This is a genomic window from Labilithrix sp., from assembly GCA_019637155.1.
Lineage (GTDB): Bacteria > Myxococcota_A > Polyangia > Polyangiales > Polyangiaceae > Labilithrix.
Genome location: JAHBWE010000032.1, coordinates 1 through 57,671 on the forward strand (window position 1 = coordinate 1; position 57,671 = coordinate 57,671).

Annotated in this window: 50 protein-coding genes and 1 tRNA gene (1 of these 51 running past the window's edge); 19 read left to right on the forward strand and 32 right to left on the reverse strand. The window is 70.2% G+C overall.

Going from position 1 to position 57,671, the window contains the following annotated elements; genetic code table 11:
• Window positions 1-513: 513 nt before the first annotated feature.
• The 9 genes from KF837_42670 to KF837_42710 form a co-directional block, all read right to left on the reverse strand.
• Window positions 514-1,299, reverse strand: a complete 786-nt coding sequence (locus KF837_42670) for a hypothetical protein (protein MBX3234074.1) — start codon at window positions 1,297-1,299, stop codon at window positions 514-516.
• A 51-nt stretch (window positions 1,300-1,350) separates the two neighbouring features.
• Window positions 1,351-2,886 carry a serine/threonine protein kinase gene (locus KF837_42675; GenBank protein MBX3234075.1) on the reverse strand — a complete coding sequence of 512 codons (1,536 nt, stop codon included), beginning with the start codon at window positions 2,884-2,886 and terminating at the stop codon, window positions 1,351-1,353.
• A gap of 9 nt (window positions 2,887-2,895) precedes the next feature.
• Complete coding sequence (locus tag KF837_42680) at window positions 2,896-4,713, reverse strand: hypothetical protein (protein ID MBX3234076.1); 1,818 nt, start codon at window positions 4,711-4,713, stop codon at window positions 2,896-2,898.
• A gap of 1 nt (window position 4,714) precedes the next feature.
• A complete protein-coding gene (locus KF837_42685; GenBank protein MBX3234077.1) occupies window positions 4,715-5,710 on the reverse strand; it encodes a hypothetical protein in 996 nt (331 codons plus the stop codon).
• A gap of 193 nt (window positions 5,711-5,903) precedes the next feature.
• Window positions 5,904-6,473, reverse strand: a complete 570-nt coding sequence (locus KF837_42690; GenBank protein ID MBX3234078.1) for a peroxiredoxin — start codon at window positions 6,471-6,473, stop codon at window positions 5,904-5,906.
• Window positions 6,474-6,483: 10 nt separating this feature from the next.
• Window positions 6,484-7,020, reverse strand: a complete 537-nt coding sequence (locus tag KF837_42695) for a hypothetical protein (protein ID MBX3234079.1) — start codon at window positions 7,018-7,020, stop codon at window positions 6,484-6,486.
• The gene (locus KF837_42700; protein MBX3234080.1) at window positions 7,017-7,901 is read right to left on the reverse strand and encodes a hypothetical protein; all 885 of its coding nucleotides are present in this window, start codon (window positions 7,899-7,901) and stop codon (window positions 7,017-7,019) included. Before KF837_42700 ends, KF837_42695 begins: the two co-directional genes overlap by 4 nt.
• Before the next feature lie 8 nt (window positions 7,902-7,909).
• Window positions 7,910-7,983, reverse strand: a tRNA-Arg gene (locus KF837_42705).
• Window positions 7,984-8,018: 35 nt separating this feature from the next.
• The gene (locus tag KF837_42710; GenBank protein ID MBX3234081.1) at window positions 8,019-9,011 is read right to left on the reverse strand and encodes a serine/threonine protein kinase; all 993 of its coding nucleotides are present in this window, start codon (window positions 9,009-9,011) and stop codon (window positions 8,019-8,021) included.
• Between the two features lie 88 nt (window positions 9,012-9,099).
• Between KF837_42710 and KF837_42715 the strand changes: the two genes are divergently transcribed.
• The 3 genes from KF837_42715 (at window position 9,100) to KF837_42725 (ending at window position 13,371) form a co-directional block, all read left to right on the forward strand.
• Window positions 9,100-10,707, forward strand: coding sequence for a GMC family oxidoreductase (locus tag KF837_42715; GenBank protein MBX3234082.1), 1,608 nt, complete (start codon window positions 9,100-9,102; stop codon window positions 10,705-10,707).
• Between the two features lie 173 nt (window positions 10,708-10,880).
• On the forward strand, window positions 10,881-11,636 hold the full coding sequence (locus tag KF837_42720; GenBank protein ID MBX3234083.1) for a hypothetical protein: 756 nt from the start codon (window positions 10,881-10,883) through the stop codon (window positions 11,634-11,636).
• A gap of 34 nt (window positions 11,637-11,670) precedes the next feature.
• Window positions 11,671-13,371, forward strand: a complete 1,701-nt coding sequence (locus KF837_42725; protein ID MBX3234084.1) for a serine/threonine protein phosphatase — start codon at window positions 11,671-11,673, stop codon at window positions 13,369-13,371.
• On the opposite strand, the gene KF837_42730 is transcribed toward KF837_42725, so the two are convergent.
• From KF837_42730 to KF837_42755, 6 genes are all read right to left on the reverse strand, one after another.
• A complete protein-coding gene (locus tag KF837_42730) occupies window positions 13,368-14,426 on the reverse strand; it encodes a hypothetical protein (protein MBX3234085.1) in 1,059 nt (352 codons plus the stop codon). The genes KF837_42725 and KF837_42730 overlap by 4 nt on opposite strands.
• Window positions 14,423-15,469: a hypothetical protein gene (locus KF837_42735; protein ID MBX3234086.1), complete on the reverse strand. Its 1,047-nt coding sequence runs from the start codon at window positions 15,467-15,469 to the stop codon at window positions 14,423-14,425. The genes KF837_42730 and KF837_42735 overlap by 4 nt, the downstream gene beginning before the upstream one ends.
• Before the next feature lie 46 nt (window positions 15,470-15,515).
• On the reverse strand, window positions 15,516-17,099 hold the full coding sequence (locus tag KF837_42740) for a hypothetical protein (GenBank protein MBX3234087.1): 1,584 nt from the start codon (window positions 17,097-17,099) through the stop codon (window positions 15,516-15,518).
• Window positions 17,096-17,851 (reverse strand): zf-HC2 domain-containing protein, encoded by a 756-nt coding sequence (locus KF837_42745; protein ID MBX3234088.1) that lies wholly within the window; start codon window positions 17,849-17,851, stop codon window positions 17,096-17,098. Before KF837_42745 ends, KF837_42740 begins: the two co-directional genes overlap by 4 nt.
• On the reverse strand, window positions 17,848-18,414 hold the full coding sequence (locus KF837_42750; GenBank protein ID MBX3234089.1) for a sigma-70 family RNA polymerase sigma factor: 567 nt from the start codon (window positions 18,412-18,414) through the stop codon (window positions 17,848-17,850). Before KF837_42750 ends, KF837_42745 begins: the two co-directional genes overlap by 4 nt.
• 76 nt (window positions 18,415-18,490) lie before the next feature.
• On the reverse strand, window positions 18,491-20,026 hold the full coding sequence (locus KF837_42755; GenBank protein MBX3234090.1) for a M15 family metallopeptidase: 1,536 nt from the start codon (window positions 20,024-20,026) through the stop codon (window positions 18,491-18,493).
• Here KF837_42755 and KF837_42760 point away from each other — a divergent pair.
• Window positions 19,983-21,053: a hypothetical protein gene (locus tag KF837_42760; GenBank protein ID MBX3234091.1), complete on the forward strand. Its 1,071-nt coding sequence runs from the start codon at window positions 19,983-19,985 to the stop codon at window positions 21,051-21,053. The two genes, KF837_42755 and KF837_42760, sit on opposite strands and share 44 nt — an antisense overlap.
• Window positions 21,054-21,074: 21 nt before the next feature.
• Here the strand turns inward: KF837_42760 and KF837_42765 are convergent, their stop codons facing one another.
• Complete coding sequence (locus KF837_42765; GenBank protein ID MBX3234092.1) at window positions 21,075-21,233, reverse strand: hypothetical protein; 159 nt, start codon at window positions 21,231-21,233, stop codon at window positions 21,075-21,077.
• Between the two features lie 84 nt (window positions 21,234-21,317).
• On the opposite strand from KF837_42765, the gene KF837_42770 reads away from it, so the two are divergent.
• Complete coding sequence (locus KF837_42770) at window positions 21,318-21,716, forward strand: glutaredoxin (protein MBX3234093.1); 399 nt, start codon at window positions 21,318-21,320, stop codon at window positions 21,714-21,716.
• Window positions 21,717-21,756: 40 nt separating this feature from the next.
• On the opposite strand, the gene KF837_42775 is transcribed toward KF837_42770, so the two are convergent.
• Window positions 21,757-23,085 (reverse strand): TolC family protein, encoded by a 1,329-nt coding sequence (locus KF837_42775; protein ID MBX3234094.1) that lies wholly within the window; start codon window positions 23,083-23,085, stop codon window positions 21,757-21,759.
• Window positions 23,086-23,251: 166 nt separating this feature from the next.
• On the opposite strand from KF837_42775, the gene KF837_42780 reads away from it, so the two are divergent.
• From KF837_42780 to KF837_42805, 6 genes are read left to right on the forward strand one after another with little or no spacing between them, the layout of a single operon-like run.
• Window positions 23,252-24,289, forward strand: coding sequence for a hypothetical protein (locus tag KF837_42780; GenBank protein ID MBX3234095.1), 1,038 nt, complete (start codon window positions 23,252-23,254; stop codon window positions 24,287-24,289).
• Between the two features lie 3 nt (window positions 24,290-24,292).
• Window positions 24,293-26,560: a molybdopterin oxidoreductase family protein gene (locus KF837_42785; GenBank protein MBX3234096.1), complete on the forward strand. Its 2,268-nt coding sequence runs from the start codon at window positions 24,293-24,295 to the stop codon at window positions 26,558-26,560.
• The gene (locus tag KF837_42790) at window positions 26,557-27,222 is read left to right on the forward strand and encodes a 4Fe-4S binding protein (protein ID MBX3234097.1); all 666 of its coding nucleotides are present in this window, start codon (window positions 26,557-26,559) and stop codon (window positions 27,220-27,222) included. The genes KF837_42785 and KF837_42790 overlap by 4 nt, the downstream gene beginning before the upstream one ends.
• Before the next feature lie 2 nt (window positions 27,223-27,224).
• Window positions 27,225-27,749, forward strand: a complete 525-nt coding sequence (locus tag KF837_42795; GenBank protein MBX3234098.1) for a Rieske 2Fe-2S domain-containing protein — start codon at window positions 27,225-27,227, stop codon at window positions 27,747-27,749.
• 4 nt (window positions 27,750-27,753) lie between these two features.
• Window positions 27,754-27,969, forward strand: a complete 216-nt coding sequence (locus tag KF837_42800) for a hypothetical protein (GenBank protein MBX3234099.1) — start codon at window positions 27,754-27,756, stop codon at window positions 27,967-27,969.
• Entirely contained in the window at window positions 27,966-28,985 is a 1,020-nt protein-coding gene (locus tag KF837_42805) for a tellurite resistance/C4-dicarboxylate transporter family protein (GenBank protein ID MBX3234100.1), read from the forward strand. The genes KF837_42800 and KF837_42805 overlap by 4 nt, the downstream gene beginning before the upstream one ends.
• On the opposite strand, the gene KF837_42810 is transcribed toward KF837_42805, so the two are convergent.
• From KF837_42810 to KF837_42825, 4 genes are all read right to left on the reverse strand, one after another.
• On the reverse strand, window positions 28,969-29,742 hold the full coding sequence (locus tag KF837_42810; protein MBX3234101.1) for a hypothetical protein: 774 nt from the start codon (window positions 29,740-29,742) through the stop codon (window positions 28,969-28,971). The two genes, KF837_42805 and KF837_42810, sit on opposite strands and share 17 nt — an antisense overlap.
• 62 nt (window positions 29,743-29,804) lie before the next feature.
• A complete protein-coding gene (locus tag KF837_42815; GenBank protein MBX3234102.1) occupies window positions 29,805-31,169 on the reverse strand; it encodes a sigma 54-interacting transcriptional regulator in 1,365 nt (454 codons plus the stop codon).
• A 20-nt stretch (window positions 31,170-31,189) separates the two neighbouring features.
• A complete protein-coding gene (locus tag KF837_42820; GenBank protein MBX3234103.1) occupies window positions 31,190-32,134 on the reverse strand; it encodes a hypothetical protein in 945 nt (314 codons plus the stop codon).
• Window positions 32,135-32,190: 56 nt separating this feature from the next.
• Window positions 32,191-32,820: a MarC family protein gene (locus KF837_42825; GenBank protein ID MBX3234104.1), complete on the reverse strand. Its 630-nt coding sequence runs from the start codon at window positions 32,818-32,820 to the stop codon at window positions 32,191-32,193.
• Window positions 32,821-33,004: 184 nt separating this feature from the next.
• Here KF837_42825 and KF837_42830 point away from each other — a divergent pair, with 184 nt between their 5' ends.
• Window positions 33,005-33,631, forward strand: a complete 627-nt coding sequence (locus KF837_42830; protein MBX3234105.1) for a hypothetical protein — start codon at window positions 33,005-33,007, stop codon at window positions 33,629-33,631.
• Window positions 33,619-34,986, forward strand: a complete 1,368-nt coding sequence (locus KF837_42835; GenBank protein ID MBX3234106.1) for a serine/threonine protein kinase — start codon at window positions 33,619-33,621, stop codon at window positions 34,984-34,986. Before KF837_42830 ends, KF837_42835 begins: the two co-directional genes overlap by 13 nt.
• 5 nt (window positions 34,987-34,991) lie before the next feature.
• Here the strand turns inward: KF837_42835 and KF837_42840 are convergent, their stop codons facing one another.
• The gene (locus KF837_42840; GenBank protein ID MBX3234107.1) at window positions 34,992-36,971 is read right to left on the reverse strand and encodes a protein kinase; all 1,980 of its coding nucleotides are present in this window, start codon (window positions 36,969-36,971) and stop codon (window positions 34,992-34,994) included.
• 194 nt (window positions 36,972-37,165) lie between these two features.
• Here KF837_42840 and KF837_42845 point away from each other — a divergent pair, with 194 nt between their 5' ends.
• Window positions 37,166-38,143, forward strand: coding sequence for a hypothetical protein (locus KF837_42845; GenBank protein ID MBX3234108.1), 978 nt, complete (start codon window positions 37,166-37,168; stop codon window positions 38,141-38,143).
• Between the two features lie 199 nt (window positions 38,144-38,342).
• On the opposite strand, the gene KF837_42850 is transcribed toward KF837_42845, so the two are convergent.
• Window positions 38,343-38,642, reverse strand: coding sequence for a hypothetical protein (locus tag KF837_42850; GenBank protein MBX3234109.1), 300 nt, complete (start codon window positions 38,640-38,642; stop codon window positions 38,343-38,345).
• A 100-nt stretch (window positions 38,643-38,742) separates the two neighbouring features.
• Between KF837_42850 and KF837_42855 the strand changes: the two genes are divergently transcribed.
• On the forward strand, window positions 38,743-39,015 hold the full coding sequence (locus KF837_42855; GenBank protein ID MBX3234110.1) for a hypothetical protein: 273 nt from the start codon (window positions 38,743-38,745) through the stop codon (window positions 39,013-39,015).
• Between the two features lie 24 nt (window positions 39,016-39,039).
• Here the strand turns inward: KF837_42855 and KF837_42860 are convergent, their stop codons facing one another.
• Both KF837_42860 and KF837_42865 read right to left on the reverse strand, forming a co-directional pair.
• Window positions 39,040-41,025, reverse strand: coding sequence for a hypothetical protein (locus KF837_42860; GenBank protein ID MBX3234111.1), 1,986 nt, complete (start codon window positions 41,023-41,025; stop codon window positions 39,040-39,042).
• A 328-nt stretch (window positions 41,026-41,353) separates the two neighbouring features.
• The gene (locus KF837_42865; GenBank protein ID MBX3234112.1) at window positions 41,354-42,811 is read right to left on the reverse strand and encodes a hypothetical protein; all 1,458 of its coding nucleotides are present in this window, start codon (window positions 42,809-42,811) and stop codon (window positions 41,354-41,356) included.
• Between the two features lie 150 nt (window positions 42,812-42,961).
• Between KF837_42865 and KF837_42870 the strand changes: the two genes are divergently transcribed.
• Window positions 42,962-43,543, forward strand: a complete 582-nt coding sequence (locus KF837_42870) for a Uma2 family endonuclease (GenBank protein MBX3234113.1) — start codon at window positions 42,962-42,964, stop codon at window positions 43,541-43,543.
• Window positions 43,544-43,600: 57 nt separating this feature from the next.
• Here KF837_42870 and KF837_42875 read toward each other — a convergent pair whose 3' ends face one another.
• From KF837_42875 to KF837_42885, 3 genes are all read right to left on the reverse strand, one after another.
• Window positions 43,601-45,028 (reverse strand): hypothetical protein, encoded by a 1,428-nt coding sequence (locus tag KF837_42875; GenBank protein ID MBX3234114.1) that lies wholly within the window; start codon window positions 45,026-45,028, stop codon window positions 43,601-43,603.
• 155 nt (window positions 45,029-45,183) lie between these two features.
• The gene (locus tag KF837_42880; protein MBX3234115.1) at window positions 45,184-47,310 is read right to left on the reverse strand and encodes a hypothetical protein; all 2,127 of its coding nucleotides are present in this window, start codon (window positions 47,308-47,310) and stop codon (window positions 45,184-45,186) included.
• Window positions 47,311-47,560: 250 nt separating this feature from the next.
• Entirely contained in the window at window positions 47,561-48,889 is a 1,329-nt protein-coding gene (locus KF837_42885) for an endonuclease/exonuclease/phosphatase family protein (GenBank protein ID MBX3234116.1), read from the reverse strand.
• A gap of 237 nt (window positions 48,890-49,126) precedes the next feature.
• Between KF837_42885 and KF837_42890 the strand changes: the two genes are divergently transcribed.
• Complete coding sequence (locus KF837_42890; GenBank protein ID MBX3234117.1) at window positions 49,127-49,894, forward strand: hypothetical protein; 768 nt, start codon at window positions 49,127-49,129, stop codon at window positions 49,892-49,894.
• Window positions 49,895-49,920: 26 nt separating this feature from the next.
• Here the strand turns inward: KF837_42890 and KF837_42895 are convergent, their stop codons facing one another.
• The 4 genes from KF837_42895 to ugpC form a co-directional block, all read right to left on the reverse strand.
• Window positions 49,921-50,283 (reverse strand): hypothetical protein, encoded by a 363-nt coding sequence (locus KF837_42895; protein MBX3234118.1) that lies wholly within the window; start codon window positions 50,281-50,283, stop codon window positions 49,921-49,923.
• 243 nt (window positions 50,284-50,526) lie between these two features.
• A complete protein-coding gene (locus KF837_42900; protein ID MBX3234119.1) occupies window positions 50,527-51,324 on the reverse strand; it encodes an ABC transporter permease subunit in 798 nt (265 codons plus the stop codon).
• A gap of 68 nt (window positions 51,325-51,392) precedes the next feature.
• The gene (locus KF837_42905) at window positions 51,393-53,579 is read right to left on the reverse strand and encodes an extracellular solute-binding protein (GenBank protein ID MBX3234120.1); all 2,187 of its coding nucleotides are present in this window, start codon (window positions 53,577-53,579) and stop codon (window positions 51,393-51,395) included.
• The gene (gene ugpC, locus KF837_42910; protein MBX3234121.1) at window positions 53,572-54,768 is read right to left on the reverse strand and encodes a sn-glycerol-3-phosphate ABC transporter ATP-binding protein UgpC; all 1,197 of its coding nucleotides are present in this window, start codon (window positions 54,766-54,768) and stop codon (window positions 53,572-53,574) included. Before ugpC ends, KF837_42905 begins: the two co-directional genes overlap by 8 nt.
• Window positions 54,769-54,894: 126 nt before the next feature.
• On the opposite strand from ugpC, the gene KF837_42915 reads away from it, so the two are divergent.
• Both KF837_42915 and KF837_42920 read left to right on the forward strand, forming a co-directional pair.
• Window positions 54,895-56,082 (forward strand): hydrolase, encoded by a 1,188-nt coding sequence (locus tag KF837_42915; protein MBX3234122.1) that lies wholly within the window; start codon window positions 54,895-54,897, stop codon window positions 56,080-56,082.
• Window positions 56,083-56,238: 156 nt separating this feature from the next.
• Window positions 56,239-57,671 carry the 5' portion of a hypothetical protein gene (locus KF837_42920; GenBank protein MBX3234123.1) on the forward strand. The gene runs 232 nt beyond the window's last position, so the window shows 1,433 of its 1,665 coding nt (coding positions 1-1,433); the start codon lies at window positions 56,239-56,241; the stop codon falls past the right edge of the window.

Below are 57,671 nucleotides of genomic sequence, written 5' to 3' on the forward strand. Positions count from 1 at the left end.
CCGCGGAGCTTGATAATGTGGAGCACCGCGAGCAGAAAGAAAACAATCGTTGGCAGCCCGAAGACCGCCAAACTGTATAGGATCGATGCATCGTTGATCGACGCCGCCGTCGAGCTCATTCTCGACGGGAACCTGCAAAGGGGGACATGAAACGGCACGGCAACCTTGACAAATGCTTACCCTGTCCACACTCATGCGCAATCCCCGCAGGCATACCGCCGAACCGCACTCCAGACACCGAGAAATGCAACGCTCAACTTCCAAATCTTGAATTGATTGGGAATCCGAAAACGATTTGCAGGGGTAGAGAAACTGTATGGTGTAAATTCAACCAAGACACTGCACCATAGAACGTTGCCAGTCTCGGGCCAAATCCGCGTGATCTAGCGATATATTGAGCTATGCGTCCACATTCATCTGTGTTTTCATCGTCTGGCGCGCGCGTCCCTTGTGTTTTAAAGCGTCTAGGTTTCCTCGTCGGTTCTGCACGAGCCAAAGTGGACCCAGGCTCTCTCACCCCCCGAACCAGGCCATGTCCACGGCTGGCCCCGGCGGGGGCCGCGGGAAGGCGCCCATCGACGGGCTGAGGACCACGCATGAGGCAGAGGAGGACGATCTCAGCGACAGAGAGAGCTCCTTCTTCTCCCCGATCCGGATTCTCGGCGAGACGGACGTGAAGGCGGACAAGAAGGGCCGCGCGGGGGCGGCGGCTGCGGCGGCGGCGGCGGGGTCGGGGGTGAGGTCGGTGGTGATGCGGGGGCGGGCGCGGGCTTCTTCGATTGCCGCTGCGGTTGCGGCGGCGTTTTCGGCGCCGATGAGGACGTGCTTGCGCGTGGGGCCGTCGCGGTAGACGAGCTCGAGGCAGGGGCCGTTGCGCGGGACGTAGGCGCGCTTGCCGCCCTTGCCGATGCGAATGCCCCAGCCGCCGAACTCGGTCCAGTCGTAGTCGACGACGCGCACGGACTCGATCGCGTCGAGCGCGATCGTGGGGCCCCAGAGGCCGTACTTCACGTGCACCGCCTTCTTCGTCACCACCGTGCGGAGCACGCCGAACACCACGCCCATGCCCATCATCAACACGCCGAGCGCGCAGAAGAACGCGACGAAGAACGGCAGCGCCGGCGCCGGGAGCGGCCGCTCCGACGAGCCGTTCACGAGCGCGACGAGGATGGCGACCGCGAACGGGAGGAGCCCCGAACCCGCGAGGAGCGCCGCCATCCCGCGGCTCACGACCTTGTCGCGCCGCACGATCGGCGCGCCGTCGTGCATCTCCGCCGCTTCGAACGCGTCGCCCGCCACGCCGGTAGCGTAGCGGAAGACCGGAAGACGAGAGCGCCTCGCGTAGCGCGATCAGTAGCCGAAGTCGGCCGTGTTGGACGGCTTCGCCGAAGCGGCGGGCTTCGGCTTGGGCTTGCCGGCCGGCGCGACGAAGACGGGCCGCGGCGCCGGCTTCGCCGCGGAAGCAGAGGCCGACGCGGACGCCGCCGCCGACGGAGAAGGCTCGACCGCGACCGGCGTGACCGGAGGCGGCTCCGGCGGCGCTTCGGGCGGTGGCGCTTCGGGAGGCGGAGACGACGCGAGCTGAGCGGCGGGCACGTCGGGCGGCGGCTTCGTGCGCGTCGCGACGACGACGATCATCACGACGCCGAGCGCGCCAACGCCGACCGCGAGCGCCCAGAGCCAGCGGAGGCGCGAAGGCGCGGGGAGGTTCGGCCCCGTGACCTGAGAGAGCTGCGAGATCTGCGAGCTCTCGACCGCGCCCGGCGTCACCTGCTGGCTTTGGCTGCGGCTGTCCGAGGTCGGCAGGCCGCTCTCCGACATCGGGCCGGCCGAGTGATCGCGCGACGAGAGCGGCGCCGGGAAGATGTCGCCGAGCGCGGTGCGATCGGCCGCGGCCTTCAGCGCGATGTCGATCGCGGCGCGACGCTTCGCGAGGCGCTCCTTGAGGTGGATCTCGATGAACTCCGCGATCTGCGCGCCGTCCGCCGCGAGGCCGACGTCGTTCAGCGCGGCGTGCATCTCGAGCGCGGTCTTGTAGCGCGCGCTCGGCTGCAGGCTCAGCGCGCGCATGACGACGTTCTTGACCGCGGTCGGGATCGTGTCGGGGAGCGGCTGCGGCGGCGCGCCGGTCGCGAGGCGGTGAATGGTCGCGATCTCGTTCTCCGCCTCGAAGGGCGCGCGCCCGGAGAGGAAGCGGTAGAGGACGGCGCCGAGCGCGAAGACGTCGCTCCGGCGATCGACCGCGCGGCCGAGCGCTTGCTCGGGCGCCATGTACTTCACCTTCCCCTTGAGCGTGCCGTCGGTCGTGTCGCCCGCGGCGCGGTCGCGCGCCTTCGCGATGCCGAAGTCGATGAGCTTCGTCACCCCGTTCGAGGTGATGAGCATGTTCTGCGGGGAGATGTCGCGATGGACGACACCGAGCTCCTGCCCGTCCGGCCCGCGCAGCTCGTGGGCCGCGTGCGCGGCGGAGCACATGTCGATGATGATGCGGAGCGCGATCGGGATCGGGATCTGCGTCTTCGTCTTGTCGAGCGCGCGGAGGAGGGTGGAGACGGGCTCGCCGTCGATCCACTCCATGACGATGTAGAGGATCTCGCCTTGCTCGCCGAGCTCGATGATCTTCGCGACGTTGTCGTGATCGATCGCCGACGCGATCCGCGCCTCGTCGAGGAGCATCTCCTGGAACGACACGTCGCCGTTGAGGCGCGGCACCTTGATCGCGACGAGCTTCTCGAAGCCGCGCTTGCCGCGCAGTCGCCCCAGCCACACCGCGCCGAAGCCGCCCTGCGCGACCGGCGCGAGCAGCTCGTAGCGGTCCAGCCAATAGCCCGGGACGAGCTGCGTCTCGGACGATTGGGGGGCCGAATTGGGGATCGGGGCGTTCATCGAGGTCGCTCAGTTCGTCACCAACACGTCGTCGATCCACCAGCCTTGCTCGGCATAGCCGTTGTCGCTCGCGTAGCGCCAGCGGAGCTGCAAGCTCTTGTTCGCCGCCGCGGCGGGCAGGTTCGCCTGCGTCGTCACGGTGCCGGAGCCGTGCCACGCCGGCCGTCCCGCGAGCGTGCTGTCGTTGTCTTCCTCCAGCGTGCCGTTGTAGCCGCCGGCCGTGAACGAGCCGCCGGCGTCGATGATGTCCTGCCACGGGCCGTCCGCGATCTTGATCTCGAGGATCCCTCCGTCGTAGTCCCACTCGGTGCGGTAGCGGTTCCAAAACGAGAGCTTCGCGGTCGTCGATGAAACGGTGAACACCGGGGAAACGAGCACGTAGTCGCGCCGGCTCTCCGTGGAGTTGATGAACGCCGAGTTCGGCGCGCTGGCCCGCTGGTTGCTGGACGGCGCGACGACCGTCCACGGCGAGTTGCCGAAGAGGAGCGACGCCGTCGTCCAGCCCGGCGGCAGCGTGGGCGCGGTCACGCCGTCGAAGTTCTCGGAGAGCGGCTGCGTCTCGGCGCAGCTCACGACCACGCTCGTCACGTTCGCGGACTGGACCGTGCCGGTGCCGGTGCCGGTCGCGACCGAGCATGTCTGGCCGGTCGGCTGCGTGAAGACGGTGACCGCGTAGGTGGCGCCGCTCGCGATCGCGTTGCTGAACGAGAAGGACCCGTTCGTGGTGATGGAGCGGTTGTTGCCGCCGTTGTTGCGAAGGACGAGGCCCGTCCCGGTGAGCCCGTTCACCGTCCCGCCGACCGTGTACTGGGTCGTCGTGCAGTTGATCTGCACGCTCGTGACGTTCGCGCCGTTGACGGTGCCCGAGCCGGTGCCGGTCGCGACGGCGCAGGTCTGCGTCGCGGGCGGGTACGCCGGCTGCGTCTTGACCGTGACGTTGTAGTTGGTGCCGTTCGTGATCGGCGGGAACGCGAAGGCGCCGTTCGAGCTGATCGTCCGGTCGACGCCGTGGCTCGTGATGACCACGCTCCCGGCGAGGCCGCTCACCGAGCCGCCGACCGTGAACGTGCCGGGCGTGCAGTTGACGACCACGCTGTCGACCGCGGACGTCACGACCTGGCCGGACCCGCCCGAGATCGTGCAGTTGTTGCCGCCGCCGGGCTGCGTCTTGACGAGGACGTTGAAGTTGCCCCCGCTCGGAACGTCGTTCGCGAACGTCGACGTCCCGTTCTGCGTGATCGTGAGGTCGTTGCCGCCGTTGTTGGTCAGCACGACCGTGCGGCCGGTCTCGAGGCCGGTGACGTTGACGCTCACGGGGTAGGCGTTCGTCGTGCACGTGACCGCGACGTCGGTGACGTCGACGCCCTTCGCGGTGCCGGTCCCCCTCTCGACCGTGCAGGTCTGCGTCGGGCCTTCGGGCTGACTCTTCACCGTGACGTCGTAGGGCTGGTTCGGAGCGAGCTGCGTCTCGAACTCGAACGCGCCGCCGGTCGTGATCGAGAGGTCGTCGCCGCCGTTGTTCTGCAACACGAGCCCGGCGCCGACGAGCCCGACGACGGTGCCCTTGATCGACGCGGGGGCGGTGATCGGCGGCGGGCCGTCGTCGGACGCGTCGCGCTCCTTGCCCGACCCCGAGTCGCCGCTCGAGGACGAGGAGGAAGACGTCGACGACGTCGAGCTCGTGCTCGAGCTCGTGCTCGAGCCGTCGACCCCCGCTTCCGGGCCGGCGAGGTCGTCGAAGTAGGCGCGGTCGACGGTGCCGCGGCAGCCCGCGACCACGGCGACGGCGACGAGGAGGGAGCCAGCGAAGGTCTTGAGCGACTTCATGTCAGAACCGTCCCGTCACGCCGGCGGAGCCGGCCGAAACCCACGGCGTCATCGTGAAGCCGGTGGCCGGCTTGGAGGGCGTCGAGGACCGGTTCAAGATCACGAGGAGCGCGCCGGCCGCGACGCCGGCGGCGCCGACGCCGTAGCCGATCCACGAGAGCGTCTGCGCCTGGTTCGCGCTCTTGTCGAGCTCCTCGATCTGGCCCTGGCGCGAGAGCGGGCAGCGGCCGTCGGGGCAGAGCCGATCGGCCTCGTCGCGATCGCCGTGGTTCTTGAGCAGGAACACGGTGCCGACCGCGATCCCGATCGCGCCGACGCCGAAGGCGATGAAGGGCGAGATCCGGCGCAGCGTCGAGGGCTCGTCGGTCGAGACCGGCGCGGGCTCGCTCGTCGTGCCCGGCTGATCGAGCGTGAGCGTCGCCGTCCCGGCGCCGCCCTCGACGAGGTCGACCTCCGCGTCGGCCGCCTTCCAGCCGTTCGCGATCGCGTGCAGCTTGTGGACGCCGGGATCGGCCGGCTGCGCGACGCCGATGAGGGCGCGCGGTACGTCGACGCCGTCCATCGTGACGGACGCGCCTTCCGCGCCGGGGCCCGCGAGGGTGATCGTGAGCTTCGGGATCCGCGGCTCGAGCTCGGCCTGCTCCGCGGCAGCGGAGGCCTGCGCGTCGACGAACGCCTTCGGCGCGGACGGCGCGAGCTCCTCGCGCGCGATCTTCACGTAGAGCTCCTTCGCGCGCACCAGCTTGCCGGTCTTCGCGCTCGCGCGCGCGATGTAGAGCAGGTGCGGCGGCGCGTGCACGAGCGCTTCGGCCCGCGTGAAGAGATCGATCGCCTGGTCGTATCGAGCGGCGTTGAACGCGGTCAGACCGTCCGTCGCGAAGCCGCGCGCGGCCGCACGCTGAGCGTCGTCCGCCTGCGCACGCGCAGACGGCGTCGTCACGACGACCATCGCGAGACACGCCCCCGCCACGAGCGCGCGAAGCCAAACTTTGCGCATCAGACGAAGAGTATCGAATCAACGAGATGCGGTCTCGATTCGCGCTAATTTTCCATGTGCGTAAAGGAGCGAGCGGAGCCCAGAACGCCGTCAGGGGCGTTCATCGGCGAGCAGCGGAGGATGCGCGCGTCTTCGCGCGCGTCCTACGGCTGCGAGCGGGGTGCAGGGGCCGCAGGCCCCTGCGTTGACGATTTCAGGCGCCGGCGGCGGTGAGGACCTCGGTGGCGTGGTCCTTGGGTGACACGTCGCGCCATACCTTCTTGATTTTGCCGTCCTTGCCGACGAGGAAGGTCCAGCGGGCGTGGAAGTTGTTCCGGACCGGGACGCCGAAGGCCTTGGCGATCGACTGATCGGCGTCGATCGCGAGGTCGAAGGGGAGCTTCTCCTTCTCGATGAAGGCCTTGTGCGAGGCGGCGTCCTGGGTCGAGACGCCGATGACGGTGATGTCCGCCTTCTTCAGGTCCTCCGCCTTGTCGCGGAAGTTCTGCGCCTCCACCGTGCAGCCGGGGGTCTCGTCCTTCGGGTAGAAGTACACGACGACGTTCTTGCCCTGGAGCGACGAGAGCTTGAGGCTCCGCCCATCCTGCAGCGGCATGTCGACCTCGGGCGCGGGATCGCCGACGTCGACGCCGGCCTTCTTCGGCGGCTCGCTCGGTACGACGGCGGAGACCGAGGCGGCGGGCTGCACCTTCGTCTCCTCCTTCGGCGTGCAGGCGAGGGCGGAGAGGAGCGCGCAGGACGAGGCGAGGGCGATGCGTTTCATGCGCGGCAGTCTAGCGCGCGAGCCGCTCGAGGAGGTGCTCACCTTCGGCCTGGTCCTTCACCTGCAACAGCGCGGTCGCGCGACCGTGGATGAGGTGATCGGGCACGCAGAACGCGCTCTTCTCGATCGACTCGGGCGGCGAGACCGGATCGTACGCGACGACGAAGAGCGCGCCCTTGTCGAAGCCGACGTGGAGGAACGTGCCGTGACCGCCGAAGTGGAGCGTCTCGGCCCCCGACGCGAGGAGGACGTGCGTGCCGCCCGCGCTCGAGCACTCCTCGATCTTCTCGGCGATGACCGCGACCGCGCGCTTCTTGCCGGCCCTGAGCGCGGCGACGACCTGCGCGCGGTCGACGTACCTCGGCTGCGCCTGTTCCCCGTCGAGGTACCAGCCGTGCGCGGCGCCGAACGGCACCGCCGAGGCGTCGAAGGAGTCCTCTGTCTTCGCGTCCGGGCTCGCTTTCGGGACCACGATGTCTCCTCCCTCCGGTCGCGACGACGACGGGTGGCACGCGGCGAGGAACAATATGCAAAATGCACGTTTCATCGACGCTGCTTCTTTCCGCGCTGGCGCATCCCCGGGACGATGCGCGTGGGATCGCGCGGCGGGGCCTTGCTGCCTTCCACGAGCGCCCTGACCTTCTTGATCTCCTCCGCGAACGGCTTCTTCATCGCGGCGTCCTCGAGGTTCGCGAGGATCGCCGCGCGGAGGTCGGGGATCTTCACGCCCTCGGACCATCGCGCGAGCAGGTCGAACACCGGGCGGCCGAAGCGCTTCGCGGCCGCGCGCGGCGCGATCGCGATCGCCTCGACGAGCGACTTGTGGCCGGGGTAACGCACGGCGGAGCGCGGCGCGTCGTGCGCGAGCACGAACGCGGCGTCGAGGAGCGCGAGCGGCGCGGCGTGCTCGGCGGGCGCGAAGGTCTCGAGCCAGCTCGGATCGGCGAGCGCGCGGAGGACCGCGGCGGCGTGGAAATAGCGGTCCATCCAGCCCTCGAGCGGCTCGGCGAGGGCGGTCCTCATCTTCGTGCCGAGCATCGCGAGCCCGAGCGGCACCGCGTCGCGAACGCGGAAGCGCACGTCGTCGGCGTGGGCCTCGAGGAGCTCGAGCGCGCGCTCCCGCACCGCGTCCTCCTTCGCGATCTGCGCGCGGGCCGCGACCGCGAGCACGCCGCACATCGCGAGGAACTCGCGCGCGGTGGCGCCGCGCCGCTCGTCGGGCGGATCGTTCGCCATCGCGTACGCGAGCCCGTCGCTCTCGGCGCCGAGGCCCGCGCACGCGTGCGCGAAGTCGAGCGCGAGCGGCAGGTTGGCGCGCGGCCCCGGCAGCCCGGAGCCGAGCTCGAGGCGACGGAAGAGATCGTCCTTCGCCTTCTTCGCAGAAGGTCGGGCGGCTTCCGCCACGAGGTCGGCGAGATCGGTCTTCACTGGTTCGGTAGCCCCTGCTGGATTCGAACCAGCGACCGAGTCATTAGAAATAACTTGCTCTATCCAGCTGAGCTAAGGGGCCAATTCGAGACCCGCGGAGGATAGCACCACCGGAAATCATCCGCGGAGCAGCTCCTCCCAGTGCGCCGGGAGCGTCGCGCGCGGCGCGACTTGGGCCCGCGTCGCCTGCGATACGCCGGCGAAAGACGCGCGGTAGAGCGGCGCGTTGGCGATCTCGTAGCCGGCCGCCATCGTGAGCGCGAGGTCCATCTCGCCGAGGTCCGGCCAGCGCGCGTCCGGGGCGCGGAGGAGCGCGGCGTGCACGACGCGCGCGACGGCGGGCGACACCCACGGCGCCTTGTCTTGCAGCGGCGGCACCGTCGCCTGCCCGACGAGGAACGCCATGAACGATCCCGGACGCGCGAAGGCGACCGCGCCGGTGAGCGCGTGATAGAGCACCATCCCGAGCGCGAACACGTCGGTGCGCGGATCGACGCGCTTCGCGTTCTCGGCCTGCTCCGGGCTCATGTAATGCGGCGTCCCGAGGAGCGCGCCGGAGCTCGTGAGCGAGTCGATCCCGGCCGCCTGCACCTTCGCGAGCCCGAAGTCGGTGACCTTCACGAGGACGATCCCGTTCTCCTCTTCGAGGAAGAGGTTCGTCGGCTTGATGTCGCGATGGATGATGCCGGCCGCGTGCCCGACCGCGACGCCGCGGCACGCTTGCACGACGATCGGGATCGCGACGCTGGGCTCGAGCACCTTCGCGCGGCCGAGCACCTGCCCGAGGTCCTCGCCGCGGAGACGCGGCATCACGAGGTACGGCGCGCCGCTCGCGTCGTCGACGCCTTGATCGAGGAGCGACACGACGTGTTTGTGCGGGGCGAGGCGCGCGGTGGTCTCGATCTCGCGGAGGAACCGCGCGCGCGTCTCCGCCGCGGCCGCGGGCGCGCCCGGCCCGACCAGCAGCGTCTTCACCGCGACGACGCGCCCCGACGGATCGGTCGCCTCGTAGACCGCGCCCATCCCGCCCGCGCCGAGCTTCGCGCCGAGCACGTATTTCCCCGCGAGCACGGTGCCGGGCGGGATCGAGGGAGCTTCGGGACGCGCCATCGCGACGGGGCACACTAGCGCTCTTTGGTCTCGAATTCTCCCCTCGCGAAGCGGGCGAAGTCGCTCTGGAAGTGATACGTCACGAAGCGTGACGGCGTTCGACGTCGACTACGCCATCGTCGGCTCCGGCTTCGGCGGGAGCGTGTCCGCGCTCCGCCTCGTCGAGAAGGGCTACTCGGTCACCGTCCTCGAGATGGGGAAGCGCTGGCGCGCGGAGGACTTCCCGGAGACGACGTGGAACGTCCGGAAGTACCTCTGGCGCCCGTGGCTCGGGATGTACGGGATGCTCCAGATGACGCTCGTGAAGGACGCGTTCTTCCTCCACGGCGCGGGCGTCGGCGGCGGCTCGCTCATCTACGCGAACACGATGCTCGTCCCGCCGGACGAGGCGTTCGAGGACCCGCGCTGGATCGGGCTCGACTGGAAGAAGGAGCTCGCGCCGCACTACGCCACCGCCAAGAAGATGCTCGGCGTGGTCGAGAGCCAGGTCGTCGTCGAGACGGACCGCATCCTCAAGGAGGTCGCGGAGGACATGGGCCGCGGCCACACCTGGAAGAAGGCCGACGTCGCGGTCTACTTCGGCGAGCCCGGCGTCACGGTGAAGGACCCGTTCTTCGGCGGCGAGGGGCCGGACCGCACCGGCTGCATCATGTGCGGCGGCTGCATGGTCGGCTGCCGCTTCGGCGCGAAGAACACGCTGGAGCAGAACTACTTGTATCTCGCAGAGAAGCGCGGCCTCACGATCGAGCCGGAGTCGCGCGTCCTCGACGTCGCGCCGCTCGAGGGCGGCGGCTACGCGCTCACGATCGAGTCCTCCACCGGGTGGCTCAAGCGGCGGCGCACGCTGCGCGCGCGCGGCGTCGTCGTGTCCGCCGGCTCCTACGGCACGGTGAACCTCTTGATGCGCTGCAAGGAGCGCGGCTCGCTCCCGCGCCTGTCGTCGCAGCTCGGTCGCTACCTCCGCACGAACAGCGAGGCGATCCTGAGCGTGCGCTCGGGCGAGAAGGACGTCGACTACTCGAAGGGGATCGCGATCACGAGCGGCGTCTTCGTCGACGACAAGACGCACATCGAGGTCGTCCGCTACTCCGCGGGCTCGGACGCGCTCGCGCCGCTCGCGACGGTGCTCACCGAAGGAGGCGGATGGCTCCCGCGTCCGATCCGCTGGCTCGGCACCATCCTCCGCCATCCGCTCCAGTTCCTCCGCACGATCGTGCCGTTCGGATGGGCGAAGAAATCCGCGATCCTCCTCGTCATGCAGCCGGTCGACAACCACCTCCGCTACGTGCTGCGGCGGCGGTGGTGGTGGCCGTTCTCGCAGAAGCTCGACAGCGCGCCGGGCGGCGGGGTCCCTTCGCCGACGTACATCCCGATCGCGAACCTCGTCGCGAAGAAGATGGCGAAGAAGATGAACGGCACCCCGCAGTCGGGGCTCCTCGAGGTGCTCCTCGGCAAGGCCTCCACCGCGCACATCCTCGGCGGCTGCCCGATCGGCGAGACGGCGGACGACGGCGTGGTCGATCCGAAGAGCCACGCGTTCGGCTACGAGGACCTCCTCGTCGTCGACGGCTCCATCATCCCGGCGAACCTCGGCGTGAACCCGAGCCTCACGATCACGGCGATGGCCGAGCACGCGATGACGTTCGTGCCGCCGCGCGCCGAGCGCCGCGAGGGCGCCTGGAATTTTCCCGAGTGAACCGAATCTGAAACGTATGCTGCCGAAACTGCTCATGATCGTCCTGATCAGGCGCGGGCCGGTGACATGGGTCGCCGCCCGGTGATCGCCGAGCTCCATCCTCGCGATCTCCCGCGTTTTTCGACGAAGCGCCGATGTAGGCTCATGGTCCACTGATTGCTGTTGGGGAGGTCATGGCCTCCTCGAAGCTCGCCACGCTGCTCGCCGTCGGATCCGTCGCCGCTCTCCTCGGCGCGTGCGCGGTCGAGACCCAAGACGAAGAAGAGATGGGGGAGACCGGCAGTCACCTCCTCGCCGGCACGCGCCTCACGCCGGCGCAGGTGGCCGGCGCGCTCCGCTCGGCGGGGTGGCCCGAGAACATGATCGGCAAGATGGTCTGCACCGCGAAGTACGAGTCGAGCTACTACTCGCGCGCGATCAACACGAAGAACAAGAACGGCTCGGTCGATCGCGGCCTCTTCCAGATCAACAGCATCCACCTGAACGGCGGCACGAAGGGCTGTCCGAAGGGAGCGGAGGCGCTCTTCGACGTCGACACGAACGCGAAGTGCGCGCTCGCGATCTACAAGTCGCAGGGGATCAAGGCCTGGTACGGCTACCGCTCGCACAAGAAGGAGTGCGACGCGACCAAGGCCCCGGGCAGCGCCGCGTTGCCGGAGGAGACGGAGGAGGAGGAGACGGAGACAGAGACGGGCGACGAGGAGACGCCGGAGAAGAAGGCGCCGGCGCCGGTCGTCGATCCCGAGGAGCCCGACAACGGCGGCGGCTGCTGGTCCGAGTCCCTCCAGGACATGAAGGACGGCCTCTCGTGCGTGCAGGGCAAGAGCAACAAGGTTTGGTTCCAGTGCAAGGACGGCAAGTGGTACCGCGGCGGCGACGACGTGAGCGGCCCCTACGGCGACTGCAACGGTTCTTTCCCCGCGAAGTGACCTGTCCGCGAGCAGGCGGTAGGATGCCGCCTCGATGATCACCTTCAGCGACGATCCGCAGCGCGCCGAGCAGGAGATGCATGCGGTCATCTTCTACCTCGTAACGTTCGGCTACATCGACGGCGACTTCGACGCGGCGGAGAAGAGCTTCGTCCGCCAGATCATCCGCAAGCTCATCGAGCACCGCGCCGAGACGGCGATGCCGGACGCGGCGCCGGAGGTGAAGTCGGAGATCATCGAGAAGTTCACGAAGCACTTCCACGAGGTGTTCGAGGGCATCGACGCGAACGTGCGCGAGCTCTTCACCGAGAGCGTCTCCTCCAACGAGGACCCGAAGGCGTTCGTGCACTCGAAGCTGAAGGTGCGGTGCTTCGAGATCTTCCAGAGCTTCGACACGAACGGCCAGACGCAGCTCATGGACCTCATCGACTCGCTGCTCCTCGCCGACGGCGTGGCGCACCCGGCCGAGGTCCAGTTCCGGAGCGAGCTCGCGCAGCTGCTCGAGGCCGACCTCGAGATGGAGCTCACCCCGGCCGACGATCCGAGCGAGTCGCAAACGCGCATCTCGGTCGGCAAGCCGGTGAACGCGGGCCAGTCGCAGGCCGATCACCCGTTCTTCAAGCCGTTCGAGTTCCACTTCTCCTCGAACCCCGACGCGCTCGGGCGGCAGGTCGGCGCCGACCGCGCGCTCCTCGATCAGGCGCTCGCGACGCTCGAGGAGCAGCGGCGGAAGGGGAGCGGCCGCCTCACGGGGAAGAAGTCGCTCGCCGACGTCGCGCCCGGCGAGGCGTTCCTCGACGGCCACACCTACGTGCGGAAGCCGAAGCCCGGCCACCGCACGGAGCTCACCGTCCTCGGCGATCTCCACGGCTGCTACAGCATCCTGAAGGCGACCGTGCTCCAGAGCCGCTTCTTCGAGCGCGTCGACGCGTACCGCAAGAACCCTGGCGTCGAGCCTTATCCGCTCCTCGTCCTCCTCGGCGACTACATCGATCGCGGCCGCTTCAGCCTCAACGGCGTGCTCCGCACGGTGCTGCAGCTCTTCGTGACCGCGCCCGATCACGTGATCATGCTGCGCGGCAACCACGAGTACTACGTCGAGGTGAACGGCACGATGTACGGCGGCGTGAAGCCGGCGGAGGCGATCAACTCGCTGAAGCCGCACCTCCCCGTCGACGTGTTCCGGCACTACCGCACGCTCTTCGAGGCGATGCCGAACGTCTTCTTGTTCGATCGCTTCATGTTCGTCCACGGCGGCATCCCGAAGGACCGCGCGATCAAGGAGAAGTGGAAGGACCTCTCCTCCCTCAACGACGGCGACCTCCGCTTCCAGATGATGTGGAGCGATCCCTCGACCGCGGACGTCATCCCCGCCGACCTCCAGGACCAGGCCGCGCGCTTCGCGTTCGGCCGGATGCAGTTCCGCGCCTTCATGCAGCGCGTCGGGGCGAACACGATGATGCGCGGCCACGAGAAGATCATCGACGGCTTCCACGCGGTCTACGACGACGAGCTCGGCCGCCTCCTCACGCTCTTCTCCGCCGGCGGCAAGGACAACAACGACCTCCCCGCCGAGTCGGCGTACCGCGACGTCACGCCGATGGCCTGCACGATCACGCACGACGGCCAGACCGCGAACGTCGTCCCGTGGAGCCCGGACTGGCGCAGCTACAACGATCCCGAGCGCAACGCCTTCTTCAAGGTCGCGCCCGAGATCGAGCACGGCCGCGCCTAGCGGCGGACCATGTGGATCGCCTTCGGCGTGCCCCAGAGGAAGCGGGTCGCGTCGACGGTGAAGAAGAGCGGGGCGCCCTCGCTCGCGCGGCGGAGGAAGGCCGGCTCGGCGTAGCCGCCGCCGAGGTCCATCCGCGCCATGTGCTCGCCTTCGTCGAAGTAGATCCGCGCGCCGTCGATCGCGAAGATGGTGGCGCCGGGCTCGACGGTGAGCGTCTTCGCGTCGCCGCCGGAGAGCGACTGCGACCACACGTGTTTGGCCTCGACGTAGAACACCGTGCCCTCGTGGACGGCGAGGTGCGCGACGCCTCCGCCGTGCATGGTCTGCGTCTCGCCGCCTTCGAGCGGGCGGCGGCGAAGACCGGCCTCGTCGATCCAGAGGAGGTCGGCGCCCGCGACGAGCACCTCCTTCGGGGCGCCGTCCGTCTTCGCGATCTCCGTCGTCACCTCTCCGTCGAGGCGCGCGATCGCCTTCGCGTCGCGGTCGGCGACGTAGAGCACGTCGCCGGCGGCGGCGAGCGCGATCGGGGCCATGAGCTCACCGACGCCGAGGCGGTCGGCGCGAAGCCCGAGCCGGATCGTGCCGTCCGCGTCCTTCGTGACCGACAGGCGGAGCACGCTCCCGCCTTCGAGCGTGACGTAGAGGCTCGCGCCGCTCCGCGCCATCCCGCACGCGGTCACCGGATCGGCCGGGAGCGAGAAGCGCTCGGTCACGATCGCCGGCCCCGCCGCCGTGCGGTGCGCCTCGATCTTGCCCTCCGCGGTCATCCAGTACGCCGCGTCGGGATCGGTCGCGAAGCAGCGCACGTTCGCGCGCGCGATCTCCTCGACCAACGTCCAGTCGTTCGCGGTCTGGGTCGTGTCCTTCTTCTTCCTCGTCTCCTCGCACGTGGCGACGTCTTCGTCATCGGGGAGGCAGTAGCCGGTGCTCTCGCAGCAGAAGTAGCCGGCCACGCAAGGACAGGTGCGGCCCTCGAGCGACAGCTGCGGGCTGCACGCGGCGTGCAGAGAGACGGCGCTCGCGACGAGCGCGAAGGCGCCACGCGCGCGGATCACGGCGGCACCGCCCGCGTGAAGATCGAGCGCGCTCGCGTCCACACGAGGCGCCGCGGCTGCGCGAACAGCTTCACGTCGCCCCGCGCGCCGGTGTCGCTCTCGAAGGTGAACAGGTGACGCGTACCGTCGACGGCGACGACGCTCATGCCGCCGCCCGCGGCGAGGTAGAGGCTCGCGCCGTCGGTCGCGAACGCGGTGGTGGCGCCGGTGCGCACCGCGATCGGGAGGCCGCCCTCGGTCGACACCGTGCGGACGACGTCGCCGTCGAAGAAGTAGAGCGCGCCGCCGATGCGCTCGAGCACGTGCTCCGCGCGCGCGAGCGTCGTGACCTCGCCGCCGGTCTTGGCGACCTTGCGCGCGCGGCTCGTCCCGTCCTCTGCCTTGAAGCTGAGCCAGTAGACCGTGTCGTCGTCGAGGCGGAGGCTCGCGGCCCGGGTCCCTTCCGTCGCCAGCGTCTCGGTCGCCGGCGGCCCGCCCGCGTCGGCGCCCGCGGCCGATCGCGCGAACCGCTTCACGACGCCGGCGTCGTGCTCCGCGACGTAGACGTGGGTCGCGTCGATCGCGACCGACGTCGGCGCGTCGAAGCCCGTGACCGTGTCGTGGCTCGCGCCGAACGAGACGGTGCGGTCCACGTTCTTCACCACCGTGAGGCGATGCAGCGCGCCTTCCTTCAGCGAGGTGACCCACAGCTCGTCGCCGTCGCGCACGAGCTCGCACGGGCCCTCGCCGAGATCGGCGCGCACGCCGTCCGGCGGGGTCGCCGGCCGCGGCCCCGTGCTCGGGACGTCCGTCGTCTGGAGCGCGGCGATCCGTCCTTCGCGCGTGACCCAGTACACCGCGTCGTCGTCGACCGTCATGCACGCGACGTCCTCCGCGCTCGCGAGCGTGATGATGGCGGGATCGATCTCCACCACGCCCACGTCTCTCGGCGACTCGTCGCAGCACTTCGGCGTCTTGGTGCCTCCGTAGTCGTCATCGTCCAGGAAAGGTGCACCCTCGTCACGACAGCCGAGGAGCACAGCGGCGAGGAGGAGTCGCTTCATGCAGAGGAGGAACGAGCGAGCGAGGAGCAATGGACGAACGCTCCGATCAGAAAGAGCCGCCGAGCCCGAAATAAGCGCCGCCCGGGAGGGCGCTCGCGCGCACCGCCTGCACCGCCTTCGGCACCTTCTTGATCTCGCGCGACGGCCAGAAGAGGATCGCGGCGCTCGCGACGAGCGTGAGCCCGCCGCCGACGTAGAACGCGGCGGCGATGCGCTCCTTGTCCCGGATGTCTCGGTTCCAGGTCTGGATCGTCCCCTGGCTGTTCTCCTGGAGCCCGCGCTCGTACTGGTTCGCCGTGTTGATCGACAGGTACACGCCGCTCGCCACGAACGCCGCGCCGAACACGCCCATCACGACGCCGGCCGGCGTGCGCCATGAAGCGCGCGGAGAGAGCTGCGTCTTGTCGACGTACGCCGGCATCGGCGTCGTCTCGGCGCACTCGACGACCGGGTAGGCGGCGACGACGTCCTTGTCGAAGGGCAGCGTGAAGATCGCGTTGAACGACTCGTGCGCGGCGCCGCGGGAGGCGACGCGCGGCGCCGCCACGACGAGGTCGGCGACGCTCACGACGTCGGGCCGCGACTCGATCACGAGCTCGTTGTCGTCGTCGACACGCCGCAGGTACGCGCGGCCGTTCGGGGCGGGGCGCACGAGCGTGAGCGTCTGGCCCGCGGCGTTGTGCACGTCGGCGATGCGGACGCCGCGCGCGTCCTCGAGGAAGTAGTGGCCCGCGTGTTTGCCGTCGATCTCGATCCGCCGCCCGTTCGCGCGGCGGAGATCGAGGAGCATGTCGCCGCCCTTCGGCGCGCGCGCGTGGAGGTCGGGGCGATAGCGCTCGTTCGGGATCGACTGGTTCGCGCGCGCGACGAACGCGGCGATCTCGCGGTAGCTCACCTGCCCGTCGCCGTCGGCGTCGGCCGCGCCGTAGAGGCCGGAGCGGACCTCGTGGCTGAAGACGCCGGACTGGAAGGCGTCCCACTCGTGGCTCTCACGCGCGGAGGAGGTGGAGAGGAGCAGCCCGATGCGCGCGTCGGCCGCGAGCGCGGGCGCGATGCCGAAGCTGCCCTCGAGCGCGCGACGCTCGCCGCCCGGCCCGCGCGAGTAGGCGAGGAAGTACGAGGCGCACGCGTCGGCGATGACGTGGATGCGCGTGGCCGGCACCTTCGCGAACGTCGCGGCGAGGTCGTTGCCGGAGAGGCGGAGGTCCTCGAGCGTGATGTAGCCCTGACCGTTCTGCACGTTCCCGTGCCCGGCGTAGACGAAGTACACCGTCGTCTCGACGCCGCGCTCGGCCGCCTTCTTCACGTCGTCGGCGAGCTGCGCGACGGCGGCGTCCCAGCTCGTCTTCTTCGGGTCCGTCGCCTCCGCCGCCGCCTGCGGATGGAGCCGCTTCGTGTTGTCGTCGAGGCGCGTGAGCAGGTAGGTGCGGGCGCCGAGGAGGCGGAAGAGATCGAGGTAGCGCGCGGCGTCGTCGTCCGCGTAGCGCAGCGGCGCGAGGTTCGTGTCGACGGACTGGTTCGATCCGACGATGAGCGCGAACGTCGCGCGCGGCGCGTCCTCCGCGCGCGCGCGCGACGGCGCGAGGAGGAGGGCGAGCACGACGAGGGCAACGAGCGAGAGCTTCTTCATCGCCCCACCTCGAACATCGTGACGTGGTCGACCGCGCCGGGCAAGGCGTCGAGCCGCCGATCGCGCAGCGCGGCCTCGACGTCGCGCACCGTCTGCGGCGTGTCGAGGAAGAGACCGTGGATGGTCAAGCGCTCACCCATGATCGGATGGCGGACCGCGTCCGGGAGCTCTTTGCGCTTGCCCGGCTCGATCGCGATCGACATCGGGTTGTCCGTCTCGCTCGTCCATGCGGGATAAAACCAGTACACGCGGCCTCCGTCGTCGACGCCGAAGATCATGAGGTAGGCCTTGTCGCTCGCGTTGTCGTAGGAGAACGCGAGCTCGTCGCCGGCGCCGATCGGCCCGCTCGCGAGCACCACCGCGCCGCTGTCCGCGTTCGCGCGATAGACCGCGATCGTGGACGTGGACGCGGGCGTGGACGGCGCGGTCGTGCCCGTGACCGATCCGCGCGCGGTGAAGCCGTCGTCCTTCGGGGCGGGGCGGACGACGAAGAAGAGGAGCGCCGCGAAGGCGAGCGCGGCCGCGACGAGGGGGAGCTTCGAGACGCGCGGCCTCCGGAGGCCGAGCCCGCGCGCGACGCGCTCCTCCGCGACGAGCGCCTGCGGATCGATCTGCCCGAGGATCTGGCGCTTGCGGTAGCGCGCGCGGCAGGTGTCGCAGCCGTCGAGGTGCGCGCGCATGCGGCGCTCCTCGCGCGGCGCGATGGTGCCGGCGAAGTGGGCGTCGACGAGGGTCCGATCTGCGCAGGTCATGACTCCACCACGAATCGTTCGAGCTGCTCGCGAATGCGTTGTTCCTGGTAGACGAGCGTGGAGCGCGGGATGCCGAGCAGGACCGCGGCGTCGCGCTGGGCGATCCGGTTGATGAAGCGCACCTCGAAGAGGGCGGCGTCTTCCTTCGCGAGGACCTCCTCGCGGAAGCGATCGATCATCATCTTCGCCTCGATCTCGTCGTCGACCTGCGTCACCGGCTCGAAGGACGCGGTCTCCTCGAGCCCCTTCTCGCGCCGCCGCTTGCGGAGGTCGTCGACCGCGGCGCGCACGGCGACCTGGGTGAGCCACGCGGCGAGGTTCCCGCCTTGGAAGCTGCGGCGCATGTCGCTCCTGGAGAGCAGCCGGTAGAACACGTCGTGCGCGATCGTCTCGGCGTCGACGGGCCCGACCAGCCTGCGCGCCGCGGCGATGACGCGGCGCGCGTGCTCTTTGTAAGCGTCCTCGATCGCCCACCGCTCGCCGGCGTGAAAGGCCGCGAGGAACCGATCGCCCTCCGCGACGTCCTTCATCGCCAGCTCGAACGGCAGGAGCACACGCGACAACGAACGAGCCGCCCACGATGGACGAAAAAAAACTCGCCACCGCCACGCGGCCCCCCGCTCGCCCCCGCGGTCGGCGTCATTCGAGCTCGACGGCGCGCTCCTGACCGTGCGGAGCCCCTCCCTTCATCACCGCGACTTTTCCTTTGCTCATGGTGCTCGGGACCGGGATCCGGATGGTGGTGGCGCCTACGTGCGCGGGGAGGAGCATGTTCGCGCGGTTGTAGAGCACCGCGTCCGGCGCGGTGGTGAGGGCGGCGCGGTAGGGCCACGGTGTCCCGGTGGTGTTCGGGACCGGCTCGATCGCGATCTCCCACGCGTCCGCGAGCGGCGGGTACGCGCGGTCCTGCGTCGCCGGGAACGGCGCGAGCTTCTCGAAGGTCGCAGCCTCCGTGTAGTGCGCCCCGGCCGTGACGCCGGTGAGCGGCGGCTGCGTGAAGAGCCCGGCCGGCACGTCGAGCTTCACCTCGACGACGCGGACGCTCTTCGCCTTGCCGCGCTGGACGTCGGTGATCGACGGCTCGGCGCCGACGACGCGCGGCTTGCCGTGCTCGTCGAGGTGGAGGGCGCCTCCTTTCTTGTCGCACGTCCCCTCGCCGGGCGCGGCGAGCGTGCTGCACACGCCGCAGTTGCAGCCGTCGCAGACGGGGAGCTCACCGTCGCCGCGGTCCTTCGGGATCCCCTTCTCCGCGCGGAGCCACTGCTCGAGCGTGAGCTCGTACGGCTTGCCGACGTCGCCCGCGTCGAACGCGGCCTTGAAGCGCGCGGCCGCCTCCTTGCCGATGTAGCGGATGTGCCAGTGCTCGTAGCGGTAGCCCGCGCGCGGGTTGATGCCGACCGGGATGTCGTAGCGCGTGACGCAGCTCTGCTTCGGATGCCGATCGTCGGGGTGGATCGGGTACGGCATGACGAACCCAAACTCGGTCGCGTGCTCGCGGATCCAGCGCCCCGCGTCGGTGCAGCCGAAGCCGTCGCGGAACACGCCCTTCGGGTGTTTGGCCCACTCCTCGGTGAAGAGGTCCACCGTGGTGCCGAGCTGATGTTGCGAGTGCCCCGGCAGCGCCGACTGCTCCGTCGCCTTGCAGAAGTCGCTGTTCCGCGCCCAGTTGCCGAAGGTCCCGCACTGCGCGCCGTAGCTGCGGAACGCGGACTCGACCTTTCCAGGGAATCCAGCTTTTTTCATCGCGGCGAGGACCTCGTCGAGCGCGGCGGCGGCGTCCTTGCGGAGGCACTGCACCGCCTCGCACTCCGCCGCCGTCTTCGGCTTGCCGTTCCGGATGTCGACCATGTCCGACGGCGCATAGTCGGGCGCGAGCGATCCGGTCGGCGACCGGTTCACGATCGCGAGCAGGTCGTCCCCGTCGACGAACGACGTCTCGACGTCCTTCTTCGCGACGCCCGCGCCGAGCGCGCCGCACCCGGCGCGCGCCGCGACGCGGGGACGGCCGAAGGGATCCTCCGGCGGCGGGGCCGCGGCGTCTTCGACGACCGCGATCGCGGCGGCGTCCACGCCGGCGTCGACGCGCGCGACGACCGGCGCCGCGGCCTCGCTCGGAGGCGCGCCCGCGTCCGTGCTCGACTTCGTGCTGCACGCCACGACGACGACCGCCGCCACGACGCATGAAGACCAGCCGAGACCCCGAGCCATCCACGCCTTCTGCCGCGCCCACCACGCGGCGTCCAGAGCATCGTCCGCCAACACCCCCGCACACGACACCGCCAACGCCGTCGTCGCCTCGGGCGCGCATTCGCCCCTGCAGCGACCGCACGGCGCTCGGTTCCGTGCATGCACATGCCGTCGTCGCAACCGAAGAGCGGCCGCCTCACATCGAGACATTGGGGATCGTGCGTCGTTCGCCTACGATCGCGGCATGTCGGGGCGGGTGGCACGCGTGCTTCTCGGTGGCGCCGCCTTGGACGTCGTCGTCATGCATGCTTGCGCGCCCTTCGGCGTGGAGCCGGGCGCGGCGAGCGAGGTCGAAGGCGGCGCGCCAGTGCAGGAACAGGAGCAAGAAGCGAGCGTCGCGCCGCCGCTCCCGAAGAGGGACGCCGGACCGTCGCTGAGCTGCAAGGACCACCGCGCGCGCGGCAACACGGTCAGCGGCCTCTACACGCTGGAGCTGCCGGAACGCTTCGGCGTCCAGGTCTGGTGCGACATGACGCTCGCCGGCGGCGGGTGGACGCTGGTCGGACGCTCGGGCGACTCCACGTCGAGCAGCGGGCCTTTCGGCTGGCGGGGCAAGCGCGGCTCACTCGATGACTTCACGACGCCGTACTCCCTCGATCTGGCGCAGCATCCCGTTCCGTTCCGGGAGATCCTCATCGGGGAAGCGACAGCGGGGAGCTTCGCGTGGGGTGAGAACGTGCTCCGCGCGGAGCTCCCCGAAGGCTTCATGCAGACCACCGACGCCGGGGTCCTTCTCACCAACGAGACGAGCGTCACGGGACCGTGTCAGTCGTTCGACGGCGCGTGGATGCTCCGCCATGCCGGCCACACGCGCGAGACGGACTTTTTCTTCTTTCGCGACAATCCCAATTTGGGCAATTTTGGCCTTTACCCCCATCGGTTCCAGCTCTCGGCGACCGGCTGCGATCGGAGCTCGGACCTCCACGGAAAGAAGGGCATGATCATGGTCCGCTGACGCGCGCGCGTCGCTGCGCGATCAGGCGTCGACCGGATCGCTCGCGCGTCTCCCGCCGTTGCGGCGGCGGCCCTCGGGGCGCGGCATCTCGCGGCGATCCGGGGCCTGGCGGCGGTCCTCGCCGGTGCGGCGCTCCGGGGCGGGGACGATTCGAGGCGCTGAGTGCTTCTTCGCGCGCATCCCACGGCGATACGCGGCCGCTTCGCGGCGGGCCAAGTTCTCTGCGGAACGGCCCGCGGCGGAGGGGCATCGAACGGCGAAACCATGACGACAAGGAAGCAGCTCGAGCCCGCGAAGATTCACACCGCCGCCGCCGCCAAGCTCGCGGCTCGCCACCCCGAGACGATCCGCGAGATCGAGGCTGCCCTGCTGCAGCACCCGGTCGTCGTCGTCGGCATGGCGCAGAACCTCCACGTCAAGAACGTCCGCCGCGCGCTCACCGAGGCCGGCGTCGAGTTCGCGTACCTCGAGTACGGCAGCTACTTCTCCGAGTGGTCGCGCCGCCTCACGATCAAGCTGTGGAGCGGCTGGCCGACCTTCCCGCAGGTGTTCGTCCGCGGCCAGCTGATCGGCGGCGAGGAGCTCACCCAACTCGCGCTCGAGAACGGCACCCTCCGCGCCCACATCGAGGCAAACGGCGACCCCGCGCCCAGCGTCGCGTGAGGAGCGGAACGGAACGGAGCGAAACAGAACGGAGCGGAGCCTAGGGAAAGCGCCCGCAGGCGGCGAGGAGGTCGAGGCGCGCCTGGCGCGAGGCGTCCTCCGCGACGGCGGCGCCGGTCTCGGCCTGGTGGTAGCGGCGCTCGGCGTCGACGACCTCGATGTTCGACGTCGCGCCGGCCTCGTAGGCGGCGCGCGCGAGATCGAGCGACTCCTTCGCGAGGCTCGCCGCTTCGCGCGCGGCCTCGAGCGCCTCGTCGGAGCGGCGCATCTCGTCGAACGCGACCCGGACCTCGGAGCGCGCCTGCCGGAGCGCGCCCTCGAGCCGCGCGCGCGCCTCCGCCTCGAGCGCGCTCCGCTCCTCCTGCACGCCGTAGCGGAGGCCGCCGTCGTAGAGCGGGAGCTGGAGCACGAGCAGCGCCTGCCAGCCGGTGGTGGGCTGCGTGAACGTGGGCGGGTTCTGGTAGAACGGCTGGCCGAGCGCGCTCAGCGTCGGGAGGTAGTCGACCCACGAGTCGCGTGACGCGCGGCGCGCGACCGCGAGGCGATCGCGATCGACCGCGATGTCCGCGCGGCGCGAGCTCGCTTCGTTCATCGCCGCGTCGACCGACGGCGGCGGCGAGAGCGACGGGTCCTCCGCCGCGTCGACGCCTCCCTCTTCGCCCATCAAGACGCCGAGGGCCTCCTGCGCGCGCGAGAGCGCGGCGAGCTCCTGCTTCACGCGCACGTCCGCCGTCGCGCGCTCTTGCGCCGCGCGCACCGCGTCGAGCTTGTTGCCGACGCCGCCCTCGAACCGCGTGACGGCGTAGTCCTCGAACGCGCGCGACGTCCGGAGCGCGCGCTGCGCGGCCTGAAGCACGCGGTGCTCCGCGATCACGGTGAGGTACGCCCGCGCGGTCTGGAGCGCGACCGCGCGCCGGACGTCGGCCGCGGACGCGCGCGACGTCGCGACCCCTTCCTTCGCGCGCTGCGACGCGACCCACTGGCGCGGCGCGATGAGCGGGACGTTGAGCTGCAGGTTCGCGTTCATCGAGTCCTTCGGGAGCACGATGTTGCCGTTCGCGAGGCGCCGATCGTCGTCGAGGCGCGTGTACGTCCCGTTCGCGACGAGGGTCGGGAGCCACGCCGCGCGGACCTGCCGCGCGAGCGCGACGGAGCGCTCCACCTCTTGCTGCGCGATCTCCGTGTTCGGGTTCCGCTCGAGCGCGCGGCGCACCGCCTCCGCGAGCGTGACCGCGCCCGCGGCGGCCTTCTTCGGCGACTCCATCGGCCGCACGTCGACCGGAGGCGGCGGCTGCGGCGGCTCGCCTGCCGCAGCCGCGACGGGGACGAGCACGAACATCGCGACCCCCGCCAAGGTCGGTTTCAGCACGGCGCGAAGCATACTCGAAAGATGCCGCGCCGGGCCCCGCGCGCCGCTCCTTGTGACGAGCGGTGTAGTTTCTCCGACGAACATGCAGCTCGGCCGCAGCCGGCCGAGCTCGATCCATTTTCCCGATCCCGCGACCTGCAGTTCATCCGGTAGGATCGGCGCGACGATGCAGCATCGAGCGAGCCGCGCCCGCGCGACGTTCTGGGGAGCGTCCTTCACCGCGCTGCTCGGCGTCATGATCGTCGCGGGCTCGCGGAAGCTCGCCCACTTCGACGCCGCGCTCGTCGGCTACACGTTCGCGACGCTCTTCGCGACGTTCGGCATCACCTACCGCTACGTCATGTGGCTGGAGCGTCCGCCGACGCGGATGTACTGGCGGCGCGGCTTTCGCGCCTTCCTCTCGCCGAGCGCGCTCCTCCAGAACGTCCCCGCCGCCGTCCGGCGCGCCGTCGTCGACCTCGCGGCGAACCGCTTCATCTTCCGCCGCGGCGCGCTCCGCGGCGCCGCGCACTGGCTCATCATGTGGGGCTGCCTCGTCGGGGCGGCGATCACGTTCCCGCTCGTCTGGGGATGGATCCACTTCGAGACCCCCGACGGAGACCTCGAGAGCTACCGGACCTACGTCTTCGGCCTGCCCGCCGGCGAGTTCCAGGTGCACTCCGTGCTCGCCTTCATCGTCTTCCACGGCCTCGTGTGGGCGGCGCTCCTCGTCATCGCCGGCGTCATGCTCGCGTTCCGCCGCCGCATGATCGATCACGGCGCGGCGGCGGCGCAGCAGTTCGGCGAGGACATCCTGCCGCTCGTGCTCCTCCTCGCGATCAGCGTCACCGGCGTCATGCTGACCGTGAGCTACACGTGGATGAAGGGATACGCGTACTCGTTCATCGCGATCCTCCACGCCGTCACCGTCATCGTGACGTTGCTCTGGCTGCCGTTCGGGAAGCTCTTTCACGTCTTCCAGCGCCCCGCCCAGCTCGGGGTGAGCTTCTACAAGGACGCCGCCGCGCGCGGGGAGCAGGCGCGCTGCCGGCGCTGCGAGGAGCCGTTCGCCGGCGCGACGATGATCCGCGACCTCATGACGGTGGAGCGCGAGCTCGGCTTCCGCTACGATGACTACCAGCAGGTCTGCCCCCGCTGCCGGCGCGCGATGTTCGGTCTCGCCCAGACGGCGATGTGGAGACCCGTACCCACCACGGAGGAGTGACCGATGGCGAAGATCCCCGTCGACGAGCTCGCCATCACGAGGGCCTACGGCCCCCACGTCTCCGCCAAGATCCGCGGCGCGCCGGGCGAGGAGCCGGAGCGGCTCGTCAAGACGCATTGCTGCTTCTGCGGCCAGCAATGCGGAATCCAGCTCAAGGTCCGAAACGAGCAAGTCATCGGCTTCGAGCCGTGGGAGGAGTTCCCGTTCAACCGCGGAATGCTCTGCCCGAAAGGCGTAAAGCGTTATCTCCAGGGCTCGCACCCGGACCGCCTCCTCACCGCGCTCGCGCGCGATCCTTCGCAGTCGAGCGGCTTCCGCCCGATCGCCTACGACGAGGCGATCGCCAAGGTCGCGCGCGAGATCGAGCGTCTCCAGGAGACGCACGGCCACGGGTCGGTCGGCGTCCTCGGCGGCGCGAGCCTCACGACGGAGAAGACCTACCTCCTCGGCAAGTTCGCGCGCGTCTGCTTGAAGACGCCGTTCATCGACTACAACGGCCGGCTCTGCATGGTGAGCGCGGGGGCGGCGAACAAGAAGGCCTTCGGCATCGATCGGACGACGAACCCGTGGGCCGACATGATCGGCACGGAGGTCATCTGGCTCGCGGGCTCGAACGTCGCCGAGTGCTCGCCGATCACGACGAACTACGTCTGGCAGGCGCGGGAGCGAGGCGCGAAGGTGATCGTGCAAGACCCGCGCATCACCCCGATCGCGCGCACGTGCGATCTCTATTTGCCAGTCCGCCCCGGTCGCGACGCGGCGCTGTTCGCGGGCGTCCTCCAGCTGATGATCGACAATGGCTGGATCGATCGCGACTTCATCGAGGCCCACACCGTCGGCTTCGACGAGGTCGCGAAGTATTGCCGGGAGTGGACGCCGGCGCGGACCGCCGACGTCACCGGCGTCCCCGAGCGCTCGCTCCGGAAGGCGGCGGAGCTCTGGGGCCAGGCGAAGTCGAGCTTCTTCTTCCACGCCCGCGGGATCGAGCATCACTCGAACGGAGTCCAGAACGCGCTCGGCACGATCAACCTCGTGCTCGCGTCGGGGAGGCTCGGAAAACCGAATTGCGGATATGGGACGATCGTCGGGCAGGCCAACGGTCAAGGCGGCCGCGAGCACGGGATGAAATGCGATCAGCTCCCGGGCTGGCGCGAGATCACGAATCCCGATCATCGCAAATACATCGCCGGCGTCTGGGACATCGAGGAGAAGGACCTCCCCGGTCCCGGCGTCGACGCGTACGAGCTATTTCGCAAGATCGACGCCGGCGAGATCAAGGGCCTCGTCTCGATCTGCTTCAACCCGAAGGTCTCGCTGCCCGACAGCGACTTCGTCACGCGCGCGCTCGAGAAGCTCGAATTCTACGTCGCGATCGACTTCTTCCTGAACGACACCGCGCGCCACGCGGACGTCGTCCTCCCCGGCAGCCTCCACGAAGAGGACGAGGGCACCGTGACCCAGGTCGAAGGCCGCGTCATCAAGGTCAACAAGGCGGTGGAGTGCCCCGGCGACGCGCGCCAGGACTGGCGGATCGTCCAGGACATCGCGCGCGCCCTCGGCCGCCCGAAGGGCTTCACCTTCGACGACCCGCGCGCGATCTTCGAGGAGCTCCGCGTCGCGAGCAAAGGTGGCGTCGCCGACTATTCGGGGATCACCTACGAGAAGATCGAGCGCCAGATGGGCGTGTTCTGGCCGTGCTACGCGGAGGACCCCCGCACCGGAAAAGCGAGCCCCGATCACGAGGGGACGCCCCGCCTCTTCGCGCCCGACAGCTACAACCCGGTCGCGAAGGGCGCGGGCCGGTTCTACTTCCCGGACGGCAAGGCGCGCTTCAACGTCGCCGACTACCGGACGCCCGCCGACGACGTCGACGAGGCCTATCCGCTCTTCTTGACCACCGGCCGCGTCGTGAGCCAGTTCCTCTCCGGCACCCAGACGCGGCGCATCGGCCCGCTCGTGAGCCAGTACCCGGAGCCGCGCATCGAGCTCCACCCGCGCCTCGCGCAGAAGCTCGGGATCGCCGACGGCGAATGGACGACGTGCGAGACGCGGCGCGGCACGATCACGCTGAAGGCGATGGTCGTGACGACGATCCGCCCCGACACGATCTTCATCCCCTACCACTGGGCCGGCGAGAAGAGCGCCAACCGCCTGACCGTCGCGGCGCAGGACCCGATCAGCAAGATCCCTCAGTACAAGGTCTGCGCCTGCCGCGTCCGCAAGGCGGACGGCGCGCCGTCGTACGCGTCGGTGCTGGAGCCGCAGCAATGACCGTCCACCAGCCGCTCGAGTTCTTCGTCGATCCCAGCCGCTGCATCGGCTGCCAGTCGTGCGTGCAAGCGTGCAGCGAGTGCGACACCCATCGCGGCGAGTCGATGATCCACCTCGAGTTCATCGATCGCGGGCACAGCGTGCAGACGGTGCCGATGGTCTGCATGCACTGCGAGCAGCCGACCTGCGCCGAGGTCTGCCCCGCCGACGCGATCAAGCGGACCGCCGACGGCGTCGTCCAGAGCGCGCGGAAGCCCCGCTGCATCGCGTGCGGGAACTGCGTGATGGCGTGCCCGTTCGGGGTGCCGGAGCTCTACATCGATCGCGCGATCATGATGAAATGCGACATGTGCTACGACCGCACGTCGGTCGGCAAGCGGCCCATGTGCGCGACGGTCTGCCCGAGCCAGGCGCTCTTCTTCGGGACGCGCGAGCAGATCGAGGCGATCCGCCCGCAGTCGATGCCGACGAACCGCTTTCGCTTCGGCGAGCAGGTCATCACGACGCGCGTCAGCGTGATGGTCCCGCGCGCGCCGGCGCCGGCCCCGCTCCTCGACGTGACGGCGGCGATGGACGAGCGGCCCGCGAACCGAACGGTGCGCTTGAACGTCATCGGCGCGATCGATCCGCTCCCGGATCCCTTCGCCGAGGTGGAGGTCTGACGATGGCGAACGACGGCACCCGCGACGACGCCGAGGCCCAACCGGAGTGGCGCAAGGACTTCCCGATCGACGTCCCGGCCGACCAGTACGTCGCGCGCCGCGACTTCGCGAAGTTCCTCGTCCTGACCAGCGCCGCGTTCGTCGCCGGCCAGGGATGGATCGCGGCACAGGACCTCGTCCGCAAGAACCGCGCGACGGCGGCGCGCGCGAGGATCGGGCTCCTCTCCGAGACGCCGATCGGGACCGCGTCCGTCTTCCGCTACCCGACGCCGCACGATCCCTGCCTCCTCATCCGGCCGGAGAAGGACGTCCTCCTCGCCTACAGCCAGGCGTGCACGCACCTCTCGTGCGCGGTCGTGCCGAAGATCGAGGAGGGGGTCCTCTACTGCCCCTGCCACGCGGGGTACTTCGACCTGAAGACGGGGCGCAACATCGCCGGCCCTCCGCCGCGCCCGCTCCCGCGCATCGTGCTCGCGATCGAAGGCGACGAGATCTTCGCCGTCGGCGTCGACGAGCGGACGGTGTGACGCGATGAAGCGGCAGCTCTCCCGCGCGCAACGGATGCCCGTCATCTACGGGATCATCTGCTTCGTCCTCACCCTCGTCGTCCTCCAGCTCTGGCTCTTGACCGCGACGATGAACGCCTGGCTCGGCGGCGACGACTCCGTCGTCTGGCCCGCGCTCGGCGCGAGCGCGGCCTGCCTCCTCTTGAACCTGGGTCTCCTCCGCTACCTCCGCCGCGAATGACCGCGGACGAGAAGCTCGCGGAGATGCCGCCGGCGTACTTCGCCGTCGCGATGGCGACCGGCATCGTGTCGATCGCGGCCCAGCTCCTCGGGTTGCGGACGATCGCGATCGCGCTCTACGCGCTGAACGTCGCCTTCTACGCCGCGCTGTGGCTCCTGCTCCTCCTCCGCGTCCTCCGCCATCGCGCTCGCGTCCGCGCCGATCTCCTTCATCACGGCCGCTGCATGGGGTTCTTCACCACCGTCGCGGCGACGTGCGTGATCGGCTCGCAGTCGCTCGTCGTCGCCGGCCTCGCCGGCGTCGCGCTCGTCGCGTGGGGCGTCGCGATCGCGCTCTGGGTCCTCGTCACGTACACGATCATCACCGTCCTCACGGTGAAGGAGGACAAACCCGCGCTCGCGGAGGGCATCAACGGCGCGTGGCTCTTGCCGGCGGTGGCGTCGCACGCCGTCGCGGTCCTCGGCGCCCAGCTCGCGCCGCGGCTCTCGCCCTACGCGCCGCACGCGCTCTTCTTCGCGCTCGTGACGTGGCTCGGCGGGTCGATGCTCTACGTCTGGATCATCTCCCTCATCTTCTATCGCTACACGTTCTTCACCCTTCGCCCGAACGACCTCGCGCCGCCGTACTGGATCAACATGGGCGCGGCCGCGATCGCGACGCTCGCCGGCGCGACGCTGATCGGCGCCGCCGAGCACTCGCCCGTCCTCGGTCAGATCCTGCCGTTCGTGCGCGGCTTCACCCTCTTCTGGTGGGCGACCGCGACGTGGTGGATCCCGATGCTCGTCATCCTCGGCGTCTGGCGCCACGTCTACAAGAAGTTCCCCCTCCGCTACGACCCGCTCTACTGGGGCGCGGTCTTCCCGCTCGGCATGTACACCGCGTGCACGGTGCGCCTCTCGCAAGCGGTCGACGCGCCGTTCCTCCTCGCGATCGCGCGGCCGTTCGTGGTGGTGGCCCTCGCGGCCTGGGCGCTCACGCTGGTCGGGATGCTCCGCGCGATCAGGGCGCGAACGTGACCTCGGTCGCGTTGACGGTGTTGCCCGCGCCGTTCAGCGTGAACGACATCGACGGGATGCCGGAGGCGGCCTGGCAGTCGATGACGCCGCTGCCCGCGATCGGGAGCTTCACCTGCGTGTAGGGACCGTTCGGCTGGACCATCTGCTTGGTGGGCGCGAGGGCGAAGCTCGCCCAGTTGATCGCGATCGTGGCCTCCTTCGGCGCGCCGCCGAAGAGCGCCAGGTGCACGTGGCCGTAGCTCGGGGTCGCTCCGCACGTGCCGCCGAAGAACCCACCGCGGACGAAGACGTCGGTGCTCGTCGACGACGGCGGGCTCCACGTGCCCTCGCCCTTGTACGACTTCGGGCTCAGCGTCTTCGACTGGAGCAGGTTGTTGCTCTCGCCGTAGACGTTCACCTTCGCGGTGCCCAGCGCCGCCTTGCAGTTGAGCGCCTTGCCCGTCACCGTGAAGCCCTTCGCCCCCGCCTTCGCCGGGACGTTCACCGTCGTCGCGTCGGTCTGCCCGCCGTAGACGAGCTCCACCTTCCCGTTCCACGCGTTCGTGAGCGAGTTGTTCGTGACGGTCACGCGCGCGACGAGCGGCTTCCCGCACCCGACGTCGGTCGGCTGGACCGCCACCGACGTCTGGAGGGCGGAGACGACCGGCGCTCGCGCCGTCGGCGACAGCGAGGGGGCTTTGCTGTCGGCAGGCGCCGCGTGCGCGGCGGAGGCGAGTGCGACACCAACGAGACCGGAGAGGATGGCGAAGCGCTTCATGGGGTTTGTCATAGACGAACGAGCCCGGTTTGTCGTCGTCACCTCAACGGACGACAAACCGCTCACTTCTGGCGCGCGCGCACGAGGCGGAAGTAGCGGAGCGCGAGGCCCGACGCCTTCGCCGCCTGGCCCACGTTGCCGTTGTGGCGCGCGAGCACGGCGGCGACGTAGCGGCGCTCGAACTCCTCGAGCGACATGCGCCGCGCGATCGGGAACGGGATGTCCTCCGCGACGAGCGAGTCGAGCCAGTCGCCGCCGCCGCCTTGGACCGCCGCGACCGACCGCGACGCGGCGGGCGGCGCGCGGACCGGCATCTCGATGTCGGCGCCGAGCGCGACGTAGCGCGCGACGAGGTTCCGGAGCTCGCGCACGTTGCCGGGCCACGTGTAGTCGGCGAAGCGCGAGAGGATCTCGGCGACGAGCGAAGGATCGCCGCTCATCTCCTTGACGAACTGCTTCACGAGCAGCGGCACGTCGCCGTGGCGATCGCGGAGCGGCGGGAGCTCGACCCGCGCGACGGCGAGGCGATGGAACAGGTCGTCGCGGAAGCGGCCCGCGGCGACCTCCTTGTCGAGATCGCGGCGCGTCGCGGAGAGGACGCGGACGTCGACCTTGATCGTCTGGCGCCCGCCGACGCGGCGGAGCTCGCCGCGATCGATCAGGCGGAGGAGCTTCGCCTGGAGCGGGAGATCGAGGTCGCCGATCTCGTCGATGAGGAGCGTGCCGCCGTCGGCCTCCTCGAAGACGCCGGCGCGATCGCGCTCGGCGCCGGTGAACGCGCCGCGGACGTGACCGAAGAGCTCCGACTCGATGAGCTGCGACGACACGGTCGTGCAGTCGAAGACGACGAAGGGCCCGCGCGATCCGCCCATCTCGTGGAGCGACTCGGCGAGGACCTCCTTCCCGGTGCCGGTCTCGCCCTCGATGAGGCACGGCACGCGCGCCTTCGCGATGCGCTCGCAGAGCGGGTAGAGCCGCCGCATCGCGGTGCTCGCGCCGAACGTGCGGCCGTAGCGCATCTGGTTGCCGAGGTCGGCCGGCTCGCCGCGGACGCGCATCGTCTCGAGCGCGATCGCGGTGCTGCCGAAGCGGATCGTCTCTCCGCCGCGCACGAACGCAGACGCGATGCGGACGCCGTCGATCGCGGTGCCGTTGGTGGAGCCGAGGTCGTCGAGGCGGAAGCCGCCCTTCTGCGTGGGCTCGAACGCGGCGTGCCGGCGCGAGACGGTGGGATCGCCGAGGCGGATCGCGCAGACCGGGCTCGTGCCGACGAGGATGCGCGACGGCGCGTTCGGATCGAGGTCGAACGACTGCCCGGCGTCGGGTCCTTCGCTCACGGTCGCGCGGAGCCGCTCCACCGGCGCGGAGGCGACGCGATGCGCCTCCGTCGCGATCTGGGTCTCGGGATCGTCGTAGCTGCGCGGCACCCGCTCATCATAGGGCGTCGCTAATTCGAAGGAGCGCCCTTCTGATTCGTGAGCCCGAGGTAGAGGACGACCGCGGTCGCGACGACGCCGGCGATCGCGACGCCGAGGCTGACGTTCGCGATCGTCTGCGACAGCTTCCCCGCGTCCGCCTGCGCTCGGTCCTCGAGCCCGCACTCCTGCGCCGCGCCGCAGCGCGAGTAGAGCTCGCCGTACGTCGCGCGCGAGCTCGAGCCGAAGCCGATGAAGAGGCCGGTGCCGGCGAGGGTCACGCCGCCGGTGACGAGCATCGCGGGCAGCATCCAGCCCGGGAGCTCGCGCGCCGGCTCTTCGCGCGAGGGCGGCGGCGGCGCCGGCGCCGGCGCGATCGGGGCGACCTTGCCTTCGGTGCGGAACTCCATCGCGACGGTGTGGCCGCCGGTGAGGTTGACGGTCTGCCGCTGCTCCGCGCCGGCGTCGTCCTTCACGCTGACCTGAACGGGCCCGGGCTCGTGGTACACGATCGCGTCGCCCTCCTTCGAGAGCGCGACGACCTTCTTGTCGACCATGAGCGTCGCGTCGCCGCTGACGTGGATCTCGAGCCTGCCCAGCGTCGCGCGGACGCGCTCACCCTCGGTCGCGGCCGCCTCCGCCGTCTCGGCGTACTTCGACTCCCCGCGCGCGGCGCGCCGCTTCGCCTCGCCCTCCGCCGACGCGAACGCGGCCGCGGCCTCGGGCCCGCGCCCGAGCTCGCGGAGGCAGCGCGCGATCATGAGCTGCGCGTTCGGGCTGAGGGCGGCGGCGTACGACCGCTCGAACGACCTGAGCGCCTCCGCCCATCGCTTCCCTTTGAAGTGCGCCTGCCCCTCGACGAAGTCGGCGCGCGCCGCCTCGATCGCCTCCGCCGCCGGCTCGCTCTGCGCGGCGGCGGTCCCCGTGATCGCGCACGCCGCGAGGACGATCACGAGCGCGCGGGACGTCCGGAGCATGTCGCTCGGCAAGATACCGCCATTTTGCGCGATGAAGCGCGCGCGTGCCTACTCCCTCAGGCGCGGCCGATGATTCGGGCGACCTTGAGCCAGGTCGTGACACCGTCCAGGATCATCTCCACCGAGAACGTGCCGATGAGGAGCGCCGAGATCCGCCCGACCACCTCGAGGTATCGCTCGGTGAGGCGCGCATTGGTGACCTTCACGCGATCGTGCACGAGCTTCAGCAGAAAGAGGAGGAGCACCGTCGACAGCATCACGATCACGATCACGGCGATGGCTCCGGCGAGCGGCAGGCGCGCGCCGATGACGACGCTCGCGCTCACCGTGCCCGGTCCGATCATGAACGGCAGCGCGATCGAGCCTGCGACGTGCTCCACGGGGCCGCGCAGCTTGCGAATCGTCTGCACGCCCTCGAACACGAAGCGGACCCCGATGATGAGGAAGACGATCCCACCGAACACTTGGAACGACGCAAAGCGGACCTGCAGATAGTCGGAGAAGATGGCGTCGCCGGTCCACGCGAAGAAGCAGAAGGCGCTGCCCGCGATGACGGCCCCGCGCGCGAGGACGCGCACGAAGGTGGCTACACGCAGATCGTGGATGAGATCGAGCAGGTAGACGCTCATCAGGAATGGATTGAGGAGCATGAAGAGGAGGAGGAAAGACTTCGTGTAGGCGCCCATCCAGTGACCCTCGCGGGGATTCGAAATGTCGTTCGCCGCTGGGAGGGAGCGGCGGCGCGTAGTATAGTTGCAGCTCAAACTATGTGCAGGCCTGGTGGCGGTCCTGAAGGTGGGTGGACCGCTCGGCGCGAAGGAGGCGAACGGGCGCGCCTGACGGAGCTGCGGTTGCTGCTATCCTCGCAGGATGAAGCGCGCGGCGATCGTGGGGGCGCTCTCGTGCTTCGCGCTCGTCGTGTCGTGCACCGACGACTTCGACGCCCTCTTCGCGGCAGAAGAAGAGGAGCTCGACGATCCGAAGAAGGAGGACCCGGACGACGTGAAGCCCAGCCCGTCGAGCGGCTCGAGCAGCGGCGGCGTCGTCGAGCCCCTCGCGTGCGGCAAGCCCGTCACGACGTGCGAGACGACCGAGCAGCCGGGCGACTTCGAGACGAAGCTGACGTGCAGCGGCTGCGGCTGCTCCTGCGGCACGCTCGAGTGCACCAACGGCGAGGACTGCACGCTCGCCTGCGTCGGCGGCAGCAACTGCAGCGCGCTCTGCGACGACCACGACCGGTGCACGTTCCTCTTCGAGGGCGGGACCGCCAAGGCGCGGTGCAGCTCGATCACGTGCGACGTCGACTGCCGGAACGGCGCGACGTGCAACGTGGACTGCTCGGACACCGGCGCCTGCATCGTCGTCGCCGACGCGACGAGCACGGCGGTGGTCACCTGCAGCCCGAAGAGCGACGACACCTGCAGCGTGACCTGCGCGAAGGGCGACGCGAAGAAGTGCGCGAACGGCACGCGCACCTGCGGAGAATGTCCGGGCTGAGCGGGGCGCCTCGCTACCACGTCGTCGACGAGATCGCGGCGGGCGGTATGGGCGTCGTGTACCTCGCGCTCCGCACCGATCCGAGCGGGCGCTGCGAGCCGGTCGCGATCAAGCGGCTGCACGAGCACCTCCTCGACGATCAGGCGATGGTGGACGCGTTCGTCGACGAGGCGCGGATCGCCTCGCGGCTCGATCACCCGAACCTCGTCCGCGTCCACGACGTCACGCCGCTCGACGCGGAGCTCGTCATCGTCATGGATTGGGTCGAGGGCATCACGCTCTCCTCCCTCCTCAAGAAGCAGCCGGAGCCGCTCCCGATCCCGGTCGTGCGGCGCGTGCTCGTCGACACGCTCGACGGCCTCCACTCCGCGCACGAGCTCCGCGACGACGGCGGCGCGCCGCTCAACGTCGTCCATCGCGACATCTCCCCCCAGAACATGCTCGTCGGGAGCGACGGCCGCACGCGCCTCACCGACTTCGGCATCGCCCTCGCGCGCGGCCGCCTCGCCCCGACGACGGTGCAAGGCGTGAAGGGCAAGCTCCCGTACCTCTCGCCCGAGCAGATCAACCGCGCGCCGCTCGATCGCCGCTGTGACCTCTTCGCGTTCGGCGCGGTGGCGTGGGAGCTCCTCGCGCGCCGCCGCCTCTTCCGCGCCGGCACCGAGGCGGAGACGCTCGCGATGATCCTCCGCGATCCGATCCCACCGCCGAGCAGCGAGCGGATGGAGGTGCCGCTCGACCTCGACGAGACGATCCTCCGCGCGCTCGAGCGCAAGCCGGAGCGGCGCTTCGAGTCCGCCGACGCCTTCGCGCGCGCGATCGAGGAGGGCGGCCCCCTCGCGCCGCGCGAGGACGTGGGCCGCCTCGTCATCGCCGCGGTCGGCACCACCCTCGCCGCGCGCCGCCAGAAGCTCTCGCACGCGATGGAGCGCCCCGCCCCGCCGCGCCTCCTGCGCGAGGAGCTCACCGCCACCGTCCTCGCGCCGCCGCCGCCGCCGCCGCCCCGCCCCGCGGCGTCGCTCGCGATGTCCATCTCGCCGCCGCCGGAGCCCGCCCCGAGCCGCTCGTCGACGCCGATGGTCCTCGGCGTCGTCGTCGCGCTGCTCCTCGCGATCGGGCTCGTTGTAAAATACAAGGAACCGACCGCCGAGCGCCCGCCCCGTTTCCCGGACTCGACGCCGGCCCCGCCCCCCGAGGTCGCGCGCACCGCGTCGCTCCCGTCGCTGGCGCCGAGCATCGAGCTCCCCGCCACGCCCACGCCGCCGCCGCCGACGCCGCCCGCGCCGAGGCCCCACCGGCCAGCCCGCCGCGACGCCGGCGCCGCGCGGCAACCGTTCATGCCCGACGATCTCTGACCGGATCAGCGGTAGCCGATCTCGGCGAGCCGCTTGCCGCTATTCGGATCGAGCACCAGCAGCTTGCCGCCGACGTCGACGTACGCGCGGGTGGAGATCGTGATCGATCGGTTCGGCACCCCGACGCCGAGCGGCGCGCGCCATATCTCCTTGCCGGTGCGAGCGTCGAGGCACACGAGCACGGTCGAGCGGCGCACGTAGGCTCGACCGTCCTGGACCTCGAGGACCTCGACCTCCAGCTCATCGATCGACGTCCACACCTCGCGCGTCACGAACACCGAGCCCTCCGGCCGCGTCGTGGTCTCGACGCCGACGAGCCTCCCGGGATCGTCGTCGGCGTTGCCGACGCCGATCGCGCCGTCGAGCAACAAACGCATCCTCCGCTCCTCCACCTGGAGGTGGACCTCCGGCGCGCGCGAGCCGTTCCACGTCGGGATGTCGGAGCTCGCGTTCGCCGGCCAGCATCCGGCCGGCGGATCGTGCGCGGCGCGGCGCGCGCTCGAGACGACGTCGAAGAGGACGCTCTCGCCGTCGGCGAGCTCGACCCAGAGCTCGCGCGCGCTCCCCGTCGGCCGGCAGAGCTGGCGGACCGGCGCGCTGAATTCGACCTCCTTCTCCTGCGCGCTCGACGGGACGGCGTAGACGTGGATGGTGCGTCCTCGCGCGATCGCGACGCGCTTCGCGGCGGCGGCGAAGACCTTCCGCTGCCCGTTGTCCGGGAAGGGCGGCGCGGTCCACACGCGCTTCAGGGTGGCGCCGTCGAACACCGCGAGCCGCTCGCGCTCGCTGGTGCGGTGAAGGAACATGACGACGCCGACCACGTCCTCGGTCGCGTCGCCGACGACGTCGTCCGCGACGACCGGGCTCGCGCTCCACATCCAGAAGTCGTCCGCGACGACCGGGCTCGCGATCGGGCTCGCCGCGCGGGTCTTCGCCGAGGCCAGGAAGATCCAGATGCCGGCGGCGATGACGACGAGCACGGTGACGGCGCCGGTGACGAGCCCGATCACGACGCCGAGGGCGGTCGAGCCGGTGGGGGCGGCGGTGACGACTCCCGCCGCCGTCGGCGGGGGGACCTGCACCGTCGGCGCGGCGTCGGCGGGCGCGCTCGCGGCGGGCGGCCGCGCTCCGTCGGCGCGGGACCACGGCGTGAGCGCGTCGAGCATCGCGGTCGCCGAGGCGAACCGCGCCGCGGGCGAGCGGCTCAGCGCGCGGTCCACCACCGCCGCGAGCGCAGGATCGAGGTCGGGGCGGAGCGAGAGGAGCGGCGGCGGCGACGTCGTCGAGAGCTGCGCGATGATCTCTCCCGCGCTCGCCCCCGCGTAGGGCCTGCGTCCGGAGAGCATCTCGAAGAGGCACGCTCCGACCGCGTAGATGTCGGCGCGGTGATCGACCTGAGCGCCGCCGGCTTGCTCCGGCGCCATGTAGGCCGGCGTCCCGAGGATCGTGTCGGGGAGCGTGCGGAAGCTGCCGGCGAGCGAGGGCGCCTTGGCGATCCCGAAGTCGAGCACCTTGGCGAGGTCCGCCATCGCCTGCGTGCGCGTGAGGAAGACGTTCGGAGGTTTGATGTCGCGATGCACGATCCCGGCCGCGTGCGCCGCCGCGAGCGCAGCGAGGATCTGCGTCGCGATGAAGACGGCGCGAGCGGGGGCGAGCGGTCGCTCGCGCTTGAGGAGATCGTTCAGCGACTCCCCGTCGAGGCGCTCCATGACGAGGAAGGGCGGCTCGCCGGGGCGCGCCTGGAAGTCGGTGACCTGGACGATGTTCGGATGCCCGAGCTGCGACGCGGCGAGCGCCTCCCGGCGAAAGCGACGCAGGTCTTCGTCGGTGATCCGCGTCGAGTCGAGGAGGACCTTCAGCGCGACGCGCCGCGCGAGGTCTTCCTGAACCGCCTCGTAGACGGCCCCCATCCCTCCGGCGCCGAGCAACCCCCGAACGCGATAGCGCCCCCCGAGGAGCCGACCGACGAGCTCCTCCCGCTTCACGACTCGCCGCCGACCGGCCCATCTCCCATCACACGCAGAGGGTACATCGCGAGGGGATCGATCCGATCCGCGGGATCGGCTCGCGCGCGGCGCGGGAGGATCCGATCGATCCTCCACCCGCGAAAGTGCCTGTTTTCCCACGCTTCGCAGGTGGCACGGCCGCTGCTTCAGTGCTCTGCGTAGGAGGAACGAACATGAAGCGTATGTCCTGGATGCTCGGTGCGGTGGTCGTTGGCGTCGTGGCGCTCACGGGTTGCAGCAGCAGTGAGCCGGAGAACACCTCGTCGTCGTCGCAGCGCCTCACGGTCCAGGGCTCGGTGTCCTCCCGTCTCGGCACCGACAACGCGCGCGCCGTCGCGGTCGACAAGAACGGCAAGAAGATCTGGACGTACCTCGACAAGAAGGGCGACTTCACGCTGAAGCTCCCGATCGGCAAGTCGTACCGCGTCCTCATCGCGAACCAGCTCCCCGGCGGCGGTCAGAAGGTGATCGGGAAGCTCTCGCTCAAGAACGGCGCGACGAAGACCTCCTGGATGAACACGAAGGACGGCGGCAAGGTCAACCTCGGCACCCTCGTGAAGCCGAGCACCGAGAAGCCCGGCGGCGCGGTCGAGCCGAAGTGCTTCTGCGACGACGACTGGGGCGGCAAGGACAAGGACAAGGGCGGCTGGGACGACGACGACTGGGGCGGCAGCAAGAGCAAGGGCAACGGCGGCGGCAAGGACGGCTGGGACGACGACGACTGGGACGACGGCGACTGGGGCGGCGGCGGCTGGGAGGACGACGACGACTGGGGCGACGACGACGACTGGGACGACTCGGACCACGACGACGACAACGAGTGCTTCGGCGACGACGACGATGACGACGACGACTGGGGCGGCAAGCACGACCTCGACGAGGACGAGCTCTGCGACGTGTGCACCGACGGCGGCTTCGTCGAGCTCGAGCCCTCCAAGAAGGACGCAGGCAACTGGGGCGACGTCGACGCAGACGACGCCGACTTCCCCGAGTCGAAGGCCTGCCCGAAGAAGGCGGACGTCGAAGACGAGGAGCCGTCCCTCGAGCCCAGCTCCGAAGAGGTCCAGTCGAAGAAGCCCGGCGACAAGTGCTCCGTGAAGAACGAGTGCGGGGACAGCGTCTGCATCGCCTCGAAGTGCAGCGCGAAGTGACGTGACCCCACGAACCAGGGAGACGGACCCCAACCCGTCTCCTTGGTTCATTCATTTTAATGACGTTGCACTACCGTCCTTCTGCTCGCGAGCTGATCGCGTGCGGCGCTGCGACCGCCTTCTCACCGGCAAAGCTTCGCCGCCACCCCGTGCCCAACCTCCGCTCCCCGCGTGGCCCCCACCCCCAGCTCTCTTCTCTTCACGGCCGCGCCTTCGCCTGCCGTACGGCGGCGACCAGCGCCTCGGCGAACGGGAGGCAGTCGGGGTGGACGGAGTCGGCCAGGAGCTGGCGGCTCCCCGGCTCCTGCACCGGAGCCCACCACAGGCGCCCGCCGTCCAGCGTCACATCGGCGATGAAGTCGAGGGCGCGCCGCGCGCTGGCCGACCGCGGGCCGGAGCTATCGCCCAGCGCGTAGTCGGTGTGGAACACCTCGATGACCGAGCCGTCGAAGACGACATAGAGGTTGCGGCGAAGCCAGCCCTTCAACGGCGCACTCATCAGTCGCGGCACAGTACCCCGAACCGGGCGAGCGTGGGAGCCACGCTGCACGTCGCCACCGGCGACGCGCTACCCCACCTCATCGCGGTAGTCTTGCGCCATGCTCGAGTTCTGGCTCAACGAGTACACGTTCGTCACGTTCGACGGGCGGGTGCTCGAGATTTTCGAAGTGAGTGGGCCGTCCGTGAAAGGAAAGCGGGCCCACGTGGCGACCCTGGGTGCCGTCACCCTGGAGACCGATCGCGCGGGTCGGGTGTCGCTCGGCGTCAAGAGCATCAAGGGCATGGCCGTCCACGCCTCGTTTGTCGACGAGCAACAGGTCCGTTGGGCCCAACAGCTCGTCGCCGCCATCACCGCCGCCCGCGGCGGCTGACCCGATCCGTCTCCCGGTTTGCGTTCACTCCTTCGGGTGCTGGATGCTCACGCTTCGCCTCACCTGGCCGGTCTTCGCGTCGAGCGCGAGCATCTTGAAGTCGTAGGTCACCGAGATCCCGTCATCGTCCTCCGAGATCGACGCCCCGCGCACGGCGGCCAACACGACCCCCTTGGCGATGCGGAGCGCGGCGACGCGCGCGTCCGTTGGGCGACTCGACGAGAGCGTCGCGGTCATCGGACCGAACGCGTCCACGGCGTTGACGCTCCACACCGCGTCGCCCTTCGCGCTCATCAGGACGATCTCCTCGCCGCCTCTCTCCGCGTTCTTGATCGTGCGGCCGAGCACGACGACCCCGGACGCGTCGGGTGACCAGTACACCTTGCCGTCGGCGTCGAGCGGGATGCGCTTGTTACGAAGGACGAGGTGCTCGACCGAGAGGGACGTCTTGCCGTCGGGGCCCTTCGCCGACGACTCCCCGCCGAGCGAGATCAGGTAGAGCGAGCGCTCCGGCTGCCCGGTGACGATCAGGTCGACCTTCGAGATCCCGGCCGGCGTAATCATGTACGTGCCGCCTGCCTTCCCCCGCAGCGGCAGCCCGCGCTGGGCGCTCCCCGCGAAGAGCAGGCGCCCTTCGCTGATCTCGAAGCCCGCGCTGAGCTCCGGATGCGCCGCGAGGGCCGGGCGCATGTCGACCACGCGGCGGAGCGGGGTCGCTCCGCTCGTCGGGTACGCGACGAGCCCGCTCGCGTCCCCGACCCACAGGTGACCGGCGTACGGACCGTAGCCGCGCAGCTCCTTCTTCTTCGAGGTGTGCTGCGCGCGCTCCATGACCGCGCCGTCCGCCGCGCGCACCACGAGCACCTCCACGCGCGGATCCTCCCACGGGAGGAGGCGCGGCTCGTGCACGGCGACGATGCGGTCGTCGTCCAGCCACAGCGCGAGCTGAATCCCGCCCGGCTTCTTGCTGTTCCATATCGAGAAGGCCACGATGCCGGCGATCGCGATCGCGATGACGAGCGCGATCCCGAAGCCCTTGCGTAGCGAGAAGCTCTGCTCTGGCTTCTTCTTGGAAGGATCGGGTGAACGGCCGCGGGAGCGCTTCTCGCCGCTCGCCGCGCGCTCGCGCGCCTCCTGCTTCTTGCGTCGACGCTCGGCGCGCTCGTTGTCGGCCTTCGCCTTCGCCCTCGCCTTCGCCTCCGCCTTCGCCTTCGCCTTCGCCTCGACCGCGCGCCGATCGAAGGCGAGCCACCAGACGGTGGGCGTCGGCGCCGCGTGCCCGAGCTCGAACATGCGCTTGCGCGGGATCCTCGACGGGGTCCGGCAATACGTGCATGTTACATTAATCGAGGCGCCCGTCACCGCGAGCGGCGCGTCGCACGTCGGGCAGAGCACCGCGAGCGCCTCTCCTCCCTTGACGCGCGCCTCTCGTCGTCCCTCGACCTGAGCCTCGGCGAGGACGCCGCGGAGCTCCGGGCACATGCTCTTGCCGGGCGCGGGGAGCTTCGTCGTCATCGACGTGCTGCAAGCGTGGCAACGCACCGTCATCGCGCCGGTCGCGTCGAAGCTCGCCACGAACGGCGCGCGGCACTCGGGGCAGAGCGGCGTGCCCGGCGCGGCGTTCACGCGGAGCGAGAGCTGCGTCAGCTGGCCACCCCCGATGACGAGCCCGCCCTGCTGGTGCTCCGCCGCCGTGTGCGTCTCGCCGATGGCCGAGTACTGGGAGGTCGCGGCCCGCGCCGACGCGAGGCCGAGCGTCCGCGCGTGCTCGAGGCCCTCTCTCCACGAGCCGACGTCGAAGGCCTGGTCGAGCCCGCACCGCAGGCACTCGACCGAGCCGTCCATGTCGAGGTGATCGAGCGGCGAGAGGTGCCCGCACGCGCGGCACTGAAACGTGCATCTTACACTCGTCCAGTAGAGCTCCGGATCGTCCGGGATCGGGACGGTGCCGTCTTCGGCGAACGTCGCCTTGCAGACGTTGCAGGTGTCGAGCTTGGTGGGCCGCTGCACGCCGCACCCGCGGCACGCCGACGGAGCCTGACCTTGCTGGGCAGGAGCGGCTCCGCTCGGTCGAGGAGCCGTGGCCGCGCGCGGCGCGCCGCACCCTCCGCAGAACCGAGCGCTCGGCGGCATCGCGCGCATGCATCGCGTGCAAGGGAGCGACATGTCTGCTCCTACCGGCGAGCCTCCGCGAACACGACCGAGCGCTTCATCGCCCCATTGTGAGAGACCCGCGGAATGTTGTCACGCGAAGCATGTGCCCACGCGGCGTCACGAACACGCACGGCGAGGTTCATGTAGCGGGCCATCGTCTCGGGCGCTCCACGCGAGGCTGCTCTCAGCAGCCGCAGTCGAGGAACGGGATCTCGAGGCGATGGACCTCGCTCGTCGCGCCGGCGGGACCGCGGAGGAGACCCTCCGCCCAGACGAGATCGGCGGCGCCGTCACCGTCGACGTCGCCGGCCGAGGCGGGCTCGAGCGTGTCGCCGAACGGTGGGCGGAACGGGGTCAGCGTCGCGCCGTCGATCTTGAAGGCCGCGCTCAGCGTCGCGCCGAACGAGCCGCAGCCGTTGCCCGCGCGGATCGAGATCGTCCCGAGCGTCTCCTTGTCGGTCTTGAAGACGCGCGCGTCGATCCGGCTGTCGAAGTCCTCCCAGCGCTTCGGGTCCTTCGCCTCCTTCATCGCGTCGTAGTCCTTCTGCGCGGCGGCGTACTCCTTGGTCTTGGCGAGCTCGCCGCGCATCAGCGCGAGCGTCGCGACGTCCGCCCTCTCGGAGCCGACGAGCACCGGCTTCGTCCCCGTCGTGGCCCGTCCCCAGAGCGCGGGCCGGCACGCCTCGTTCGCGGGCGTCGAGACGACGAGCGTGAGGACGCGGCCGCTCTTGCCCGCGAGCGACCACGCCTCCGCCGCGACCGCGGGCTCTGCCATCGGCGGCTCGCCTTGAAAGTCCCCCGTCCCCGTCCAGCGCGCGCGCGTGCCGAAGTGGGGAGTGACGCGTCCGAGCGCGAGGAACCCGGACACCTTCCCGGCGCACGCGGCGCCCTTCGGTCCGAAGAGCTCGACCTCGCGTCCGGCCCACGACCTGATCTCGGGCGGGAGCTTCGCGGGATCGACGTCGCGCTCGGTCACGGCGGCGGGCCCGGTGGCCCAGCGCGCTCGCGGCGGCCCCTTCAGCCAGGCGTCGTCGAGCGCGGTCGTCAGCACGAGGAGCGGCGCGCCGGGGGCACGCTTGGGCGGCTCCGTGTTCGTCGCGACGAACATGAGCTTCTCGGGCGTGGGCGCGCCGGCGGCGAAGGTGATCGAGCGGAGCATCTCCTCGCGCGCGATGAGGAGCTTGCCCTTCTCGCGCGCGAGGACGATCCGCTTCTCGCCTTCGTCCTTGTAGCTCTCCGAGCTCCACGTCTGCACGAAGCGGAGCTCGGCGCCGTCCGAGAGCGAGACGAGGCCGAGGTCCCGCACGCCTACCTCCGTCTTCTGCTTCATCATGCGTGCGCGCTCCTTCATCCAGCGCGCGCGATCGAGCCGCGCGACCTGTAGACCCGAGCGGCGGACGCCCTCGAAGCGAGCGGCGTAGAGCGCCTCGTAGGCCGGGAAGTCGCCGTCGTTCTGCGCCTTCTGCCACGCGTCGAGGACGGCGCGCGCATCGCTCGCCGTATCGGCCGCCGCGCCGGCGTCCTTCGAGCCGACCGCCGTACCGCTCGCGTCCGGGGTCGCGGCATCGGTCTGGGTGGCCTTCGGCGTGGCCGACGGGCAGCCGCCAATCGCGAGGACGACGAGGACGACGAGGACGCGCACATCGCGAGCATCGTGTTCAGCGGGCGCGAAGGCAAGAGGGACCCGCACTCGAGGCCGCGCTCGCAGTTTGCGTTCGTGCAGTCGGCGCCGAGCGCGTCGTCGCGGAAGCACGATCCGACTGGCGTGCCCCATCTGCGCTAGCTTTGGTGCATGAGCACCGCTCTCAGTGCGCGATACGTCCCCCTCGAGGACTTCCTCGAGATGCAGCCCGAGCAGGGCGTGTATCTCGAGTGGTGGCGTGGTGTCGTGTTCCGCGGGATGAGCGGCGGCACGGCCGAGCATGCGCGACTGATCGCGAGACTCGCGGTCGTTCTGTCGTCGTTGGCTGGGCATGACTGCACCCCCTACGCATCTGCCGATGTCTGGGTCGACGCCGCTCAGTTTTACGGGCAAGCAGACGCCTACCTCGTCTGCGGGGCGCTGAAGCTCCTTCAAGTGCAGAAGCACGGCAAGAATCTCGGCGAAGCGCTCACGAACCCGATCGTCGTCGTCGAGGTGCTCTCCCCATCGACCGAATCACGTGACCGTGGCGTCAAGCTCGAGGCGTACAAGCAGCTCGTCTCGCTCGAAGACTACGTGCTGATCTCGCAGAAAGAGCGCCGCGTCGAAGTGCACCATCGCATCGATGGCGAATGGACGAGCGAAGTCGCGACGGGCAACGGCTCGGTCACGATTCACGGGAAGCTCGTGACGCTCGACGCGCTGTACGGAGCGCCCCCACCGGTAAGCTGATCGCATCTTCTTCTCACGCGCTCGCGCTGTTCGCGTGGACCGCCTCGCCGGCCGACATCAGCCCTCGGTCACGAAGGAGCGTGTGTACGGCGCGTGCGTCGTCGAAGGAGACCGCCGAGCGCCATCACCACGAGCGCGATCGGGGCGTTGCCGAGCGTCGCGCTCGGGGTCGCGCTGCAGCCGCCCGGGGCGGATGTTCCGGGAGCGCTTTGCGGACTTGGGCATCTCGGGCTCGTTCTCGTCGCCCTGATCCTCGTCGGCGGCCGGGCTCATCTCGGGCAAGGTCTTCACGTCTCCAGTCTCGATCTCCGTCGACGGGTCCGCCGCCGAGCAGCGGTTCGTCTCGCGGCCGCACTTCTCGCCGCTCTCGCAGCCAAAGCCCGCGACGGCATCGCAGCTCACCGTCCCGCCGCAACCGTCCGCGATCCAGCCGCACTCGACGCCGTTCTTCGCCGCGGCTTCCTCACAGAGGGTCGCGGTGGCCTTCGGGGTGCACGTCGTCGGGACACACTTGTTCGCTTGGCACGTCGCCGAGCTGGTGGAGCAGCCGAAGCTGGAGACGTCGTCGCAGCTCACCGTCCCGCCGCAGCCGTCCGGAATCGAGCCGCACTCGACGTAGTGACTCACCCTCGCCTCTCGGCAGAGAGTCTCGGTCGCCTTCGGGATGCACGTCGTCGGCGTCGGCGTCGTCGGCGTCGGCGCGACGCACTTGTTCGCCCGACATGTCGAGCCGGTCGCGCACGTGAACCCGGAGAGCTCGCTGCAATCGACGGCGCCACCGCAGCCGTCGGAGACGCGGCCACACTCGAGACCGTCGTCCGTCTTGGCAGCGAGGCAGAGCTCGCGAAGCGGGCGCGGCGTGCAGGTGGCGCCGGATCCGTCATCCGCCGTCGCCTCGTTCGGCGCGTAGACGGCCGTATCGTTGGCGAGCTCGTTCGAGCGAACCGGGATGAAGCCGTCGTTCTTCAGCGTCGTCGTCATCCGGACGCGGAACTGCATGTCGTTCTTGGTGCTCGACTGCTCGAGCACGCAGGCGCCCTTCTTGGCGGAGTCGTTCCAGCCGAGGAAGATCACGCTGTGGTGGCCCGGGTTGACGAGCGCATCCGCGGGGACGAGATCGTCGTACGAAGAGAGCTTCGAAGTCCCCGAGCCCGCCTTCCCGAATTCACGGGTCGTCTTGCCGGGCGCGCCGAGCTCGAAGCACATCGAGACGAAGCCCGAACAATCGGTCCGATAGCCGCCATGGCGGGCGCTCGAGCTGAAGGGAACGTCCTCGTCGAGCCACGCGAAGCCTCGGGTGATCACCGCACCGCGTGCGGCGGAGACGGTCGAGAGGATCTCCTCCCGCGTGTACGCGCACGGTCCCCAAGCCACGCTCGCCTCGTCCTTGGACATGTTCGAGGTGGACGAGCCCTGCTCTTCGTCGGTCGTAGGAGCGGCGCAGGCCGCGACCAGGAGGAGCGGGAGAGCAAGAAGGCGGCGCATGTCCGACGTTGGAGCACACAGTGTTCCAACGTCGGTATCGGTGGGTGCAAGCCCATTATCTCAATGGAATCGAAGGATTCGGTGAAGCACCGGAATCAATCGATGGCTGAAATTTCTCACGTGGCTGGATCTTCCACCCACGTCGCGGTGGTGCCTTACTTGCCCGAGAGGCCGCCGGCGAGCCTCCTCGCCTCGGCGATGCGTTTCTCGGGATCGCCGGCGCCCATCGTGACGCTGAGCCGACCACCGTCGATGCGCGTGCGGACGATCGGCGCGGCGTTGATGACACCGTCGAGGACGATGGCGAGACGGCGGCCGCGCCACGCGTCGGTCGCTTCGGCGAAGCGCTCCGCTCCGGCGGGGGCGAGGGTGATGGCGACGTAGATCTCGGGCACGCCGGACCGTTCGTCGACCGACGCCACTGCGTCGGTGATGTCATCGGTCGTCAGGATCGGCGGGCCGTCCCGGAGGACGAAGGTTCGCACGCCGTCGATCGTGCTCCTGTCCGTATCGGGATCGTAGTCTTCGGTGAGCTCGAATCCCCAGCGGTGCCCTTCGGGGAGGGGGTGGCGGCCGAGCCACGAATCCATGCGCGCGATGGCGGTGGACGGCGTCTCTCCGGGCCTCAGCTTCGTGGCGGCGAAGGTACGGCGCTCCTGTCGTGACGGGCCGACCGGCGCATTCTCGATGCGGATGTCGATGTCGGGCGCGTCGTGGTCGACGACGTGGTCGAGCACGTCGACGTCGTCATCGACGAACACGACGGCGAGGCTCGGGCGGGGCCCGTCGTGTGTCGGTCGCGAGGAGGACTTCGCGGCGCTCGCGACGGCGAAGACGATCGCGAGGGGCGCGAGGGCGGTGATGACGAGCCCCACCAACGCTCGCGAAGCGCTCCGCGCGGGCTCGACCGGCGCACCGTCGTCCGTCTCCACCGCGGCTCCGCGCTCGTCGCGCGCCGGCGCGTCTTCACCGAGGAGCAGATGGCGGAGGATCGCCGACGCGCGCGGGGCGTCGTCGGCGTGGACGAGGACCTCCGCGAACGCGTACGGCGCGAAGATCTGGAGGAGGCTGAGCACGTGTGCTCCTCGGACCTCGGTCCGAACGCCGTCGGCCTCGAGCGCCGCCCGCAAGACCGGCACCGCCGATTGGCGGCGCTCCTGCCAGATCGAAACGAACGCGGGAGATCGGCGCGCCACGAGCATGGCGCGACGTGCGTCCATCACGACGGCGACGACGAGCGCGCCGACGAGCGGCGTGGCGAGCTTCATGTGGAGCGCGCCGGCTGCCGCGGACGTGAGGACCATCGCGCTCAGAAAGAGGAGCGTAGGCGGAAGCGCCTGCCGGAGCGCGCGCCGACTCTCGCTCTCGGCTTCGCCGCGAGGAGCCCCGCCGAGACGCGTGACGAGATCGGCCATCTCGCGCGCACGATGCAGCAGGCGCGCGAACAGGTATCCGAGCCCCAGCACGAGCGCGAGATGGACGAGCGTGAAGAAGGCGTCGCCGCGCTCGAGGTACGCCTGGACCGGCTGGAGATCGCCGATGAACAGCGAGAGCGCCGCGGGGAGCATCAGGATCGACGAGGCGAGCGGCAGCGGCGCGATCGCGCTCGCGGGGATCGGCACGATCGGCTTCAGCGCGAGCGATCGTGCGTCGCGGTAAGGCGTCTTCGATGACGAGGACGACGACGACGACGACGACGACAGCGGCGAGGACGAGGACCGTTGAAGCGCGAGCCAGGTCGCGACGATCGGGACGGCAAGAACGACGAGGCCGCCCAACACTTGAAGCGGCGTGATCGAGCCCCATCGCATCGAGTGCGTGAGCTCGTCGAGCCCGCGCACGGTCGCGTCACCGAGCGCCTCGACGAGGCTGATCAGCAGGACCCCGTTGGCGATCCCGCGTCGCGTGATGAAGCCGGCCGCGAGGAAGCTGATGCACACGCCGCCGACGAGCGACGCCATCCTCGTGAGCGTCGGCGCGATGCCCACCGCGGTGACGACGCCGTCCGGTGCGAGGACCGACGTGGACGCGCCGAGCGCATCGAGCTGCTTGCTCATCGACCATGCCTGGAAGGTGGCGAGCACGAGGGCGAGCACGAGCGCGGCGCGGTCGAGCCTCGCGCGCCCTTCGGGGTTGGCGTGACGAAGGCGCGAGAGCCGCGGGACGATGAACGCGACGAGCTCCACGACGCCATAGGCCGCGATCACCGGCGTGAGTCCGAGCGCGAACATGCTCACGTTGCGCGTAGCGACGCCCGTCGAGTCGAAGAACGAACGCATCACGCCCCCGCGCGACAGTACGGCCGTGAGCGCGTTGCGATCGAGCCCGGGCAGCGTCACCATCGGCCCCGCGAACGCGACCGCGAACGCCGGCGCGAACGTCCAAATGAGGCGTGATGCCAGCGATGGCGTGTCGGGCCGATCGCCGCCGCCGGTCAATGACACCGGCGATCCCCAGCCGCCGCCTTCGTCTCGGCCAACATGCGCCGCATGGTACCAGACAGCGAAGTGCCGTTGCCGGCCGGCGACGCAGTCACGGCGGTGGCACTCGCAGCGAGGCGCGAAGCCCGTAGTGGTCCGAGAGCGGGACCAGCACCGGCCCCGCGTCGGGCACGTCGGCGCTCACGTTCGCCTCGATGAACGTCCGCTCGGTCGTGACGACGTCGTCGACGCCGAGGCCGCGCAGGAAGACGTGGTCGATCCATGCCTTGTTCGTGTCGTTGTTGTTCGGATTGTCACCGCAGTACGTGCACTGCGGCTCGAACCCGGCCGCGAGGGCGGGCGTCAGCTTCGACGTGAGGAGCTCGTACGTCCGAGGTCCCTCCGCCTCCACGGTGACGGTGTCCCCCTTCTTCACCTCCGGTCCGGTGTTGAAGTCGCCAAGCACGACGGCGATCCCCGGCCGCTGTTCGACGTAGGTCAGGAGCTTGCTTGCCTGGAGCCGCTGCTCCGCCTCCCAGCCCACGCGAGTCGTCGCGCCGGCGCCGTACTGCCCCGTGTAGGGGAACGAGAGACCATCGAAGATCGGCGTGAGGTGGTTGCAGTGCACGTCGATCGCGGCCCCGTTCGGCAGATCCGCGGTCGCGCGAAGGACGACGCGCCGGTTCCAGGTCCCCGGCAGCACGAGGTCGTCGACGTCGCGCAGCGGATACTTCGAGAGGATCATCACGCCGCTCGCGCCGTTGAAGCCGAGCCCCGCCTTCGGGTTGGTCGTGCACTCCTGCCGGATGGTCGCGAAGGTCTCGGTCGGAAGCAGCGGCGCGAGACAGCCGTAGCAGCGCGGGGCACCGACCACGAGCTCGGCGACGCGGTCCTGGCAGCTCTCGATGGCGCATGCGGTGCTCGTCGTGCGGCCATCCATCGAGCTCGGGATCGTGGAGCAGCTCGCGGCGAGGCATTCGAGCCCGCGCTCGACCCTCGCGACCGACGCTCCGGAGCAGGGCGGCGTCGTGAACGGCGGCGGGACGGCGCCGGTCTCATCGGCCGCGTCTTCGATGGGAGTATCGAGATCGTGGAGCCTCCGCGCGACGTGCGGGAACGTCGCCTTCGCCGCCGCCTCGATCGCGTCCTTGTCGGACTCGAACCATGCCTCCTGTAGGCAGACGATGTCGGCGTTCATCGCGCCGATCGCCTCGATCACCTTCGGCCTGCGCGCCGCCTCGTTCGGGACGAACGCGCCGGCGAGGCCGATGTTGAACGTCTCGACCGCGAGCTCCATCGGTGCGTCGGGCGCATCGACGAGAGCGGCGTCCGGCGCCGGCGTCGCGCCAGGCTCGTCATCGGAGGAGCATGCAGCGGTGGTGAGGAGCGCGGTGAGGGCGACGGCACCGACCGAACCGAAAAGAAGCAGCGGCAGACGCATCGCGAGGTCGTAGCGATCATCGCTTCACGGCGCAATGTGTCCGCCTCTCGTTCCTCGAGCTCCCGATCACGACGCCGGGTCCGCCGACACGCTCTGATGCATGCCTACAACGACACGACCGATCATGGGCGACGCGTGGGCATCAACCAGATGATCAGGGCGCGTGATCTCGATGCACGATCGCTCGAAAAACAAGGTCTGCTGCGGGTGGTTCGAGCGTTGCATTCGACGCGAGGCATGCGCACTCAGGTTTGGCTCGCAGCGGTGGGGATGGTCGTGGGGACGGCTTGCTCGGTGACGGAGGCGGAGCCGACGCCTGCGCCGGCAGCAGAGCAGGCGGCGACGCAGCCCTCTGCGCCGGCGCCGAAGCCGACGAACGAGACGATCGCGGATCCGACGCCGACGTCGGACGTACCGTCCGACCTACCGCCGCCGCCCGAGCCCGAGCCCGAGCCGGAGGAGCCGCTCTCGTGCGCGTCGATCGCGAAGCGGCCGCCGGCCGGCACCTTCACGATGTCCGACGCGACCGAGGTGCCGCCGGACGTGGTCGACGTCCACGTGGTCGTCCGCGAGACGCAGGGAACGAACCTCGAACCGCACGCGTACGTGCTCCAGGTGAACTTCACGACGACGGCGAACACGTGCCTCTACCAGCGGATCGGCGCGCACCTCCCGAAGACGAAGACGGAGTCGCTCAACGTCATGCGCTTCCTCACGGCGCCGACGGACGACCCGTTCCCGGTGGGTACGTATGAGGGCGTGGCCGGCAGCATCACCGGCAGCGAGTGCAAGGTGAATCCCGGGGGCTTCGAGGTCACCGGGTGGGGCCGGGGCAATTCGTGGACGGCGGGCAGCATTACGATCACGAAGCGCACGGCGACGGAGATTGAAGGCACCTTCGCGATCACCAACCGGATGAACGGCAACGCGCCGATCCGCACCGGCACGTTCCGCGCGCCGATCTGCCCGGCCAACGCGGAGCCGCCGACGGGCTGCTGTCTCTGAGCGCATCGCGAGGAGACTGCGGACGATCAGTCGACGAAGCGTCCTGCGCAGAGGGAGAACGGGAAGGTCTTGTCGCCGATCGCGCAGCGGAGGAGCCCGCTCGCTTCCTGCCGGTCACCGAAGATGGACGGAAGGCTGCCGTCCGGCGGCGCGCTCACGGCCGCGTCCGAGTACGACACAGCGAGGAGCTCGCGTTGCGCGGCGAGCGTCTCGCGATCGGCGAGCGTGACTCCGCGTCCACCGACGACGATCTGTTTGCCGTCGGGGCGGAGCGCCAGGACCGGACCGCCGGCGGCGTCCTTCTTCGGATCGTCGGGTCGATCGAACGCCCACGCGTAGAGGTCGCCGTTGGGCGCCGTCGCGACGATGCCTCCGCGATCGACGAGCATACGGCGCCTCGACACGAAGGCGACAGGGCGGGGGGTGGGGCCACGCGGGGGAGCGGAGGGTGGGCACGGCGTGGCGGCGAAGCCTCGCCGGTGAGGAGGCGGTCGCAGCGCCGCACGCGATCAGCTCGCGAGCAAGAGGACGGTAGTGCAACGCCTAAAGACGATTCGAGCTCGTGAGGCTGCTTGTTGCAGAGCGTGTCGTCGCCGCCGCACGCGACCACGATGCGCGCCATGAGGCGCAGGTTAACCCTTCACACCACCCGCGGTGAGGCCGCTGAGGAGTTGGCGCTGTGCGACATAAAACAGCGCCATGACCGGGACGCTCACGATGATCGCACCCGCCGCGAACGCGCCCCACTGCGTGTTGTACTCGCCGACGTAGGACTGCAAGACGACCGGGAGCGTGAAGGCGCTCTCGCGGCCGAGGAGCGTGGCGGCGAGGATGAACTCGTTCCATGCGCTCATGAACGCGAAGAGCATCGTCACCGAAATCGCCGGCCGCGCGGCGGGGAGCGCGACCTTCAGGAAGGCCTGCGTGCGCGTCGCGCCGTCGACCATCGCCGCCTCCTCGAGGTCGACCGGGATCGCCATGAAGGCGCCGCGGAGCTGGAAGACCGCGAAGGGCACGGCCGTCGCGGCGTAGACGAGGACGAGGCCGAGGCGCGTGTCGAGGAGGCGGAGCGCGTCGAGGATGAGATAGAGCGGCACCGCGCTCGCGACGCCGGGGAACATCTGCGTCAGCAGCATGCCGCGGAGGCCGGTGCGCTTGCCGACGAACTCGAAGCGCGCGAGCGCGTACGCGGCGGGCGTCGCGATCGCTACGGCGGTCGCGGCCGTCGCGAAGGACACGATGAGCGAGTTCGCGACCTGGCGCGCGAAGAGCCAGCGCAGCTCCGGATCGCCCGCGCCGGTGACGATGCGGAAGTTCTCGAGCGACACGTCGCTCATGCCGTGCGGGAGCGGGATCGCGCGCGGCTCGCTCGCGCCGGTGGGCGAGAGCGCGAGCGTGATGACCCAGAGCACCGGGTAGAGCGCGTACATCACGAAGGCGATGAGCACCGCGTGCACGACCGCGGACTCGAGGAGGCCCGTGCGCTTCGACTGGGCGCTCACGCCTTCGCCTCACTGCCACCGATGCGGCCGAGCGTGCGCGACATGAGCGCGAGGACGCCGAAGATGATCACGGCGTACGCCGCGGCGTAGCCGAGCTGCGCGTTGCGGGCGAACGCCCAGCGGTAGGCCTCGCTCACCAGGATGTCGGTCGTCCCGTCCGGCTGGCCGCCGGAGACGAGGTAGACGACGTTGAACATGTTGAACGTCCACACCGAGCCGAGCACGACCGCGGGGAGGAGGGTCGGCTTCAGGAGCGGGAGCGTGACGAGGCGGAAGGTCTGCCAGCGCGTCGCGCCGTCGACCTCGGCCGCCTCGAGGACGTCCTTCGAGATCGACGTGAGCGCGCCCATCACGACGACCATCATGAACGGGAAGCCGAGCCACACGTTCGTCGCGACGTTCGCCGCGAACGCGGTCGAGAACTTGGAGAACCACGAGATCGGCTCCGCGCCGAGCGCGACGAGGATCGCGTTGATCGCGCCGAACTGGCGGTGGAACATCCCCTTCCACGCGAGCGCGGTGACGTACGAAGGCACCGCCCACGGCAAGATGAGGAGCACGCGGTACGCGGCGCGGAGCTTGAGCATCGGGCGCGCGAGCGCGATGCCGAGGACGAGGCCGATCCCGACGTGGCCGATCACGTTGAGCACCGTCCACACCACCGTGACGAGGAGCGTGAGGTAGAACGAGCCGTTCGAGAGGAGCGGCTTGCCGCGCGCGGTCAGGATCTCGACGTAGTTCGCGAGGCCGACGAAGCGCGCCTGATCGCGCGGGCCGGCGAAGAAGCTCGTGATCGCGCCCGCGACGAGCGGGAGCACGACGAGGACGAAGATCACGAGCGCGGCGTGGAGCACGTACTTGTACGCGGGCTTGCCGGCGCGGAATTCGCGCGCGAAGCCGGGGGCGCGGACGCGGCGCACGACGCCGAACGCGGCCGCGAGGAGCACGAGGCCGACGACGACGAGGAGCGGCGCCGGCGACTCCGCCGCCTTCGGCTCGCGCATCACGTCCTCGTAACGCGCCTTCGCCTCCGCGAGCGCGTCGCGCGGCGTCGCGGCGCCGCGGATCACCTTGCGGATCGCGTTCTTCACCGGATCCCAGACCGGGTTCATCGCGGTCGAGACCGGGATCGGGATCGCGCCAGGCACCGCGTCGTGGAACGCGCGCAGGATCTCGAGCTGGCGGTTCGGCTTTCCGTCGTCCTCGAGCGCCCAGTACGACCGCGTCGCGACGACCTGCTTGCCGATCGTCGCGCGCTCGAACGCGGACGCGTCGCTGCCGAACGAACGCGCGAGCGCGCGCGCGTCGGCGCTCTTCGCGCCCTCCGGCGTGAGGAACGCGCCGTCGACGGTGAGGAAGGGACGCATCGGTCCGACGCCGGCGATGGTCGGGAGCGGCGTGACGCGGTAGTCGAGGTCGTCCTTGAGATCGGCCGCGAGCCAGGGGCCGCTCATCACCGCGCCGGCCTTGCCGGAGGCGAAGAGCTGCTTCACGAGGTCGCCGCTCGCCTCCTCCGGCACGACGCCCGACCCGACGAGCTCCTTCGCCATGAGGAGCGACTTCTCCGCGGCCTCCCCTTCCATCGCGAAGCCCCCCTCGACCTGGGGGTCGAACATCTTGCCGCCGTAGGCGTGGAGGAAGGAGGCGTGGAAGTATTCGCTCTCCGCCTCGTACGCGAGCGGGAAGACGCCGTGGCCGAGCTGGCCCTTCTTCGCGACGATCTCCTCGAGCGTCTTCGGCGGCGCGGTGTAGAAGCGCGGGTTGTAATAGAGCGCGACGCACTTGCTCGCGAGCGGCACCGCCCAGCGCTTGCCGCGGAACGTGATCGACTCGACCGTGATCGGCTCGTAGCGCGCGAGCTCGCTCTCCGGCAGGGCATCGCCGGCCTCGCCGATGAGCTGATGGAGCACGTACTCGCCGATGCGGTTGTGCGGGCCGAGGAACACGTCGGGCCCGTTCCCGCGCGGGATCGCGGCTTCGAGCTTCGCGATGTACGCCTCGTACGGAATGAAGAGCGAGGTGACCTTGACGCCGCGCTCCTGCTCGAAGCGAAGGACCGCGAGCTTCAGCGCCTCTTCTTCGCCGCCGCGGTACGGATGCCAGAGCGTGACGCCCTTCGGCGGCTCGCCGCAGCCGAGGGCGACGACGACGAGCGTGACGAGGAGCGCGAGGAGCTTACGCATCCAACGCGCGGTCGGTCTTCGCGTCGAAGAGGTGGATCGCGGACGGCGCCGCCGCGAGCGGGATCGTCGCGCCGCTCTTGAGGTCGCGCGCGTCGGCGGCGTCGAGGCGCGTGATGAAGGTGGGCCCCGACGAGCGGAGCCAGCCGTGCGCGAACGCCTCCGAGCCGAGCGCCTCCACGATCTCGACCTTCAGCTCCGCGATCGCGATCGCGTCCTCGCCGCGCGCAAGGCTCATGTCGTGCGGGCGGACGCCGATCGTCACGTCGCGGCCATCGGTGAGCGCGTCGCCGAAGCGCTCCTCGTCGACGCGCGCGCGGACGCCGCCGCCTTCGGCGTAGAAGCGACCCGCGTCCGCCACGAGCTTGCCGGAGAGGAGGTTCATCTGCGGCGAGCCGAGGAACGTCGCGACGAACTTGGTCTTCGGGCGCTCGTAGATCTCGAGCGGGGGGCCCTTCTGCTCGACGTAGCCGCCGTTCAAGACCCAGAGCGTGTCGGCGAGCGTCATCGCCTCGACTTGATCGTGCGTGACGTAGAGCGTCGTCGCGCCGATGCGGTCGTGGAGGCGGCGGATCTCGACGCGGACCTCGGCGCGGAGCGCGGCGTCGAGGTTCGAGAGCGGCTCGTCGAAGAGGTACATGTTCGCGCGCCGCACGATCGCGCGCCCCATCGCGACGCGCTGGCGCTGGCCGCCGGAGAGCTGCTTCGGCAGGCGGTCCATCAGCTTCGCGAGCCCCAACATCGCGCTCGCTTCTTCGATGCGCTCGTCGATCTCGGACGCGGCGGTGCCGCGCAGCTTGAGCCCGAACGCGAGGTTGTCGCGCACGGTGAGGTGCGGGTAGAGCGCGTAGCTCTGGAACACCATCGCGATGTCGCGGTCGCGCGGGGGGAGCTCGGTGACGTCCTTGCCCGCGATCGTGATCGTGCCCTCGTCGGTCTCCTCGAGCCCCGCGACGAGGCGGAGGAGCGTCGACTTCCCGCAGCCCGACGGGCCGACGAGCACCGCGAACGAGCCCTCGGGGATGTCGAGGTCGACGCCGCGGAGGATCGGCGTGTTGCCGAACGCTTTCTTGATCCCACGCGCCGCGCAGCGGAGCGGCTTCGGCGGCGGGGGCGCCGCGACCTCGGGACCGCTGTCGGCGCTCTCCGGCTTCTTCGGGGTCTTGCCCGTCTGTTCGACCGCCTCGGACATCCGTCGCCCCTTTTACCAGCGACTCGTCACCGCGAAGTCGCCGGGTCGGCGTACGTAACTCACTTTGGAGTGACGTTCGAGCGCTTTTGTCCTGGACGGAGCGATCTTTTGTGTCACAGCAGGCGCGTGAGGTTCGTGACGCTGTGTGTCGTCGGCCTCCTCGCTGCCTGCAGCGCGGAGGACGCGGCCCTTCCGGCGTCATCGTCCGACCTCACAGAACCTTCCTGCGCGCGGCCCGGCGTCCACACGGCGCCGGCCGCGCTCGCAGCTTCCTTCCCTTCGGACGCGGAGATCCGCGCCGCGGGCGGGACGCCCTTCGAGGACGGCGATCGCGTCGTCTTCGCCGCGCGCGGTCCCGGGCCGTGGGCCGTCGCCGGCTCGTTCAACGGGTGGCAGCCGTCGCTCGCGCTGCGGAACGTGAGCGGTGACCTGTGGCTCGGCGAGGCGTCCATCCCGCGGACGCAGAGCTTCGAGTACAAGCTCGTGCGCGGCGGGCGCTGGCTCGAAGACCCGCTCGCGCGCAACGTCGTGTGGGACGGCATCGATCGCGGCTTCGGCGCGCGCGGCGAGATGAACGCGGTCGGGCATCCGAGCGCGATCCCCACCTGGAGAGGACGCACCGTCGCGCTCGGGCGCGTCGAAGGGCACGAGGTCTGGGTGCACTACCCCGCGCGGTACGACGCGGAGAGCTGCGTGAAGCTCCCGTCCGTCATCATTCATGACGGCATGGAGTCGCTCACCCGCGGCGCCTTCGCCGAAGCGGCGGACCGCCTCTACGCCGCGCGCCCCGAGCTCTCCGCGGTGCTCGTCTTCGTCGGGCTCCCGTCGCAGGAGGTCCGCATGGCCGAGTACACGGTGTACTCGCCGGGCTCGGAGGGCGATCGCTACGTCGGGTTCCTCGCGCAGGAGCTGTGGCCGCGCGTTCGCGCGGAGGCGCGCGTGTGCACCGCGCCGGCGGCGCGCGGCATCGCGGGGGCGTCGCTCGGCGGGCTCGTCTCGACCTACGCGGGCTTCGAGCACCCGGAGTCGTGGGGCTGGGTCGGCTCGCAGAGCGGCTCGTATTTCTGGGCCGACGACGCGATGATCCGGCGCGCGCGCGAGCTGCCGGCGCGGCCGCTCCGCGTCTACCTCGACTCGGGCTGCCCCGACGACAACTGCGCGCCGACGGATCGGCTCGCGTCGGTGCTGCGCGACAAGGGCTACGACTTCGTCCGCGTCCGCGAGGATGGCGGCCGCCACGACTGGGCGTTCTGGCGCGACCGCCTCGCGGGCATGCTCACGCACTTCCGCGACGGCCAGACGACCTGCGATTGAGCGGGCGGCCTCTCAGGCTGGCGGTCCGCCGCCGGCCTCGTCGATCCCGGCGCGGGCGAGCGGCGCGGCCGTGTTGCGCGAATCGATCGGCGCGATCGTGCGCGGAAACAGGGATCGCACGCGAGCGCGGATCGCGCGTCGTCCATCGTTCGGGTGATGGCACGTCCGTCGCTCCATCGGGGCGCGATGCTGAAGCCCCACTCCTCGACGGCCGCCGCGTGCGTCCTCCTCACGATCGCGGCGGCGTGCGCTCCGCCGGCGAAGCTCGAGACGCGCGAGACGCGATCGGCCACCCTCGCGTCGCCGCGCGAAGAGGCGCCCGAGATCCCCGCCGCGATCGACATCCAGCCCGCGAACGGGACCACGTTCGGAGGCCGCACCGCCGAGCGCGCGGTCACGTTCAGCGGGTTCGCGACCGGCGCGGGCGTGACGATCGAGGTGCAGGTCCTCCGGAGCCCGACCGTCGCGATCGCCGACACGAGCTGGGTCACCCTCGCGACGACGGTGACGGAGGCGACGCCGACGACCTTCAACGATCCGACGCCCATCTTCCGCTGGCGCGTCACCGCGACGCCGGGGAGCACGCGCTGGCCGCTCGGCGGGCTCATGCGCTTCCGCACGATCGCGACCGACGCCGCGGGCCGCAAGACCGCGCTCCCGTTCTTCGACGAAAGCGCCGGGCTCTGCGTCGAGCGCCTCCGCGCGCGGTCGTGGCGCGAGGTCCTTGCACAATGCAAGAGTCCCTTCAGCCCCGACCTCGGCGGACCGATCACGAACCAGACGCGCGCGGCCGCGATCGTCTCGACCGGCCGCGAGCCCGGCAACGCCGGCTTCACGCCGCCGTACCTGAACCGGAAGGGTGAGATCACGGTCGAGGACACGAAGGCCTACTACGCCGCGATCGACGCGCCCGCGACGCTCGACGAATACAAGGAGCGCTTCGGGTTCGGGGAGAGCCGCGGCGAGGTCGAGACGACCTTCTTCAACGCCGGCGACCTCGGCATCGGGCGCGAGATGCACTGCCTCGAGAGCAAGGACGACGTGCTCGCGTGTTACGTCACGAACTACGGCGTGGACGCGGACGGCGCGCCGCTCTTCAACGGCGATCCCGACGCCGCGCTCGACGACGCGATCGCGCGGCGGAACGGCTTCGCCACCGTCGCGATGGCGAAATTCGGGACGAAGTACAACGACCCGCGCGGCAACGACGTGCAGTTCTTCGTCTACGGCGCGGACGGCGCGCTCGCGAACGAGGCGCAGCTCGACTCGACCGGGCAGAACAAGTCGATCCCGAACAACTGCACGAACTGCCACGGCGGCCGCTACGACACGCGGACGCGGAGGCTCACCGGCTCGACGTTCCTCCCCTTCGATCCGGAGGCCTTCCTCTTCTCCGAGCGCCGCGGCCTCGGGTTCGCGGACCAAGAGCGCGCGCTGAAGACGACGAACGAGATGATCGCGCGCGCCGGCGCGCCTCCCGTCGCGGTGCAGCTCGTGAGCGGGTTCTACGCGGGGCGATCGACCAACCTCGACTTCATCCCCGCGGGCTGGAGCGGCGACGAGGAGTCGAAGCTCCTCTACCGCGAGGT

Bases quoted from the DNA above. Each gene is read 5' to 3' on its own strand.
- KF837_42800 (MBX3234099.1), top strand. From the start codon at position 27,754: ATGAAGCGGCAGCTCTCCCGCGCGCAACGGATGCCCGTCATCTACGGG.
- KF837_42765 (MBX3234092.1), bottom strand. From the start codon at position 21,233: ATGCGCGCGAAGAAGCACTCAGCGCCTCGAATCGTCCCCGCCCCGGAG.
- ugpC (MBX3234121.1), bottom strand. From the start codon at position 54,768: ATGTCCGAGGCGGTCGAACAGACGGGCAAGACCCCGAAGAAGCCGGAG.
- KF837_42895 (MBX3234118.1), bottom strand. From the start codon at position 50,283: ATGCTCGTCGATCGCGGAGGCATCGTCGCGACGGCGCCCAACGGCGAC.
- KF837_42905 (MBX3234120.1), bottom strand. From the start codon at position 53,579: ATGCGTAAGCTCCTCGCGCTCCTCGTCACGCTCGTCGTCGTCGCCCTC.
- KF837_42890 (MBX3234117.1), top strand. From the start codon at position 49,127: ATGCGCACTCAGGTTTGGCTCGCAGCGGTGGGGATGGTCGTGGGGACG.
- KF837_42825 (MBX3234104.1), bottom strand. From the start codon at position 32,820: ATGGGCGCCTACACGAAGTCTTTCCTCCTCCTCTTCATGCTCCTCAAT.
- KF837_42680 (MBX3234076.1), bottom strand. From the start codon at position 4,713: ATGAAGTCGCTCAAGACCTTCGCTGGCTCCCTCCTCGTCGCCGTCGCC.
- KF837_42685 (MBX3234077.1), bottom strand. From the start codon at position 5,710: ATGCGCAAAGTTTGGCTTCGCGCGCTCGTGGCGGGGGCGTGTCTCGCG.
- KF837_42835 (MBX3234106.1), top strand. From the start codon at position 33,619: ATGTCCGGGCTGAGCGGGGCGCCTCGCTACCACGTCGTCGACGAGATC.
- KF837_42780 (MBX3234095.1), top strand. From the start codon at position 23,252: ATGCAGCATCGAGCGAGCCGCGCCCGCGCGACGTTCTGGGGAGCGTCC.
- KF837_42785 (MBX3234096.1), top strand. From the start codon at position 24,293: ATGGCGAAGATCCCCGTCGACGAGCTCGCCATCACGAGGGCCTACGGC.
- KF837_42695 (MBX3234079.1), bottom strand. From the start codon at position 7,020: ATGAAACGTGCATTTTGCATATTGTTCCTCGCCGCGTGCCACCCGTCG.
- KF837_42720 (MBX3234083.1), top strand. From the start codon at position 10,881: ATGGCCTCCTCGAAGCTCGCCACGCTGCTCGCCGTCGGATCCGTCGCC.
- KF837_42770 (MBX3234093.1), top strand. From the start codon at position 21,318: ATGACGACAAGGAAGCAGCTCGAGCCCGCGAAGATTCACACCGCCGCC.
- KF837_42725 (MBX3234084.1), top strand. From the start codon at position 11,671: ATGATCACCTTCAGCGACGATCCGCAGCGCGCCGAGCAGGAGATGCAT.
- KF837_42885 (MBX3234116.1), bottom strand. From the start codon at position 48,889: ATGCGTCTGCCGCTGCTTCTTTTCGGTTCGGTCGGTGCCGTCGCCCTC.
- KF837_42870 (MBX3234113.1), top strand. From the start codon at position 42,962: ATGAGCACCGCTCTCAGTGCGCGATACGTCCCCCTCGAGGACTTCCTC.
- KF837_42745 (MBX3234088.1), bottom strand. From the start codon at position 17,851: ATGACCTGCGCAGATCGGACCCTCGTCGACGCCCACTTCGCCGGCACC.
- KF837_42740 (MBX3234087.1), bottom strand. From the start codon at position 17,099: ATGAAGAAGCTCTCGCTCGTTGCCCTCGTCGTGCTCGCCCTCCTCCTC.
- KF837_42850 (MBX3234109.1), bottom strand. From the start codon at position 38,642: ATGAGTGCGCCGTTGAAGGGCTGGCTTCGCCGCAACCTCTATGTCGTC.
- KF837_42855 (MBX3234110.1), top strand. From the start codon at position 38,743: ATGCTCGAGTTCTGGCTCAACGAGTACACGTTCGTCACGTTCGACGGG.
- KF837_42805 (MBX3234100.1), top strand. From the start codon at position 27,966: ATGACCGCGGACGAGAAGCTCGCGGAGATGCCGCCGGCGTACTTCGCC.
- KF837_42710 (MBX3234081.1), bottom strand. From the start codon at position 9,011: ATGGCGCGTCCCGAAGCTCCCTCGATCCCGCCCGGCACCGTGCTCGCG.
- KF837_42810 (MBX3234101.1), bottom strand. From the start codon at position 29,742: ATGAAGCGCTTCGCCATCCTCTCCGGTCTCGTTGGTGTCGCACTCGCC.
- KF837_42690 (MBX3234078.1), bottom strand. From the start codon at position 6,473: ATGAAACGCATCGCCCTCGCCTCGTCCTGCGCGCTCCTCTCCGCCCTC.
- KF837_42820 (MBX3234103.1), bottom strand. From the start codon at position 32,134: ATGCTCCGGACGTCCCGCGCGCTCGTGATCGTCCTCGCGGCGTGCGCG.
- KF837_42900 (MBX3234119.1), bottom strand. From the start codon at position 51,324: ATGTACGCGCTCTACCCGGTGCTCTGGGTCATCACGCTCGCGCTCTCG.
- KF837_42830 (MBX3234105.1), top strand. From the start codon at position 33,005: ATGAAGCGCGCGGCGATCGTGGGGGCGCTCTCGTGCTTCGCGCTCGTC.
- KF837_42845 (MBX3234108.1), top strand. From the start codon at position 37,166: ATGAAGCGTATGTCCTGGATGCTCGGTGCGGTGGTCGTTGGCGTCGTG.
- KF837_42875 (MBX3234114.1), bottom strand. From the start codon at position 45,028: ATGCGCCGCCTTCTTGCTCTCCCGCTCCTCCTGGTCGCGGCCTGCGCC.
- KF837_42735 (MBX3234086.1), bottom strand. From the start codon at position 15,469: ATGAAGCGACTCCTCCTCGCCGCTGTGCTCCTCGGCTGTCGTGACGAG.
- KF837_42675 (MBX3234075.1), bottom strand. From the start codon at position 2,886: ATGAACGCCCCGATCCCCAATTCGGCCCCCCAATCGTCCGAGACGCAG.
- KF837_42790 (MBX3234097.1), top strand. From the start codon at position 26,557: ATGACCGTCCACCAGCCGCTCGAGTTCTTCGTCGATCCCAGCCGCTGC.
- KF837_42795 (MBX3234098.1), top strand. From the start codon at position 27,225: ATGGCGAACGACGGCACCCGCGACGACGCCGAGGCCCAACCGGAGTGG.